This is a genomic window from Salmonella sp. SAL04214 (assembly GCF_046550615.1).
In the GTDB taxonomy this organism is placed as follows: Bacteria; Pseudomonadota; Gammaproteobacteria; order Enterobacterales; family Enterobacteriaceae; genus Salmonella; species Salmonella enterica.
The window spans coordinates 190,503-244,775 of the sequence record NZ_JBGDXT010000007.1; the positions used below are offsets into that span (position 1 = coordinate 190,503).

Genomic DNA, 54,273 nt, shown 5'->3' on the forward strand with positions numbered 1-54,273 from the left:
ATTGCGTCAGTGGGTAAACATGCAGGATGACTATCATTGCATCTACTGCATCGTAGACCAACATGCTATTACCGTGCGTCAGGACGCGCAGCAGCTACGTAAAGCGACGCTGGATACGCTGGCGCTGTACCTGGCATGTGGTATTGATCCTGAAAAGAGCACTATTTTCGTTCAGTCCCATGTGCCGGAACATGCGCAGCTTGGCTGGGCGCTGAACTGCTATACCTATTTCGGCGAGCTGAGCCGTATGACGCAGTTTAAAGATAAATCTGCGCGCTATGCGGAAAACATTAACGCCGGCCTGTTTGATTACCCGGTGCTGATGGCGGCAGACATCCTGTTGTACCAAACCAATCTGGTGCCGGTAGGCGAAGATCAGAAGCAGCATCTGGAACTGAGCCGCGATATCGCCCAGCGTTTCAACGGGCTGTATGGCGATATTTTCAAAGTACCGGAACCGTTTATTCCAAAATCCGGCGCGCGCGTGATGTCGCTGCTGGAGCCGACGAAGAAAATGTCCAAATCGGACGATAACCGTAATAACGTGATCGGCCTGCTGGAAGATCCGAAATCGGTAGTGAAGAAAATCAAACGTGCGGTCACTGACTCCGACGAGCCGCCGGTAGTGCGTTATGATGTGAAAGAGAAAGCGGGTGTCTCTAACCTGCTGGATATTCTTTCCGCCGTGACCGGTCAGAGCATTCCTGAACTGGAAAAACAGTTTGAAGGTAAAATGTATGGCCATTTGAAAGGCGAAGTGGCGGAGGCGGTTTCCGGAATGCTGTCTGAGTTGCAGGAGCGCTATCATCGTTTCCGCAACGACGAAGCGTTCTTGCAGAAGGTGATGAAAGACGGGGCGGAAAAAGCCAGCGCACGTGCGGCCGAAACGCTGAAAGCCGTTTACGAAGCCATTGGCTTTGTGGCGAAACCGTAAGGGTTATTGCTTGCCCGATGGCGCTGGCTTATCGGGCCTACAAACGAGCGTAGGTTGGACAAGGCATCTGCGCCGTACCGTTTATCAGACCTGTAAAAAAACCGGGAAAATCCCGGTTTTTTTGTATCTGCGCAGTCGTTTCTATTATTGATCGGCAGCCGGGCCGCAACCGCCAATAATTTTAGAAATAGAAATTGCAGGGTGCAGCAAATAATCGTAGCTGCAGTTATTTTTTTTGTTTTCGATATGACCAGTACAAGCAGTGAGCGTCGCCAGAACCCCTGCCACAACGGCAATTTTTACAAATTTAAACATTTCAAAATCCTTGTTGATAAAACGAGCACTACTGGTGGAATAAATATAAGATCTATTTAGCGTATAGTACGATAGCAATTAATGAATCATCCAGGTAGTCCAAATAAGGACTTTATCTTTACCAGGGGATATGATTTAAAAAGGCCGCTTAATAATAAGCGGCCTTTATTAGTGTTATATAATGTCGTTTATTTAACGAAATGTTTTCTTAACGTTAAGCATAAAGCCTTTATCGCTGATACCGTCTTCCTTCCACTGGTAGGCATCCAGATGTAGCGCGGTATCATTGCTGCTATATTTCACGCCGATGGTTGCCAGACCATTAACGCCGCCGCCTTTTTGACCGTCATCCACGCCGAACGATTGACCCGCCGCACCCTGTAATGACGCTGTACGCTGGCTCTTGCTGTAGCTCAGGTTCGGGCCGCCTTCCAGGGTAGCGGTAGCGCTCCAGCCGTCTTTCCCGGCGTAATCCAGCTTCAGGCCGACAATAGAGTCTACCGCCGTTTCGTTGCCAGAGTTCATGGACAGGTTAAAATCTCCGGCGCTGCGCTCTTTGTAGCCATCTTCCATGGTGTGACGGAATTTCACTCCGGCATACGGCGTGACTTTCAGCGTATCACTCATCATGGTGAAAGTTTTCGCCCCTTCACTGCGAAACTCAAGGTACTGCTGACGCATGTCGGAATCAGCAATTTTGTTGACATCGCCATAGGCGACAGAACGGCTGCTGTCGAGGTTATGCACGTCATAGCGCAGGCTGTTGTTCCACGCCAGACCTTCATCAAATGCCATGCTGTGCTTCAGGCCAAAGAACTGGCTGTAGCCGCCGGTCAGGCCGTTATCGCCTACGGTTTTCGAACCGTCGCCATCCAGACGCGCAATACCGTACTCCAGCGTCAGATTCTGGCTGGCGGTGAGATCCAACGTCTGGCGTAATGCCAGCATATCGTACTGGGTGTCGTTGCCCAGCTCCGCACGTGGGTCGCCTTTCGCTACGACGTTGAACGCCAGGCCATCTTTGATCTGCGGCGCGGCGTCGGCCAGCATGGTAAAGCGGTTGCTGAGTACACGCGCTTCACGGAATACCGTGGTGGCTTGAGCACCGCTCACCTGCTTGAGTGCGCTGTTCAGCTCGGCGGTAGTACCCACATTAAGGCTGGTGTACAGCTCGTTGTTGGTGTAACCGGCGTCCAGCGCCTGCGCCACGTCGCTTACCGAGCTGTCGGTCGCCACATCGGCATAGGCGTTTTTGGTCATGGTGACGTCAACGTTGCCGTCGGCATCCTGGCTACCCTGGGCGTTCCAGACTACGGAAGTGGACTGAATCGCGCCTGCGTCGGACAGGTTGCTGCCCTCAACCACGTTGTCAAAGCTGACGGTGGTGTCGGCGGTGCCTGCGGTGAACCCGGTGTTAATTTCCACACCGTTCATGCTGGCGTTGCTGACCTTAAGCTTACCGGCGCTGCCGTCGGCGTTAGTGCCAACCACGTAGCCGTTCAGGTTATTGGACGCGCCGCTGGTGGTGGAGCCGGAAGTCATGTTACCGTCAGGTTCAACCGGCGTTCCCGGCAACGTATAGTCGGCATAATGCGCCTCGTCGCTGTTGCCGTTATTACCGTTTGTCCCTTCGACGTTAACGCTGTCACCCTGTTTAATGAGGCCGGAACCCGTCACGTTATCGTCAATGACGACCGTACCGTTATTGACCACATGACCTGCGCCCGCCACGCTGAACGCGTAAGAGTTATTGGCGTGAATATTAATCGTGCCGTTGTTCTCAATAACCGCGTCGGCGGTGGCATTTTTATCCAGCGCCATCGCCACCATACCCGTGTCGGTGGTGCCTTCTGTACCCAGTTCAATGGTGCCGTTGTTGACCAGTTGCGCATTTTTGCCGCCATACATACCGTAAGCGTTATTACCGCTGATATTCATGGTGCCGTCGTTGACCGCCACGTAATTGCTGTTGGCAGAAAAATCTACCGCGCGGCCATTATCCGCATCGTAGTTGATAACGCCGTTTGACTGGTTCCAGAAGAACGCGTGTTGATCCGGCGCGCTGCTTGCGCCACCGGCCGCATAAGCCAGTGTCGCCGTGGTAGCATTGACCGTACCGTCATTGATGAATGTAGCGCCTGCGCCCCAATAGTTAATCGCCCCCTTATTGGAGGTTGCCGTAAGATCCATCGTCCCTGTGTTATACAGCGTTCCGTTATTCGGATTCAGGTGAATGGCATTTTTGTTGTTATCAAGGATCAGCGTGCCGGTATTAAAGAATTGTGCGTAATCGTTAATTTCCAGCATTGAGGCGTTGGTCGCGTCTGTTGCGGAGCCAAGCTGGAAGGTACCATCGTTGATGATGGCGCTATTCGCACCGGTGACTTTGGCGCCGGAGGTCATGGTGCCATCCGTGCCGTTAGTTAATACGCCGCCGGTCGTCAGGCTACGGCTGTCAATGGTGCCATTATTAACGATATCGCCGCCATTTTGCGTCAGTTTACCGCTTATGGTGCCATCATTGACAAGGTTACCGGATACCTTGGTATCGCTATTGATAACACCGCTGTCGTTGTTGGTCAGCGTGCCGCTATCCAGGACTGTGATTGGCTTGCCGCTGACCTCTCCGGCATTATTGACGTTCCCTGTCACCACGGCGTTATTTTCAAGCGTGGTGCTTGTTCCGGCATCGGCAATAGTTGCGCCATCCGTGTAAGGGATTGAAACGTCACCGTTTGTTGGATTGTACTCTTCACTGTTTTGGCAATCGTCGCCAAAGCAGACCTGGCCATAGTTAATAATCAGGCCACTGCCGTCGGTCAGGAAGGGCTGGCCGTAATCGGCATCAATATTGATGATGCCGCTGGTGTCATTGATGACGGTGCCGCCGCTGAGCGCCGCCATCCCGACCAACTCGTTTGCCTGGCCGGTAACGCCGTCATCGGCGGTCAGGGTGATTACGCCCTGGTTAATGGCGGTACCGCCGTTGAGCGCCATCATGCCGAACCCGGCGTTGTTAACGGTAATGGTGCCGGTGTTGATAGCGGTGGCGTCGCCATAACCGCCATCGGTGGAGCCCGCTACCATTGCGGAACTGGTGACATAAAGTTGCGGCGGCGCCCAGTAAGTTTTGTCGGTGATATGGTTTTCATCATCCAGCGTCGGGACTAAACCGTCCAGGTAAATATCCCCGGCATTGGACGCCGTGCCTTTACTGGCGGATACGCCATATACTCCTGCGCCCTGCAAATATATGTGGGCGCCGGCATCGTTACTCACCTCGCCGTAACCCTCCGCCAGCATGGCGTAAAGCGTGTTGTTGCGCCACGCAAGCGGGAATCCGAATGCGCCACCATCCACAACCGGAGTTAATGACGACACTACCGTGATGGTTCCTCCCGTTTCATTGTTGAACGTGGAGCCCTGGCCATTGGCGGCGGTGATTGCATTACGGTTATCCTCACCGGTTGTGGCATAGGCGGTAATATCGCCGCTGTTTCCTCCCTGTGCGCCGCTGTTCGCCAGCAACAAAGAGACCGCGCCATTATCCACGATCGTTCCCTGATTATTGATCGTGGAGCCCTGACCCGTGGCGGTTAAGAGCGCATTTTCCATGTAATAACCAGCAGGCAGAAGTGTGCTGTTGACATTAATCGTTGAGCTTTGGTCTAACGTTAAGTTGCCGCCGTTTTGCACATAGGCCAGCGTCACCGCGCCGCCGGTGACGCTGGTAATATCGAGCGTGGACTGACCGCTTAGTGTTACGCTGCTGTCGCCGTTGATATTTATGCCGACAACGGGCGATTCGATGCCATCAGCATCCTGGGTGTAGTTGATATTAATACCGCCAGTTAAGTCCACGGAATTACCATCACCCGTTACACTAAGGCCAACGGCATTCAGATATTGCCCGTCTACATTACTCATATCGCTGACGTTAATGTTGAGCGTGCCGGTGAGATCCACCTGATTATTGTCGCCGCTGACGGACATCCCCTGCAGGGTATCAGTGCTGCCAGCCATCACGCTGTCGTTGTCATAATCGCCGTTGACTGTGACGTTACCGACAATATCCAGCGTGTTGTTATCCCCCGTAATGTCGATACCCGTTGCGCCACGATAGACGCTATCGCTGTCTTCGACGGCGGTTACATTGATATCGCCATCCAGCGTAACCTGTGACATATCTCCGCTCACCTGCGTACCGGTGCCGTTAAGGCTGACGTCGATATCCCCTTTATTTTTGAAGGTATTTTTTTCGCCTGCGACCACAAAACCCACCGAGTCCGCATCACGCACGGTGGCGTTGCCGGTATTTTTTGCTTCATTTCCGGTGCCGTAGGTGATGATGCCCATCGCGCCGTCGGTGACCAGCAGATCGCCCGCCTGGGTCAGGCTGCCATTGTCGCCATTGATAACTACAGCGGCAGAGTCCGCGCCATCCACCGCGATATCGCCGGTATTGGTGATATGGGCGTCGTCGCCGTCAATACGCGTACCGACGGCGCCGCCAGAGATAGTTTGATTACCTTCGTTGATAACGAGCGCGTTGTCGCCATCGATATACAGCGCCGTGGCGTCTGCGCCGCTGACGGTGGTGCTCCCGGCGTTATCGATAACCACGTTGTCGCCGGTAATGTGGCCGCCGGTGCCGCCGTCGGTGATGGTCATATCACCGTCGTTGTTGACGCGGGCGTTATTGCCGTTAATGACGGTGCCGGTGGAGCCTGCGCCGCTGATGTCAGAGGTACCGGTATTCTTAATCGTGGCGTTGTCGCCGTCGATGATGATGGCGGTGCCGCCGCCGCTCACGGCAATGTCACCGGCGAAATTGGTGGTGGTGCCGTTGCCGGAAATCAGCGCGCCGGTGGCGTTGTCCACCGTTGAGTGGCCCGAAATGGTGTTGGTGGTGCCGTCACCGGAGATAACCATGCCGGTGGCGCTGTCGGTCACACTGGAGTCCCCGGTGAGCGTGTTGACGGTTCTATCGCCGGAAATAATCACGCCGGTGCGATCCTGGCCGCTGATATCCATGCCGCGATCGGATTTATGCGCCTGGTCATCGCCGCTGATAACGGTGGTTTTATCGTCGGCAATAATCAGATAGCCACGGCTGTCGTACTTCCAGTAGAGACCGTTTTCCTGGGTGCCTTCAATCACGGCGGCATTAGCGTCGGTCACGTCCCAGCCAGTGACGTTCAGCGTTTTGCCGTCCGCGGTGGTGAGCTGCCACTGGTTGTCCTGTTCTGAATAATTCCACACGGCACCCTCGAGAACGCTGCCGTTATCCAGTTTGAAGCTATCGAAGGTCAGGGTGTCTTTGCCTTTATCGATGGTGACGCCGTTGCTGAAGGTAATAACAGAGTCGTCTGGGGGCGTGTCGTCGTCATCGCCGCTATCGTCGGGCGGGGTTACATCGTCATCGCCGCTATCGTCAGGCGGAGTTACATCGTCATCGCCGCTATCGTCGGGCGGGGTTACATCGTCATCGCCGCTATCGTCAGGCGGGGTTACATCGTCATCGCCGCTATCGTCAGGCGGGGTCACATCGTCATCGCCGCTATCATCGGGTGGGGTTACATCGTCATCGCCGCTATCGTCGGGCGGGGTTACATCGTCATCGCCGCTATCATCGGGCGGGGTCACATCGTCATCGCCGCTATCGTCAGGCGGGGTTACATCGTCATCGCCGCTATCGTCGGGCGGGGTTACATCGTCATCGCCGCTATCATCAGGCGGGGTTACATCGTCATCGCCGCTATCGTCGGGCGGGGTTACATCGTCATCGCCGCTATCGTCGGGTGGGGTCACATCGTCATCGCCGCTATCATCGGGCGGGGTCACATCGTCATCGCCGCTATCATCGGGCGGGATCACATTGTCATCGCCGCCATCGTCGGGCGGGGTGACGTTGCCGCCATCGTCGGGCGGGGTGACGTTGCCGCCATCGTCGGGCGGGGTAACGTCGCCGCCATTATCGGGCGTAGGGGGGGTATAAGAATGATTAGAATCTCCGCCACCGTTATTTTCAACGCCAATAGCCACACCTGCGACCAGTGCAGCAACGCCGCCAGCAACCCAGCCCCAGTGATTATCATTTTCAGGTGTAGCAAGGCAGGTCGGTGAGAGTTTTGCGCGTTTTTCTTTAGGCAGGGAGGAGATATTACTGGGACATTCTTTTTCATCATCGTTATTTTCTGCGGCGATGGCCGGAATGTAATAACTTTGTAGCGTTAAAGCGATAGCGATAGAAATAAGTTTTTTCTTTTGCATAGGGTTCATCCTTAATTAATATTTTCCTTGCGTACTAAACATATGCAGAGAGCGATACAGGCAATGATGAAATGGCCAGAAGAAAAATTATGCTTTAGTGTTTATTTTATCACCCGATAACCAAGTCAGGTCAAATTGAGTGCTTAACGGTGTTATTTATTAGGTGAATGAATGATGGGTGAATTTGACGAATGAAAGGGTTTTTAGGCAAGATTATTACTATTTAAATTTGCCTGGTGTATTTAAAGTAAGTTTCTTAATTCACTTTTAAGTAAAAATAATTTGAGATTACGAGTAGTTGTAAAATAAAGCCCTGTTATTCAGGGCTTTATTTTAATTAATAATTAGAGAACCAATTTAATTTATCGCGTAAGCCAACGACCCGGCCAACGATAATCAGCGCCGGGCTTTCAACCTGTTGCGCTAATTCACCAAGCTGCGTCAGCACACCGTGGACGACGCGTTGCTTCACGGAGGTACCGTTTTCTACCAGCGCAACCGGCATATCGGCCTGCATACCGAATGCGATCAGTTTTTCCTGGATAGTCGCTGCCTGATTCAACCCCATGTAGAACACCAGCGTCTGTTTTTCTGCCGCCAGGTTTTCCCAGTCCAGCTCGCCGCCGGTTTTCAGGTGACCCGTGACCAGACGTACGCTCTGGGCGTAATCGCGATGGGTTAGCGGAATACCGGAGTAGGCGGAGCAGCCGGAAGCCGCGGTAATCCCCGGCACTACCGAGAAAGGAATACCGGCATGACACAGCGTTTCCAGCTCTTCGCCGCCGCGACCAAAGATAAAGGGATCGCCGCCTTTCAGGCGTACCACGCGTTTACCTTTTTGCGCTTCACGCAGCAGGATCTGGTTGATTTCCTCCTGTGGGACGCAGTGGTAACCTGCGCGTTTCCCCACAAAGACCCGATCGGCATCGCGGCGTACCAGGTTCATAATGTCGTCGGAGACGAGGCGATCGTAAACCACGATATCCGCCTGTTGGATTTGTTGTAACCCTTTCAGCGTCAGCAGTCCGGCATCACCCGGCCCGGCGCCGACCAGCACGACTTCGCCACGGTGATCCAGCGGTTCGCTAAACAGGCGTTCGGTTGTCGCGTTAACCGCTTTCTCATCGGCATTCGCCAGCGACTGCGCCAGCCGGTCATTGACGAAAAATTTTTCCCAGAAGCGACGACGTTCGCCCATCGTGGCAAACTGCTTTTTCACTCGGGCGCGGAGTTGTCCGGCATAGCGCGCGACCTGCCCCAGATGCTGCGGCAGCAGCGATTCCAGCTTCTCGCGCAGCAGACGCGCCAGCACCGGGGAAGTGCCGCCCGAGGAGACGGCGACCATCAGCGGCGAGCGGTCAATAATGGAGGGCATGATAAAGCTGGCGGCTTTCGGCGCATCCACCACGTTGCAAAAGATACGGCGTGACTCCGCCGCGTCGCTGACGCGCTGGTTGACGGTATCGTCGTCAGTGGCCGCGATCGCCAGCCAACACGAGTCGAGAAGCGTTTCGTCGAACGGTCCCTCAACCAGAGTCAACATGCCTTCATTTGCCCATACGGTGAACTGTGGAATGAAGGTTAGCGCATTGACCGTTAAACGTGCGCCTGCTTCCAGCAGTAACCGTGCTTTGCGTTCTGCGACATCGCCACCGCCGACGATCAGACAGTCGCGGTCGCGTAATTGACAAAATATAGGCAAATGGTCCACGACATTACCCCTTAATGGTTGGCTGTAACCTTAATTTGGTTGGTTTTTTGCGGAACAGGACGCTCCGATTTCGGCGTAGCATACCAATAACCCAATCCCATGAACACGACGCCGGACAAAGTATTACCCAGAGTGACCCATAACAGGTTGTGTCCGATTCCGGACAGGGTATAGGCGTCGCTGTGATGACCAAACCAGGAGAGGGCAAACAGCGTCATATTCGCGACGGAGTGCTCGTAGCCGGAAGCGATAAACGCCAGCAGACACCACCAGATAGCAAGAAATTTTGCCGTGCCTTCGGTGCGGATCGCCATCCAGATTGCCAGACAAACCAGCCAGTTACACAGCGCGCCTTTGAAGAACAGTACCGTGGCGGGCGCGGTGGTTTTTGCCAGCGCGACTGAGTGAACGATGCTGGTATCGACCGGCAACAAACTGCCGCCGCCCCAGCTGTAAAGCAGGGCGACAAAGACGGAACCGACCAGGTTGCCGAGCCAGGTTTGCGGCAGGATAGCCCACATTTGACCGTGGCTGATGGTGCCTGCTTTGACGCCTAGCGTCAGGAACATGGTGTGGCCGGTAAACAGTTCGGAACCGGCAATGATGACCAGCGTTAAGGCGATACCAAAGGTGGCTCCCATTACCAAAGGACGCACGGACGGGTCGAGCAGATTGCCGAGGGTGAAAATAAGAATGATGCCGAGACCGACATAAGTCCCGGCCATTGCCGAACTGACCCAGAAGCCGAGCGGATTATTCGCCGACAGGCGTGCGATGCGCGCAGCGTTAGCCGCACACTTATTGATAGTGTCTGTAAACATTTGATTATCCTTTTCTCACTTCATCCTTTGCACTGCCTCTTTGTTGGCTGCCCTCGCTCACCCCAGTCACATAGTGAACTATGCTCCTGGGGATTAATGAGGGACATCCTTGTCCCTCACCGAAGGCAGCCAGCGGCTGTTCAAATTCGTTCCTGACGAATTTGTTGCTCAGTTGCCGCCGCGATGCAGTACAAATGATTTTGTGATAACAATTAAAATGAAAAAAAATACAAAAAAGGGGAGGCGTTGCGCCTCCCAAAAATAATTAACCGCGCAACTGCACCACGCCGTCTTTTACCCGCGCATCGTAATGTTTCACAGAGAACTGCTCATCTTCCATGCACAGCCCGTCGCTTAAACGAAAGCGCTGCTTTTTCAACGGGCTGGCGACCCACAGTTCGCCCTGGTGTTCCGCAATCAGCCCACGAGACAGCACGCTGGCCTCAAAGAACGGGTCGATGTTGCTGATCGCAAACACCTGATCGCTATGGTAAGGACGGAAAATCGCCACCTGTTCGCCGCCTGACAGCGCGCAGACGCCGGTTCCCGGCAGGATGTCATCGATTTTGCAGATGTTTTGCCACTGACTCATGCGTTTTCCTCCACCAGAGTGACCGGGATACGTTCATACGGCGTGGCCGGTCGATGCTGTTCACGTTCTGGGACGACCTGGACATTTGGGTCGCGCTTGTCACTGTTGATAAAGTGCTTAAAGCGAACCTGTGCGGATGGGGTGTTAACGGTTTCTGTCCACTCGCAGACCACCGCTGCGCGCAGGCGCGCCATCTCTTCCTCCAGATGTTCGTTCAGGCCCAGCTTATCGTCGATGATGACCGATTTCAGATACTCGATGCCGCCTTCCAGGTTGTCTAACCACGGCGCGGTACGGGTCAGTTTGTCGGCAGTACGGATGTAGAACATCATAAAGCGGTCGAGATACTTGAGCAGCGTGTCGCGATCGAGATCGGCTGCCAGCAGATCCGCATGACGCGGTTTCATGCCGCCGTTACCGCAGACGTACAAGTTCCAGCCTTTCTCCGTGGCGATGATACCGACATCTTTACCCTGCGCTTCCGCACATTCACGGGTACAGCCGGAGACGCCGAATTTCATTTTGTGCGGGGTACGAATGCCTTTGTAGCGGTTTTCCAGCTCCACGCCGAAACCGACGCTGTCGCCCACGCCGTAGCGGCACCAGGTGCTGCCGACGCAGGTTTTCGCCATCCGCAGCGCTTTGGCGTACGCGTGACCGGTTTCGAAACCCGCTTCAATCAACTGACGCCAGATTTCCGGCAGATCGTCTTTTTGCGCGCCAAACAGACCGATACGCTGAGAACCGGTAATTTTGGTATAGAGGTTAAACTCGCGGGCGATACGACCCACGGCCACCAGACCTTCCGGGGTGATTTCGCCGCCCGCCGAGCGCGGGATCACCGAGTAAGTACCGTCTTTCTGGATATTCGCCAGGAAGTTATCGTTGGTATCCTGCAGCGGCGTGTGCTGCGGCTTGAGGATGTATTCGTTCCAGCACGACGCCAGCAGCGAACCGACGGTCGGCTTACACACTTCGCAGCCGTAGCCTTTACCGTGTTTCGCCAACAGTTCTTCAAAGGTTTTGATACCTTCCACGCGAATTAAGTGGAACAGTTCCTGACGAGAATAAGCAAAGTGCTCGCACAGGTTGTTGTTGACTTCAATACCCTGTTTCGCCAGTTCGGCGTTCAGTACCTGCGTCACCAGCGGGATGCAGCCGCCGCAGCCGGTTCCGGCTTTGGTTTCCGCTTTCAGCGCCGCCACGGTATGGCATCCTTTATTGATAGCGGCGATCAGATCGCCTTTAGTCACATCGAAGCAGGAGCAGATCTGCGCGCTGTCCGGCAGTTTATCCACGCCGATAGCGGGTTTACCACTGCCCGCGTGCGACGGCAGGATCAGCGAATCCGGGTTTTCCGGCAGTTCGATGGCGTTCAGTACCAGTTGCAGCAAATTGCCGTAATCGCTGGTGTCGCCGACCAGTACTGCGCCGAGCAGCGTTTTGTTATCTTCGCTGACAATTAGACGTTTGTAGACTTCTTTGCTTTCATCGAGGTAAACGTAACTACGCGCGCCCGGCGTGCGGCCATGCGCGTCGCCGATGCCGCCGACGTCCACGCCCAGCAGCTTCAGCTTGGCGCTGAGATCCGCCCCTTCAAAGGCGTTTTCACTGCCGAGGATGTGGTCAACGGCGACCTGGGCCATTTTATAGCCTGGTGCGACCAGACCGTAAACGCGGTTGTTCCAACTGGCGCACTCGCCGATAGCGTAGATATCCGGGTCGGACGTCTGGCAGGTGTCGTTAATCACGATCCCGCCGCGCTGCGCGACGGCCAGACCGCACTGGGTAGCCAGCTTGTCGCGTGGGCGAATACCGGTAGAGAAGACGATGAAATCGACTTCCAGCTCGCTGCCGTCGGCAAAACGCATAGTCTTACGCGCTTCGTTACCCTGCTGAACAATCTCTTGCGTGTTTTTACTGGTGTGTACACGCACGCCCATGCTTTCGATCTTGCGACGTAGCTGCTCGCCGCCCATCTGATCGAGCTGTTCCGCCATCAGCATTGGCGCAAATTCAATGACGTGCGTTTCCACGCCGAGGTTTTTCAGCGCGCCAGCGGCTTCCAGCCCCAGCAGACCGCCGCCGACCACCGCCCCGCGCTTGCTGCGACGGGCGCAGGCTTCGATAGCGTTGAGGTCTTCAATGGTACGGTAAACGAAGCAATCCTGGGTTTCGGAGCCTTTAATCGGCGGAATCCACGGATATGAACCGGTCGCCATGATCAGCTTGTCATAATAAACGGTACGACCCGCGCTGGAGTGAATCACTTTCTCCTGACGGTTAATGGTAATTGCGCGTTCGCCAACCAGTACCTTCACGCCGTGCTTCTCGTAAAATCCTTCACGCACCAGAGAGAGCTCTTCCGCGGTGTGGTGAGAGAAGTAGGATGACAGGTGGACACGGTCATAGGCTTTACGGGGTTCTTCACAGAACACGGTAATGTCGAACAGGCTAGCGTCGGATTTATCAAGGAGATCCTCAATAAAGCGGTGGCCGACCATACCATTACCGATAATAGCGAGTCTGACTTTGCTCATTTTTGCCTCGATTTCTTTTCTATTACCGCCTACCTTAACGATTCAGCAACCCCGCTTATTGATGTAAATCAAATTCACCTTTATATACCTCTTAATGGGTATATGGCTGATTTGTCTGGATTTTTATAAGTGGCGGAATTGTCAGGCTTTTCAGGTTTGTACAAATAACATACAAAATGAGGGGTTTTTAGACCAACAGGCCTACCTCGTCAGGAGGGGGATAGAGTGCCGGAGAGCGACGTCGCCTTATCCGGCCTACCAACAGCTTACGCTGTAGGCCGGATAAGACGCATCGCGTCGCCATCCGGCAAGGATTATCAATGCGTAGCCGGCGCGCTATGCTGACGATGACGGGATACAAAGCCGAGCGCAAAGCACATCACAAAGACCACCGCATACAGACCATTCGCGGTGAGTAACGCCGCCTGTGGACCGCTGTGCGCCACAATCGGGCCGGTGACGACGAAGGTCAGCATCGTTCCGATAGTGCCGCAGGTCAGAATAAAGTTAACCAGCTTAGGCGAGGCCACTTTCGTTTGCTGCGATCCCAGCGTAATGATAGAGGTATAAATGGCGCTGGAGAAGAAGCCCAGCGTCAGAATAAACCACGGCATATGCGCCTGCGTGCCGGTAATAAACAGATACATCAGTACCGCCGCCATACCCGCCAGTACGGTCAGAATGCGTTGCAGATCGAAAAAGCGCAGGATAAAGCTGAACGCCCACATGCCAAACATATAGGACATCCAGAAATCACTCACCAGCGCCCCGGCGTCATTCAGGCTCATGCCGAGGCCTTTGGCGTATTCCGGCACCCAGGAGATAAAGCCCAATTGACCGAGGATATAGCACAGCGCGGCGACGGCGAGAAACAGTACGCCAATGCCCCATTTTTCTTTGACGACAGGCGCCTGAGAGTGCTGCGCATGTTTACCCAGCGCCGGAAATTCACAGCCGAAGGTCAGGATGAAAATCGCCAGGTAGACCAGGCCGATGCAGGCGTAGACCCAGTACCACTCAATACTACGCGCCAGCAGGAAGGCGGCGACCATAGGGAAAATCATCCCCGCCATGCTGAAGAAGGAGTCGGTAAACAGCAGTCGGGAACCGCGCTGACGCCCTTCATACAGTTGCGTAATCAGGAAGGTGCCAATCGACATGGTGATCCCGCTGACCAGCCCCAGCACAAACATCGCCGCTGAGAACAACGCCAGGCTGTGGCTGAACATCAGCCCGGCCACCGCCAGCACCATCAGGATAAAACCAAAGCGTAGCTGTGTTTTCAGCGGGATGATTTCCATCAACCACGCATTGAGGAAGATCGAGATCAAAATCCCGGCGTTCAGGAAAGTAAAGGTGTTACTCATGCTGGAAACGGGCAGCTGAAAATAGTCTGCGATATTTCCCATCACCATCCCGGTGACAATCACCAGCGCCCCGGTCAGGGCGTAGGAAAGAAAGCTGATCCATGTGAGCTTGATGCGGTTGCTGTTAGTCATGTCTGGCCTTGAAGAGAAGTGAAGCGCGTGGAGGGCGCGTTAAGCGGGCAGATTTTAGGCGCTTTTGTGATGCATTTAAATAATTATTAGTGATAGTAATGTTCATTGCATTTTTTAATGTGATGTTTGTCACATCATATTGCAAGAATACGGCGTTGCGTCGTAACGTTACATTTGTTTCATATACGTAAAATTAGGTAAAGGGCTGGCCTGGCCCAGGAAGGCTCTTTAAAATCATTCCACTTGCTTTATTTCTGCTCTCTTTAAGGAAATCTCATGCTCAAATCGACTCTGGCGGCTGTCGCAGCTGTTTTCGCTCTTTCTGCTCTTTCTCCCGCAGCGTTGGCAGCAAAAGGCGATCCTCATGTGCTGTTAACCACCTCCGCCGGGAATATTGAGCTGGAGCTGAACAGCCAGAAAGCGCCGGTTTCTGTGAAAAACTTTGTCGATTACGTCAACAGTGGTTTCTATAACAACACTACGTTTCACCGCGTTATTCCTGGCTTTATGATTCAGGGCGGTGGTTTTAACGAGCAGATGCAGCAGAAGAAACCGAATCCGCCGATTAAGAATGAAGCCGACAACGGTCTGCGTAATACTCGCGGCACGATCGCGATGGCGCGCACCGCAGATAAAGACAGCGCCACCAGCCAGTTCTTTATTAACGTCGCGGATAACGCTTTTCTCGACCACGGCCAGCGCGACTTTGGCTATGCGGTATTTGGTAAAGTGGTAAAAGGTATGGATGTCGCCGATAAAATCTCACAGGTACCGACGCACGATGTCGGGCCTTATCAGAATGTGCCGACAAAACCAGTCGTTATCCTTTCCGCGAAAGTCCTGCCATAAAACATGCCTGCGCGGGCGCGAGCCGCCCGCGTTTTCTCCCTGTCTCAGCGTAACCTGAAATTGCTGCTTATACTTGTGGTCAAGCACAGACATATTCAGGGAGGCCCGGTGAAGAAACTTACCGATAAACAAAAGTCACGCTTTTGGGAACAGCGGCGCAACGTTAACTTCCAGCAAAGCCGCCGTCTCGAAGGTATTGAGATCCCCTTAGTAACTCTGACCGCCGATGAAGCGCTGGCACGTCTTGACGAGCTTCGGAGGCACTATGAGCGATAAATTTGGCGAAGGGCGCGATCCGTACCTCTATCCGGGGCTGAATGTGATGCGTAATCGGCTGGGGATTCATCAGGCCCAGCGACTGGCGCAAGCGGCATATGAAATGACCGCGCTCCGCGCCGCCACGATTGAACTGGGGCCGCTGATACGCGGCTTGCCTCATCTGTGCGCGATTCATCGCCAGCTCTATCAGGATATTTTCGACTGGGCAGGACAACTGCGGGAGGTCGATATTTACCAGGGCGATACCCGTTTCTGCCACTTTGCCTATATCGAAAAAGAGGGCAACGCTCTGATGCAGGATCTGGAAGAAGAGGGCTATCTGGTCGGTCTGGCGCACGAGAAGTTTGTCGAGCGGCTGGCACATTACTACTGTGAAATTAACGTGCTTCATCCGTTTCGTTTGGGGAGCGGGCTGGCGCAGCGCATCTTCTTTGAACAGCTGGCGCTACATGCAGGCTACGCGCTGAGTTGGCAAGGTATTGCGGTTGAAACATGGAAGCAGGCGAACCAGAGCGGCGCGATGGGCGATCTCTCCGCTTTGCAGGCGATTTTTCAGAAAGCGATAAGCGAAGCTCGCGAAACTGAGTAAAATAGTGCGGTTCTACTCACCCGGAGCCGCCATGATCCTGCTTATCGATAACTATGATTCCTTTACCTGGAACCTCTACCAGTATTTTTGTGAACTGGGCGCGGAAGTGCAGGTCCGGCGCAATGATGCGCTGACGCTGGCGCACATTGACGCTTTGAACCCGCAAAAAATCGTTATCTCTCCTGGCCCCTGTACGCCGAATGACGCTGGCATTTCACTGGCGGTCATCCGCCATTATGCCGGACGTATTCCGATGCTGGGCGTTTGCCTGGGTCATCAGGCGATGGCGCAGGCCTTTGGCGCGTCGGTGGTGCGGGCAGCGAAAGTGATGCACGGTAAAACGTCACCTGTTACGCATAATGGACAGGGCGTGTTTCGGGGATTGCCCAGCCCGTTAACCGTGACACGTTACCACTCGCTGATTGTCGACCCTGCCACGTTGCCAGAGTGTTTTGAGATCACCGCCTGGAGCGAAACGCAGGAGATTATGGGCATTCGCCACCGCGAGTGGGATCTGGAAGGCGTGCAGTTCCACCCGGAAAGTATTCTCAGCGAACAAGGACACGCTCTGCTGAAAAATTTCCTCCGGCGTTGATTTGTGGTTGCTATTGAGTGATTTTTTATTCATATTTTGTGATTATAATTTCACTGGCATTTCTACTTAACCGGGTGGTAATGATATGGCAACTGAACAAACGGCTATTACGCGCGCAACTTTTGATGAGGTAATTCTGCCTGTTTATGCACCGGCGGACTTTATTCCGGTCAAAGGTAAAGGCAGCCGCGTATGGGATCAGCAGGGCAAAGAGTATATCGATTTCGCCGGCGGGATTGCAGTGACTGCGCTGGGCCATTGCCATCCGGCACTGGTCGAGGCGCTGAAATCCCAGGGGGAAACCTTGTGGCATACCAGTAACGTTTTTACCAATGAACCGGCGTTGCGTCTGGGACGTAAACTGATCGACGCCACGTTTGCCGAGCGCGTGCTGTTTATGAATTCCGGCACCGAAGCGAACGAAACCGCTTTTAAACTGGCGCGTCATTATGCCTGCGTGCGCCATAGCCCGTTCAAAACGAAAATCATTGCCTTCCATAACGCCTTTCATGGCCGTTCCTTGTTTACCGTCTCTGTAGGCGGGCAGCCGAAATATTCCGACGGCTTTGGACCGAAACCCGCCGATATTATTCACGTTCCCTTCAACGATCTTCATGCGGTGAAAGCGGTAATGGATGACCACACCTGCGCGGTGGTGGTCGAGCCGATTCAGGGTGAAGGCGGCGTGCAGGCGGCTACACCGGAATTCCTCAAAGGGTTACGCGACCTGTGTGACGAGCATCAGGCGTTGCTGGTGTTTGATGAAGTACAGTGCGGGATGGGGCGCACCGGAGACCTGTTTGCCTATATGCACTACGGCGTCACGCCGGATATCCTCACCAGCGCCAAAGCGTTAGGCGGCGGTTTTCCGGTGAGCGCCATGCTGACCACGCAGGAAATAGCCTCGGCCTTCCATGTCGGTTCGCATGGTTCAACCTATGGCGGTAATCCGCTGGCCTGTGCGGTGGCTGGCGCGGCATTCGATATTATTAATACGCCAGAAGTACTACAAGGCATTCACACTAAGCGGCAACAGTTTGTGCAACATTTGCAGGCGATTGACGAGCAATTTGACATTTTCAGCGATATTCGCGGCATGGGGCTGCTGATTGGCGCGGAACTGAAGCCGAAGTATAAAGGTCGGGCGCGCGATTTTCTGTACGCAGGCGCGGAGGCCGGCGTGATGGTGCTCAATGCCGGAGCCGACGTGATGCGTTTTGCCCCGTCGCTGGTGGTGGAAGAGGCGGATATCAATGAAGGAATGCAGCGCTTTGCGCAGGCGGTAGGGAAGGTGGTGGCCTGATGGCGGATTGCCGGATAAGCGTAGCGCATCCGGCAGTCGGTCTTAACTTTTTGTATCCCGTAGCCGCTTACTCAGCCAGATACCGTGATGCGGACGCTGACGCCAGGCCATCGACGAAATGGTGTGCATGGTGTTCAGATGGCCAATGATGCGCTGTAAATGTTGTTCCAGAGTGCTCAATAAGCCATGTGACGGCATGTCCGGCGACTCCAGAATATTGACATCGCCGGAGCCGCCTGGCCTGTCGTACTCCAGGCGCTGCTGGCAGCGCTGAATCGCAATCTCGCAAGATTCCAGATAGCGCTGCGCCAGATCCGGCGTCAGCATGGTGTGTTCCCGCGCCAGCGTCGTCATAGCGTTGATATGCTCGACAATAAACTGGCTGTGCGTGACCCATAGTTTCATATCCGACAGATAGTGGGTATTGAATCCGGGTTCCTGCATTGCCTGATTTAACGAGTTGAATAACGTGTTATGCGCCTGGTTGACCCGCATTCTTTGATAAGCGAGCGGGGTGGCCTGCGGATCGTTACTGAGGATCAGTCGGATAGCTTCTTGATCGGCTTCCAGCGCATCATGGGCGTTTTTACGTAATAGCCCGCTTTGCCATTGCGGCCACAGCCAGACCATGCCGCCAAAGGCAATTAAACAGCCAATCAGCGTATCGATCAGCCTCGGCACAATAAACTGTTCTCCGTTTAACGTCAGTAACTGGATGGTGTATACCGCCGTCACCGTAAAGCCGACCGTCGCCCAGCCGTAGTTTTTACGAATAATCAGATAACTTGCCAGCGTTAGTACCAGCATGACCGCCAGCGTAATGCTTTCGGGAATATGTAAGTGCAGCGTGACGCCGGCAATCACCAGGCCGACCAGCGTTCCGACCGAACGGTGCAGAATACGTACGCGCGTCGCGCCATAGCCGTTTTGGGTGACAAACAGCACCGTCATGAGTATCCAGTACGGTTTAGGCAGGTGCAACGCACTGCCCATCAGACTGGCGATGCTCATCATCACGCTGATGCGTCCGGCGTTGCGTAGCGCCGGTGATTTAAGAGACATATAATTTTTCAGCGCCGGAAGTAGCGGCAAACGACGCTGTTTATCGGCCATCAGGTCGCGGGCGTACAGCGGCCGCTGAGTACGCAGCACACGGGCGATTCGACTGAAGTGCCAATAGCAGAACTGGCCTACCGGATTTTCAGGATGTTGATTGGCGATCTTCTCCAGAGCGCCAATCTGTTTTTCCATGGAGAAGCGCGTCGGCAGACGATGATAAAGAATGTCATCCGCCAGCACGCGCAGACGGGCGGCGACCGTTTGCGCATTCCAGCGAATCACCTCTTCCGCATGGCTGCGTTCTACCAGTTTCTGTACCTCTTCCGGCTGATGCAAGCTGACGGAGATGTGCTCCTGCAAATCCATCGCTTCCTGAAAAGCCCGTAGTAGACGCTTGTAATCATTATTGTTGTGCGCCGAAAGCATATGCATCTGTTGGTAACACTGGGTAATGAGATCGACCGCTTTTTGCTGGCGTATCAGCAGGGGAGGCAGCGCTTTTTCCGGATCGATATGTTGGGTGAGCAGGCTGTATTTCGCTTCACAATAATCGGCCAGTTCACGGTATAACAAACTCAATGACTCGCGCAGCGGCTGTTCGCGCCATAGCCAGAACCAAAACCAGTTAAACACGCCGTACCATAGCGTGCCCAGCGCATAAATGAGCAGCGGCTCCCAGACGGGCATGTATCCCGCAAGGCTCAGGGTAAAGATGGCGGCAATCAGCGACGCTGGCAGTAACCGCGCGTGAAGCGGGCTAATTTCCGCCGTCACGCCAAGCACCAGCGTCAGCCCGGTCAGGATCAACGGCAGGGGGATGGATTCCGCCAGCAGAAGTTGCGTTACCAGACTGCATCCGGCGAACAGCGACGCGCCGATGATCAGGCGTTTAAAAAAACGTTTGTGCGGGGTATCCAGACCTGCAATGTTGCAGCAGGCGGGAACGAGAGAGAAAAGCAAGCCCAGGTGTAGCTGGCCTATCAATAAACCGACAGCCACAGGCAGGCACAGCACCAGCGTTTGCCGTAGTGCGTAATTAATCTCTGGGTGATAAATCAGTCTTCGCCACATCGATGCAAACAAAAATGGCGCATGATAAAACGCGCCATTCTGACGGAATTAACGGGTGCCGTAGACGACGATGGTCTTGCCATGCGCGGAGATCAGGTTTTGATCTTCCAGCATTTTCAAAATACGACCAACGGTTTCGCGGGAGCAGCCGACGATCTGGCCGATTTCCTGACGGGTGATTTTGATCTGCATCCCATCCGGGTGCGTCATGGCATCGGGCTGTTTCGCCAGATTCAGCAGCGTCTGAGCGATACGCCCGGTGACGTCAAGGAAGGCGAGGTTACCTACTTTTTCAGAGGTGACTTGTAAGCGACGAGCCATCTGGGAAGAGAGGCGCATCAGAATATCCGGGTTGACCTGGATTAATTGGCGAAATTTTTTGTAGGAAATTTCAGCGACCTCACATGCGGTTTTCGCACGTACCCAGGCGCTGCGTTCCTGGCCTTCTTCAAACAGGCCCAGTTCACCAATAAAATCACCCTGATTCAGATAAGAAAGGATCATTTCTTTCCCTTCTTCATCTTTGATCAGCACTGCCACGGAGCCTTTAACGATGTAGTACAGCGTTTCTGCTTTTTCACCCTGGTGAATCAGCGTGCTCTTTGACGGGTACTTATGAATGTGGCAATGAGACAAGAACCATTCAAGAGTCGGGTCTGTTTGCGGTTTGCCAAGCACCATGCGCGGTTATCCTCTGTTATAAGCTGTCTCCAGAGCCAGAAAACGGCACTGTCTCTGGGGTTGCAAAAATATACTTCCCGCTACCTGGGAAGGGGGCTACGAAAATAGATTGTAGCCTGTAATGTGATGTCCTCTGCATACATGCAGTACGTCAATGTATTACTGTAGCATCTTGTCTGTTTTAGCATAGCTTTCGCCGTGTGTCTCCTGGTGTCTCGCTTCAGCATGACCCAGGTCGCCTTCCATTGCGACTTTTGTTGTATGCGCGTAATCTTTCAGGAAAATTGAAACATTGGAGTTACGAAATATGCAAGCGCGTGTAAAGTGGGTTGAAGGGCTCACGTTCCTCGGAGAGTCCTCCTCCGGCCACCAGATTTTAATGGATGGCAACTCCGGTGACAAAGCGCCGAGTCCGATGGAGATGGTATTAATGGCGGCTGGCGGATGTAGCGCTATTGATGTGGTATCAATCCTGCAAAAGGGCCGTCAGAATGTCACCAACTGCGAAGTGAAGCTGACATCCGAGCGCCGGGAAGACGCGCCGCGCCTGTTTACGCACATTAATCTGCATTTTATCGTTACCGGCAGCGATCTGAAAGAGGCTGCCGTCGCGCGCGCTGTCGATCTCTCCGCGGAAAAATATTGTTCGGTGGCGCTAATGCTGGAAAAAGCGGTCAATATTACCCATTCGTATGAAGTGATTGCGGCGTAACATGTGATGCCGGATGGCGGCGTGGTTTTATCCGGCCTACCCGTTTTTATCTCGTAGGCCCGATAAGCGTAGCGCCATCGGGCATTTCACCGCGGTTATTCGATTTTTTTGCCTTCCATTAATCGCTGCACCAGCGGCAACATAATCAGCTCCATCGCCAGCCCCATTTTGCCGCCCGGCACCACTAATGTATTAATGTGAGAAATGAACGAGCCCTGGAGCATCGCCAGAAGCCAGGGAAAATCGATCCCTTCCAGATTGCGGAAATGGATCACCACAAAACTCTCATCCAGCGAGGGAATACCCTTTGCGGCGAACGGATTGGATGTATCGACGGTCGGTACGCGCTGGAAGTTGATATGGGTACGCGAGAACTGCGGCGTAATGTAATTGATGTAGTCGTCCATGGAACGCACCACGGAATCCATCACCGCTTCACGGGAGTGTCCGCGCTCGCTGGTGTCGCGAATCAGTTTCTGAATCCACTCGAGGTTGACGATAGGCACCACGCCAACCAACAGATCAACATGACGCGCGACATCATGTTGCGGGGTGACGACGCCGCCGTGCAGCCCTTCATAAAACAGCACATCGGTCGGTTCGGGAAGCGGCTGCCAGGGGGTAAACGTGCCGGGAACCTGATTCCACGGTACGGCTTCATCATAGGTATGCAGATATTTACGCGACTGGCCTTTACCCGTCTGCCCGTACTCAATAAAAGTATGTTCCAGTAGGCTGAAGTCATTGGCTTCAGGCCCGAAATAGCTGATATGCCGCCCGGCGTCACGCGCTTTGCGGATCGCCATATCCATTTCCGGGCGGGTGTAACGATGAAAACTGTCGCCTTCCACCTCGGCGGCGTGCAGATTTAACTGCGCGAAAATTTTACGAAACGCGAGGCTGGTGGTGGTGGTCCCCGCGCCGCTTGACCCTGTTACTGCTATCACCGGATGTTTGGCTGACATGGCAACTCCATGATTGAGCTTTAGTAATAATGTATTGTCGGCAAAGGCGTTTTATTCGCGAAACTGCTTTTTCGGCATAATATTGACCGTTTCATGTAATTCAGACCATACCAGCACGGCCTCGCCGGATTGCAGTTGGCGTTTTACGTCAGCGACTTTTTGTTCAAGCGAACGTTCATGTTCACCATAATCGGTGCCTTCGCGCAACACAAAGCTTTCGATCAGGTTGTCCAGCGTGTCGGGGGCGAGCCCCTGCCAGGGAATGATCATGATGACGCCTCCAGGTACGTTGTCAGCCAGTCAGGAATTCGGCGTTCCAGCCACATTTCAGGGCGCAGCGGCGTACCGCCGATAAATCCTACGTGTCCGCCATGCTCAGTTAGCTGATACTCCACCTGCGGGGGCAGATCTTCCGCTTTAGGGATCACGTGATGATCCATAAACGGATCGTCTTTAGCGTGAATAATCAGCGTCGGTTTAGCAATCTGGTTAAGCAACGGCATGGCGCTACACTGACGATAGTAGTCGATGGCGTCGGCAAAGCCGTGAATTTTCGCGGTGATCAGGTCGTCAAACTCGCGAATACGGCGCATTGATTTCAGTTGCGCCAGATTCACCGGCAGCGACCCGGGATACGCCGCCAGCTTGCGTGACGCATTCGCTTTTAACAGATTAAGCAAATAACGCTGATAGATGCGGGAAAACCCTTTGTCCATGTGGTAGCTACAGGCTTCGAGAACAAAGGGCGCAGAAACAATCACCGCCGCCTCGATGGGAATATCGCGGCCTTCTTTCGCCAGCAGGCACGCCAGCATATTACCGCCGAGCGAATAGCCCACGGCGGCTGTCGGAACGGCGCCGAACTCCCGCTGTAGCCAGCGTAAAAACCAGGCTCCGTCCTCCGTTTCACCGGAGTGGTAAATACGATTCAGACGGTTGGGTTCGCCGCTACAGCCGCGAAAGTGCATCACCACGCCCAGCCAGCCGCGCTTTTGCGCCGCCTCAATCAGTCCGTGGGCATAGGGGCTGTTCAGGCTGCCTTCCAGACCGTGAAAGACCACCAGCCGCGGTTTATGCTTTGCCTGTTGCGGTTCTTCGCTCCATGCCAGATCGACAAAATCGCCGTCCGGTAGCTCCAGCCGCTGCCAGTGGGCGTTGAACTTCACTTTGCGGCGGATTAAGCGCGGCAGCATAGTTTGTAAATGGCGATTACGAATGCCACGCATGGGAATAAATTCATGCGAGTCATTGACAGGCGGGGTCATTTCTGTGGACGTGATCTCAACCATAGCACCAGAACAATTGATAATTGGAAACAATACTATACCGCGCATAAGGTTCACAGATTAGTCAATATGTGATTTTACGTTCAATTGGTCGTCTGGCGAAATAAAATTGCGCCTCATTTCACCAGAGGGGGCGGTATGCAAGGCGCGCGCAATACCCCACAGAAATCGCGTGAACCTCTGCATCAGCCGAATTAATCGTGGTAGTGTGGCAACACGATAGTTATGCGACTCAAGGAGAAGGCATGTCGAAGACACTTTTACAGATCCATTTTAACTTTAGCGGCCCTTTTGGCGAGGAGATGACTCAGCAACTGGTCGGGCTGGCGGAGTCTATCAATGAGGAGCCGGGCTTCATCTGGAAAATCTGGACAGAAAGCGAGAAAAACCAGCAAGCTGGCGGCATTTACTTGTTTGAATCCGAAGAAACGGCGCAGGCTTATATTAAAAAACACACTGCGCGTCTGAAAAATCTTGGCGTTGATGAGGTGACGTTTACATTATTTGGCGTGAACGACGCGCTGACGAAAATAAATCACGGCAACCTTTGCCGCTAAATCACATAACGCAGGCTTCTGTTCCGGTGCTGCCGACCGCAACGGTAACCTTTATATCGGGGCGAGTACCGAAGAGGCCTTTATGGACGAACAGCGGACAACGAACGTTCTCTTCCAGCGTGTGCAGCGCCTCGGCGGTGCGGGCGATGTTGCCCTTCTCCACAAGCATCATTAAGATGGTGAGCTTGCGGAAGGTAATGTCATCGGTAATTGACAGGTTCATCGTCCGCCCCGTGCGTTAGAGCCTATCCCAGTAGGCGTAATTGTTGAAGCCAGTTTGGGGCAGGACAGCGCGCAGAAACCGGAGCGTACACATAGTACGTGAGGATTTCGAGCACTGCCCGGCCCTAAAATGGCGAATAAAATAGCCTAATGGGATAGGCTCTTAGTCGTTCTGCATCATCTGCTCAAGCTGCTCCTGCGCCTCAAGCCATGCCATTTCACACGCTTCCAACCCGGATTTGGCGCTGGCCTGCAGTTGCAGACACTCGGTCATCTCCGCTTTACGGCTGGGGTCATACAGGCTGCTGTCGCCGAGCTTCTCTTCCGCCTGCGCTAACTGGGCGTTGAGCTTTTCCATCTCTTTTTCCAGACGGGTAATCTCTTTACGCAGCGGCTGCGTCAGAGTGCGTAGCTCGGCTTCGCGACGCTTCTGATCTTTGCGTGACTGGGCGCTGTTGGCGTTGTTTTCCTTCGGCGCGTCGTCGGCCTGGTTTTCCTGCTTCTGCACGTCACTCAGCCACTGCTGATAATCCTCCAGGTCGCCGTCGAACGGCTCGACCTTTTTGTCGTGCACCAGATAGAGGTCGTCAGTGGTGGAGCGAATCAGGTGGCGGTCGTGCGACACGACGACCAATGCGCCTTCAAAATCAATCAGCGCTTCGGTGAGCGCCTGGCGCATGTCGAGATCCAGGTGGTTGGTCGGTTCATCGAGCAGCAGCAGATTTGGACGCTGCCAGACGATCAGCGCCAGTACCAGGCGCGCTTTCTCGCCGCCGGAGAAACGTTGCGTCTCTTCCGTTACTTTGTCGCCCTGGAAACCGAAGCCGCCGAGATAGTCGCGCAGCTTCTGCTCCAGTTCCTGCGGCGCCAGACGCGCCATATGCTGCAACGGGGATTCATCGGCGCGCAGGAACTCCAGTTGGTGCTGGGCGAAGTAGCCGAGCTTAATGCCTTTGGCGAGGCCGATTTCACCGTGCAACGGTTCCAGTTCGCCCGCCAGCAGCTTGATCAGCGTCGATTTCCCCGCGCCGTTGCGGCCCAGCAGGCCGATACGCGAGCCGGGCACCAGGTTCAGCTTGATGGATTCCAGAATGATGCGATCGCCATAACCTGCGCTGACTTTTTCCATCTTCAGCAGCGGGTTCGGCAGGCTTTCCGGCGCGCGGAAGCTGAAATGGAACGGGTTGTCGACATGAGCCGGCGCAATCAGCTCCATACGCTCCAGCATCTTGATACGGCTTTGCGCCTGCTTGGCCTTGGTCGCTTTGGCGCGGAAACGGTCGATGTAGCTTTGCAGATGCGCCACACGCTCCTGCTGACTCTCATACATCGCCTGCTGTTGCGCCAGGCGCGTGGCGCGCTGAACTTCAAATGCGCTGTAGTTGCCGGTGTACTCGAACAGAGTCTGCTGTTCGATATGGATAATTTTATCCACTATCGGGTCAAGAAAGTCGCGATCGTGGGAGATCAGAATCAGGGTGCCCGGATAGCTCTTCAGCCATTTTTCCAGCCAGATAACGGCATCCAGATCGAGGTGGTTGGTCGGTTCGTCGAGCAGCAGTAAATCGGAACGGCAAATCAGCGCCTGGGCCAGGTTAAGGCGCATCCGCCAGCCGCCGGAAAAGTCGCTGACCGGACGTTCCAGCTGATCGTTAGAGAAGCCGAGACCGTGTAACAGGCTGGCGGCGCGCGAACGAACGGTCCATGCGTCGATGGCGTCCAGCTTGCCATGTATGGAGGCGATAGCATGTCCGTCGTTACGTTCGTTGGCGTCGTTAAGCTGCGCCTCCAGCTGCCGGTATTCACGGTCGCCGTCAATGACATACTCAATCGCTGGCTGAGGCAACGCAGGTGTTTCCTGATTCACCCACGCTAATTGCCAGGTTCCGGGCAGGGTAAAACTCCCGGCATCGGCGCTGATTTCATTTTTTAGCAATGCCAGCAGGGTAGATTTACCGCAGCCGTTTTTACCCACCAGGCCGACTTTCTGGCCTGGATTAATGGTAGCCGAGGCATTGTCCAGTAGGACGCGCACGCCGCGACGAATTTGTAACGAGGAGAAAACAATCATAAGGCGCCGTATGTTCAGACTATGTTAATTTATCATTATGATAATGTAATATTCGGGCGTACCGCCGCGCTGGAGCGCAATGGTAGCTCAAAACAACAACGATACACAAAATCATTCAGGCCGCCTTTGGTGAGGAACAAGAATATCTCTCATTAATCCCCAGCGGCGGACATAGAGTACGTTTCTGAGTTGAACAAACGCTATCAACGTAGAAGCGGCCTGAAGAATGGCATGTATCGACCCAAAACAACCGGGAGGGGGATTGATGTCTCAGCCAGCGAAAGTCTTGCTGTTGTATGCCCATCCGGAATCTCAGGACTCGGTTGCTAACCGGGTACTGCTTAAACCGGCCATACAGCACAATAACGTAACCGTGCACGATCTTTATGCGCGCTATCCTGATTTTTTTATCGACACGCCCTATGAACAAGCCCTGTTACGTGAGCACGACGTCATTGTTTTTCAGCATCCCCTTTACACCTATAGCTGTCCGGCTTTACTGAAAGAATGGCTTGATCGCGTTTTGAGTCGGGGGTTCGCCAGCGGACCAGGGGGAAACCAACTGGTGGGAAAGTACTGGCGTAGCGTGATTACGACCGGCGAGCCGGAGAGCGCTTACCGGTATGACGCGCTAAACCGCTATCCAATGAGCGATGTACTCCGCCCTTTTGAACTGACCGCGGCCATGTGCCGGATGCACTGGATGCCGCCCATTATTGTGTACTGGGCGCGCCGCCAGTCGCCGCAGACGCTGGCCAGCCATGCGAAAGCCTATGGCGAGTGGCTGGCGAATCCTGTGAGCGCGGGAGGCTATTGATGGAAGGTGCTGATTTATTGACCGCGGGAGTGTTGTTCCTCTTCGCGGCGGTAGCGGCGGTGCCGCTGGCCGCCAGGCTGGGCATCGGCGCGGTGCTAGGGTATTTGCTGGCGGGAATCGCGATTGGTCCGTGGGGGCTGGGATTTATCAGCGACGTTGACGAGATCCTGCACTTTTCCGAACTGGGCGTCGTGTTTCTGATGTTTATCATTGGTCTCGAACTCAATCCGTCCCGGCTTTGGCAACTGCGGCGCTCTATCTTCGGCGTCGGCGCTGCTCAGGTGCTGTTAAGCGCGGCGGTGCTTGCGGGATTATTGATGCTTGCTGATTTCTTATGGCAGGCGGCGGTCGTCGGCGGGATTGGCCTGGCGATGTCTTCGACGGCGATGGCGCTACAACTGATGCGCGAGAAAGGCATGAACCGTAGCGAGTCCGGGCAGTTAGGGTTTTCCGTCTTACTGTTTCAGGATTTAGCGGTGATCCCCGCGCTGGCGTTGGTGCCTTTATTGGCGGGATCGGCCGACGAGCATTTCGACTGGTTTAAAGTGGCAATGAAGGTACTGGCCTTCGCGGTAATGCTGATTGGCGGTCGTTACCTGCTGCGCCCGGTATTTCGTTTTATTGCTGCGTCCGGCGTACGCGAGGTTTTCACTGCCGCGACGTTGTTGCTGGTGTTGAGCGCCGCCTTATTTATGGATGCGCTGGGACTGTCGATGGCCCTGGGAACCTTCATTGCCGGCGTTTTACTGGCAGAGAGCGAATACCGGCATGAGCTGGAAAACGCTATCGATCCCTTTAAAGGTTTACTGCTTGGGCTGTTCTTTATCTCCGTCGGTATGTCGCTAAATCTCGGCGTACTTTATACCCATTTACTGTGGGTGGCGGCGAGCGTTGTTATTCTGGTCGTCATAAAAATGCTGACGCTGTATCTGCTGGCGCGGTTATATGGAATAAGAAGTTCTGAACGGATGCAGTTTGCCAGCGTGCTGAGTCAGGGGGGCGAGTTCGCTTTTGTGCTCTTTTCTACCGCCTCTTCTCAGCGCCTGTTTCAGGGCGATCAGATGGCGTTATTATTGGTGACTGTCACATTATCAATGATGACCACGCCGCTACTGATGAAAGGGATTGATAAGTGGTTATCGCGCCGTCTTAATGGCCCGGAAGAGAATGATGAAAAGCCGTGGGTTGAGGATGATAAGCCCCAAGTGATTGTCGTCGGCTTTGGCCGTTTTGGTCAGGTGATCGCTCGCTTATTGATGGCGAATAAGATGCGTATCACCGTGCTGGAACGCGATATCGGCGCCGTTAATTTGATGCGCAAATATGGTTATAAAGTGTATTACGGCGACGCTACACAAGTCGAGCTGCTGCGTTCTGCGGGCGCGGAAGCGGCGGAGTCGATAGTCATCACGTGTAATGAACCGGAAGACACGATGAAGCTGGTGGCGCTGTGTCAGCAGCATTTTCCTCATCTGCATATTCTTGCGCGAGCGCGTGGACGTGTGGAGGCCCATGAGTTATTACAGGCTGGCGTCACGCAGTTTTCCCGTGAAACGTTTTCCAGCGCGCTGGAACTGGGACGTAAAACTCTGGTGTCGTTAGGTATGCATCCGCATCAGGCGCAACGCGCGCAGTTGCATTTTCGTCGGCTGGATATGCGAATGTTGCGGGAACTGATCCCGGAGCATAGCGACATGGTACAGATTTCGCGCGCCAGAGAGGCCCGACGCGAACTGGAGGAGATTTTTCAGCGCGAAATGCAACAGGAACGGCGCCAGTTGGATGGCTGGGATGAATTTGAGTAGGGGTAAAACAATGGCAATCCGTAAACGTTTTATTGCAGGCGCGAAATGTCCGGCCTGTCAGGCGCAGGATACAATGGCGATGTGGCGTGAAAATAATGTCGATATTGTTGAATGCGTTAAGTGCGGGCATCAAATGCGGGAAGCGGATAAAGACGTTCGCGAGCATGTTCGCAAAGAAGAGCAAGTGATCGGGATTTTTCATCCGGACTAGCGATATGCCGCAGGTTTTTTTAAGCTAAGGGGTACACGGCTGCAGAATTCCGCTACAATCTGCGCCACTATTCTTCCCATGCTCAGGAGATATCATGAAAGTAGCAAAAGACCTGGTGGTCAGCCTGGCCTATCAGGTACGTACAGAAGACGGTGTGTTGGTTGATGAGTCTCCGGTGAGTGCGCCGCTGGATTACCTGCACGGTCACGGCTCCCTGATCTCTGGTCTGGAAACCGCGCTGGAAGGCCATGAAGTTGGCGACAAATTTGATGTCGCTGTTGGCGCGAACGACGCTTACGGCCAGTATGACGAAAATCTGGTGCAGCGTGTGCCTAAAGACGTCTTTATGGGCGTTGATGAACTGCAGGTAGGGATGCGTTTCCTGGCGGAAACCGACCAGGGCCCGGTACCGGTAGAGATTACCGAAGTGGAAGACGATCACGTTGTGGTTGATGGTAACCACATGCTGGCGGGCCAGAATCTGAAATTTAACGTAGAAGTTGTTGCGATTCGTGAAGCGACTGAAGAAGAACTGGCTCACGGTCATGTTCATGGCGCGCACGATCACCACCACGATCACGGTGAAGATGGCTGCTGTGGTGGTCATGGTCATGACCATGGTCACGAGCACGGCGGCGAAGGCTGCTGCGGTGGTGGTGGTAAAGGCGGCTGCGGTTGTCATTAATCCCCGTCGTCTTTCAAGCCACCGCGGTGTTGGCTACGCTTTCAAACCCCGGTCACATAGTTATCTATGCTCCCGGGGAATTTTCAAGCTTGCCGCCTTGCTGTGACTCGAAATCCTTAGGGTATTATCATTGGTTCGATAAATCATCGGGCACAAAAAAAGCGGGTTAACCCCGCTTTTTTTTCGTCTCAATAATGCGGCGGCGGCGTTTCTTCTGCCTGAGAGGCGATATTTGACGGCTGACTGGCTTTTAACTTTTCCGTGAGCAAACGCAGATGATCGCGCAGCTTCGCCATCTCCATTTCATGTGCGGTTACCGTCAGGTTTAGTTCTTCTATGGTAATCTCCTGGAACGCCAGACGGCTTTCCAGTTCAGCCAGACGAGCTTCCATCGTGATATCCTGCATGATGTACCTCTTTATGTTGTCTCCGTCGGCGGATTCTACTTAACTTTACCGGCTTTCACAGCAACCATTACGCGCACTACGAAACTAATTTAAACAAAAAGAGTCTGAAAAGAAGTGATAATAGGGCGTGTTCGTATGTTGATTTGTTCTGCAACGATTTATAGTACGCTTCTTACGTAAGTTAACATGGGGCGAGATGCCCCGGCCCTGGAGATATGGATGAAATCACTGTTTAAAGCCACGCTGCTGGCAACGACGATGGCCGTTGCTATGCACGCACCGATCACTTTTGCTGCTGATGCGGCGAAACCGGCAGCTACCGCTGATAGCAAAGCAGCATTTAAAAACGACGATCAAAAAGCGGCTTATGCGCTGGGCGCCTCGCTGGGTCGTTACATGGAAAATTCGCTTAAAGAGCAGGAAAAGTTAGGCATCAAGCTGGATAAAGAACAGTTGATTGCCGGCGTTCAGGATGCCTTTGCCGATAAGAGCAAACTGTCCGATCAGGAAATTGAGCAAACGCTGCAGACGTTTGAAGCACGTGTGAAGAGCGCTGCTCAGGCGAAGATGGAAAAAGACGCTGCCGATAACGAAGCAAAAGGTAAAACGTTCCGCGACGCTTTTGCTAAAGAGAAAGGCGTGAAAACCTCCTCTACCGGTCTGCTTTACAAAGTAGAGAAAGAAGGCACAGGCGAGGCGCCGAAAGATAGCGATACTGTTGTGGTGAACTACAAAGGTACGCTGATCGACGGTAAAGAGTTTGATAACTCTTACACGCGCGGCGAACCGCTCTCCTTCCGTCTGGACGGCGTTATCCCTGGCTGGACTGAAGGCCTGAAAAATATTAAGAAAGGCGGCAAGATCAAGCTGGTTATCCCACCGGCGCTGGCCTACGGTAAAACGGGCGTTCCGGGTATCCCGGCGAACTCCACCCTGGTATTCGACGTAGAGTTGCTGGATATCAAACCAGCGCCGAAAGCGGATGCTAAACCTGCCGATGCGGCTGACGCTAAAGCCGCAGATGCTGCTAAAAAATAAAAACTGAGAGCCGCCGCTTGTAATAGCGGCGGTTTTTTTTATTCAGGCCGGATATATTACTCACCATAATTTGATTTGCGGATAACGGCGCTTGCGCTGGTCGTTAAGGGCGAGACCGTAGGCTGAATGACCGCCAACGCACACGTAGTCTGAAATAGACGAGCAAATTAGTACTGGAAAGATGAACCCTCACTGTATTAATTTAATCATCCGCGTAAATAATGAGCCTGCCCTGAAAACATAACGACAGGCTCCTGAAAAGGAGTGTTTTTTTTCATGTCCAGGTCGCTTTTAACCAACGAAACCAGTGAACTTGATTTGCTGGATCAGCGTCCCTTCGAGCAAACCGACTTCGATATTCTGAAATCCTACGAAGCGGTAGTGGACGGGTTAGCGATGCTTATAGGTTCCCATTGTGAAATCGTATTGCACTCTTTGCAGGATCTAAAATGTTCAGCCATTCGTATTGCCAATGGCGAACATACGGGCCGTAAAATTGGCTCGCCGATTACCGACCTGGCGTTGCGTATGTTGCACGACATGACAGGGGCGGACAGTAGCGTGTCGAAATGCTATTTCACGCGCGCGAAAAGCGGTGTCTTGATGAAGTCGTTGACGATTGCCATTCGCAACCGCGAGCAGCGCGTCATTGGTCTACTGTGCATCAACATGAATCTTGATGTGCCATTTTCACAGATTATGAATACCTTTATTCCGCCGGAAACGCCGGAAGTTGGCTCAGCGGTTAATTTTGCCTCCTCAGTCGAAGATTTAGTCACCCAGACGCTGGAGTTCACGATCGAAGAAGTGAATGCCGATCGTAATGTCTCTAACAATGCGAAAAATCGTCAGATCGTCCTTAACTTGTACGAAAAAGGCATTTTCGATATTAAAGACGCCATTAACCAGGTAGCCGATCGTCTGAATATCTCAAAACACACGGTTTACCTCTATATTCGCCAGTTCAAAAGCGGCGATTTTCAGGGGCAGGATAAATAATGCGTTATGCCATTATGGTCACCGGGCCGGCATATGGCACCCAGCAGGCCAGCAGCGCATTGCAGTTCGCCCACGCGCTGCTCAATGAGGGGCATGAGTTAGCCAGCGTCTTTTTCTATCGGGAAGGGGTCTATAACGCCAATCTCCTGACCTCGCCGGCGAGCGATGAATATGATCTGGTACGCGCCTGGCAGACATTGAATACGCAGCATGGCGTAGCGCTGAACATCTGTGTCGCGGCGGCGCTTCGTCGCGGTATTATTGATGAAACTGAAGCTGGCAGACTGGCGTTGCCGTCCGCCAATCTTCAGCCGGGCTTTACGCTAAGCGGACTGGGCGCGCTGGCGGAGGCATCTCTCACCTGCGATCGGGTGGTGCAGTTTTAATGAAACGTATTGCATTTGTCTTTTCCACCGCGCCGCACGGCAGCGCCTCAGGCCGTGAAGGACTGGATGCGCTGCTGGCGACGTCAGCGCTAACGGAAGCGCTGGGCGTCTTTTTTATCAGCGATGGCGTCTTTCAATTATTACCGGGACAAAAACCAGACGCTGTGCTGGCGCGTGACTATATTGCTACTTTCAAGCTCTTTGATTTGTACGATATTGATCAATGCTGGATCTGCGCGGCATCGCTGCGCGAGCGTGGTCTGGAAAACGTTAATTTTGTGGTAGACGCCACGCCGCTGGAACCCGTGGCGTTACGCCGCGAGCTTGGCAACTATGATGTCATCCTGAGATTCTGAGTCGTTTATGCTGCATACCTTACCTCATTGCGCCTCGGGCGTTGATTTTCCCGCTTTGCTGCGCCTGCTAAAAGAGGGCGATGCGCTTTTGCTGCTCCAGGATGGCGTTACCGTCGCGATTGAAGGTAACCGCTTCCTTGAAAGTCTGCGCGATGCCCCCATAACGGTCTATGCCTTGAAAGAAGACATTGACGCCCGCGGCCTGGGTGGTCAAATTTCAGACAGTGTCGTCAGGGTTGACTATACTGAGTTTGTCAGACTCACGGTTAAGTATGCCAACCAGATGGCCTGGTGATGGCGGGATCGTTGTATATTTCTTGACACCTTTTCGACACCGCCCTAAAATTCGGCGTCCTCATATTGTGTGAGGGCGTTTTATTACGTGTTTACGAAGCAAAAGCTAAAACCAGGAGCTATTTAATGGCAACAGTTAACCAGCTGGTACGCAAACCACGTGCTCGCAAAGTTGCGAAAAGCAACGTGCCTGCGCTGGAAGCATGCCCGCAAAAACGTGGCGTATGTACTCGTGTATATACTACCACTCCTAAAAAACCGAACTCCGCACTGCGTAAAGTTTGCCGTGTTCGTCTGACTAACGGTTTTGAAGTGACTTCCTACATCGGTGGTGAAGGTCACAACCTGCAGGAGCACTCCGTGATCCTGATCCGTGGCGGTCGTGTTAAAGACCTCCCGGGTGTTCGTTACCACACCGTTCGTGGCGCGCTTGACTGCTCCGGCGTTAAAGACCGTAAGCAAGCTCGTTCTAAGTACGGCGTGAAGCGTCCTAAGGCTTAATGGTTCTCCGTTAAGTAAGGCCAAACGTTTTAAATTAATGTCAAACTAAACTCGTAGAGTTTTGGACAATCCTGAATTAACAACGGAGTATTTCCATGCCACGTCGTCGCGTCATTGGTCAGCGTAAAATTCTGCCGGATCCGAAGTTCGGATCAGAACTGCTGGCTAAATTTGTCAATATCCTGATGGTAGATGGTAAAAAATCTACTGCAGAATCAATCGTATACAGCGCGCTGGAGACCCTGGCTCAGCGTTCTGGTAAATCTGAACTGGAAGCTTTCGAAGTCGCTCTCGAAAACGTTCGCCCGACTGTAGAAGTTAAATCCCGCCGTGTAGGTGGTTCTACTTATCAGGTACCAGTTGAAGTCCGTCCGGTCCGTCGTAATGCTCTGGCAATGCGTTGGATCGTAGAAGCTGCTCGTAAACGCGGTGATAAATCCATGGCTCTGCGCCTGGCGAACGAACTTTCTGACGCTGCAGAAAACAAAGGTACTGCAGTTAAGAAACGTGAAGACGTTCACCGTATGGCAGAAGCCAACAAGGCGTTCGCACACTACCGTTGGTAATCCCTTCGGAGTCATAGTCACCAGGCGGGCGCTTCAGGTAAGTCGCCCGTTTTGGATAACTTAACTGAACGCCTAAAGATATCAACGAGGAATCAAATGGCTCGTACAACACCCATCGCACGCTACCGTAATATCGGTATCAGTGCGCACATCGACGCCGGTAAAACCACTACTACCGAACGTATTCTGTTCTACACCGGTGTAAACCACAAAATCGGTGAAGTTCATGACGGCGCAGCTACCATGGACTGGATGGAGCAGGAGCAGGAGCGTGGTATTACTATCACCTCCGCAGCGACTACTGCATTCTGGTCTGGTATGGCTAAGCAGTATGAACCGCATCGCATCAACATCATCGACACCCCGGGGCACGTTGACTTCACTATCGAAGTAGAACGTTCCATGCGTGTTCTCGATGGTGCGGTAATGGTTTACTGCGCAGTTGGTGGTGTTCAGCCGCAGTCTGAAACCGTATGGCGTCAGGCAAACAAATACAAAGTTCCGCGCATTGCGTTCGTTAACAAAATGGACCGCATGGGCGCGAACTTCCTGAAAGTTGTTGGTCAGATCAAAACCCGTCTGGGCGCGAACCCGGTTCCGCTGCAGCTGGCAATTGGTGCTGAAGAAGGTTTCACCGGCGTTGTTGACCTGGTGAAAATGAAAGCCATCAACTGGAACGATGCCGACCAGGGCGTTACCTTCGAATACGAAGATATCCCGGCTGACATGCAGGACCTGGCTAACGAATGGCACCAGAACCTGATCGAGTCCGCCGCAGAAGCTTCTGAAGAGCTGATGGAAAAATACCTGGGTGGTGAAGAACTGACTGAAGAAGAGATCAAACAAGCTCTGCGTCAGCGCGTTCTGAACAACGAAATCATCCTGGTAACCTGTGGTTCTGCATTCAAGAACAAAGGTGTTCAGGCGATGCTGGATGCGGTAATTGATTACCTGCCATCCCCGGTAGACGTACCTGCGATCAACGGTATTCTGGACGACGGTAAAGATACTCCGGCTGAGCGTCACGCAAGCGACGACGAGCCGTTCTCTGCGCTGGCGTTCAAAATCGCTACCGACCCGTTTGTGGGTAACCTGACCTTCTTCCGTGTGTACTCCGGTGTGGTTAACTCTGGTGATACCGTACTGAACTCCGTGAAAACCGCACGTGAGCGTTTCGGTCGTATCGTTCAGATGCACGCTAACAAACGTGAAGAGATCAAAGAAGTTCGCGCGGGCGACATCGCGGCTGCTATCGGCCTGAAAGACGTGACTACCGGTGACACCCTGTGTGATCCGGAAAACCCGATCATTCTGGAACGTATGGAATTCCCTGAGCCGGTAATCTCCATCGCGGTAGAACCGAAAACCAAAGCTGACCAGGAAAAAATGGGTCTGGCTCTGGGCCGTCTGGCGAAAGAAGACCCGTCATTCCGCGTATGGACTGATGAAGAATCTAACCAGACCATCATCGCTGGTATGGGTGAACTTCACCTGGATATCATCGTTGACCGTATGAAGCGTGAATTCAACGTTGAAGCTAACGTGGGTAAACCTCAGGTTGCTTACCGCGAAGCGATTCGCGCGAAAGTTACCGACATCGAAGGTAAACACGCGAAACAGTCTGGTGGTCGCGGTCAGTATGGTCATGTTGTTATCGACATGTACCCGCTGGAGCCGGGCTCTAACCCGAAAGGTTACGAGTTCATCAACGACATCAAAGGTGGTGTAATTCCTGGCGAATACATCCCGGCCGTTGATAAAGGCATCCAGGAGCAGCTGAAGTCTGGCCCGCTGGCGGGTTATCCGGTAGTTGATCTCGGTGTGCGTCTGCACTTCGGTTCTTACCATGACGTTGACTCCTCTGAGCTGGCGTTTAAACTGGCTGCGTCTATCGCCTTTAAAGAAGGCTTTAAGAAAGCAAAACCAGTTCTGCTTGAGCCGATCATGAAGGTTGAAGTAGAAACACCTGAAGAGAATACCGGTGACGTTATCGGCGACCTTAGCCGCCGTCGTGGTATGCTCAAAGGTCAGGAATCTGAAGTTACAGGCGTTAAGATCCACGCTGAAGTACCGCTGTCTGAAATGTTCGGATATGCAACTCAGCTGCGTTCTCTGACCAAAGGTCGCGCATCGTACACTATGGAATTCCTGAAGTATGATGATGCGCCGAACAACGTTGCTCAGGCCGTAATCGAAGCCCGTGGTAAATAAGCCGCAGGGTTAAAAACCAAAATCCCGTGCTCTCTCCTGAAGGGGAGAGCGCTATAGTAAGGAATATAGCCGTGTCTAAAGAAAAATTTGAACGTACAAAACCGCACGTTAACGTCGGCACCATCGGCCACGTTGACCACGGTAAAACTACCCTGACCGCTGCAATCACCACCGTACTGGCTAAAACCTACGGCGGTGCTGCTCGTGCATTCGACCAGATCGATAACGCTCCGGAAGAAAAAGCGCGTGGTATCACCATCAACACTTCTCACGTTGAATACGATACCCCGACCCGCCACTACGCACACGTAGACTGCCCGGGGCACGCCGACTATGTTAAAAACATGATCACCGGTGCTGCTCAGATGGACGGCGCGATCCTGGTTGTTGCTGCGACTGACGGCCCGATGCCGCAGACCCGTGAGCACATCCTGCTGGGTCGTCAGGTAGGCGTTCCGTACATCATCGTGTTCCTGAACAAATGCGACATGGTTGATGACGAAGAGCTGCTGGAACTGGTTGAAATGGAAGTTCGTGAACTTCTGTCTCAGTACGACTTCCCGGGCGACGACACTCCGATCGTTCGTGGTTCTGCTCTGAAAGCGCTGGAAGGCGACGCAGAGTGGGAAGCGAAAATCATCGAACTGGCTGGCTTCCTGGATTCTTACATTCCGGAACCAGAGCGTGCGATTGACAAGCCGTTCCTGCTGCCGATCGAAGACGTATTCTCCATCTCTGGTCGTGGTACCGTTGTTACCGGTCGTGTAGAACGCGGTATCATCAAAGTGGGCGAAGAAGTTGAAATCGTTGGTATCAAAGAGACTCAGAAGTCTACCTGTACTGGCGTTGAAATGTTCCGCAAACTGCTGGACGAAGGCCGTGCCGGTGAGAACGTAGGTGTTCTGCTGCGTGGTATCAAACGTGAAGAAATCGAACGTGGTCAGGTACTGGCTAAGCCGGGCACCATCAAGCCGCACACCAAGTTCGAATCTGAAGTGTACATTCTGTCCAAAGACGAAGGCGGCCGTCATACTCCGTTCTTCAAAGGCTACCGTCCGCAGTTCTACTTCCGTACTACTGACGTGACTGGTACCATCGAACTGCCGGAAGGCGTAGAGATGGTAATGCCGGGCGACAACATCAAAATGGTTGTTACCCTGATCCACCCGATCGCAATGGACGACGGTCTGCGTTTCGCAATCCGTGAAGGCGGCCGTACCGTTGGCGCGGGCGTTGTTGCTAAAGTTCTGGGCTAATTACTCGTTAATTAGTTTTGAATTGAAGAGGGCGCTTCGGCGCCCTTTTTGTTGCCTGCTATTTAGCCGCTGTTATATTTATTCACCCTTTTTAACGCTTCTCCCGTGGCGTAAATCGCTTTGTGCTATTGTAATCATAACCATTCTCATTTACACTTTGTGCGGAAATTGAACGGGAGCGATCATGTACGTTTGTTTGTGTAATGGTATAAGCGATAAAAAAATCCGCCAGGCTGTACGACAATTTCATCCACAGTCATTTCAACAGTTGCGTAAATTTATTCCTGTGGGAAATCAATGTGGTAAGTGTATTCGCGCCGCGCGAGAAGTGATGCAGGATGAGTTAACGCAAATGCCGGAATTTAAAGAGATCGCCTGAGTCACACTCTTTTTTTTGACATCCCTGTAGCCCCATCTACGCTCTAGAGAGTGGAAGCGGAGGGACTATAAAATGAAAGGTGATGTTAAAATCATAAATTATCTCAATAAACTATTGGGAAATGAGCTTGTCGCAATTAACCAGTATTTTCTTCATGCCCGTATGTTCAAAAACTGGGGCCTGACCCGGCTTAATGATGTTGAGTACCATGAATCCATTGATGAGATGAAACACGCCGATAAGTATATTGAGCGTATTTTATTTCTGGAAGGCATACCGAACCTACAGGATCTGGGCAAGCTGGGCATCGGTGAAGATGTCGAAGAGATGCTACGATCGGATCTCCGACTCGAACTGGAAGGCGCAAAAGATCTACGTGAGGCAATAGCCTATGCCGATAGCGTTCATGATTATGTCAGCCGGGATATGATGATTGAAATTCTTGCCGACGAGGAAGGCCACATCGACTGGCTGGAAACTGAGCTGGATTTGATTGCCAAACTTGGTATGCAAAATTATCTGCAATCACAAATTAAGGTGACCGATTAACCGTCTGGAAAGAAAACTTTCCAACCTGTTATGAAACCCGCCACCGCCAGCCATGGCCCAAAAGGTAGCGGGTTTATTAATGCCGATTTACCTCTCACCAGTAGCGCGACGCCAAACCCGCCACAGGCCAACATAGCGGCAAGGAAAACCAGTAACGGCAGTGTTTCCCAACAATGCCACGCCCCTAAGGCAGCGAGGTACTTGACGTCGCCATATCCAAGCCCCTCTTTCTGATAACGCAGGCGATAGCCCCAGTAAATTAACGCGAATCCGCCATAGCCGGCGATAGCGCCCCAAAGCGCATCCGGTAAACGCTCCGGCAGGCAAATCTGGTGATAAAGCAGACCACCCCACAGCAATGGACAAGTAAACCGGTCAGGCAGCAGACCGGTACGCGCGTCGTATATGCCAAGTAATAAAGAGAACGACGCATAAAAAATGAGAAAGGGGAGGGCAACAAACATAAGCAAATCCTCGTCAAGGTTTGTGCTCACCTTTATAGATTTATGCGACAGCGACAACGACGTATTGCCAGGTTTGCCTGATGCCTTCCAAAGAAAAGATGCGCGTCGCCATCCCATGCGTACCATCTGGAATCATGCTCGCATAAGAATAAAGCGCTTAATTTCTATCCGACACTTGCGTCAGGCTGAGATTTACGTATAATGCGCGGGCTTGTCGTAATTGACGGCAGGTTCGATTTGAACCTCGAATAGCCGATTTGGCTATTTAACAATGCTCCCAATCGGGGAGCTACGTAAGAACGGTTACACTCTCCCATCAATCGTAATGGGTCTGAGGAGTAATCATTTTCGTTTATAAAATAATTGGAGCTCTGGTCTCATGCAGAACCAAAGAATCCGTATCCGCCTGAAAGCGTTTGATCATCGTCTGATCGATCAATCAACCGCGGAAATCGTCGAGACTGCCAAGCGCACTGGTGCGCAGGTTCGCGGTCCGATCCCGCTGCCGACCCGCAAAGAGCGCTTTACCGTTCTGATCTCTCCGCACGTTAACAAAGATGCGCGCGATCAGTACGAAATTCGCACTCACAAGCGTCTGGTTGACATCGTTGAGCCAACCGAGAAAACCGTTGATGCTCTGATGCGTCTGGACCTGGCTGCCGGTGTAGACGTGCAGATCAGCCTGGGTTAATCAGGTCATCGAGCGATTGAGAGGTTGATACAATGATTGGTTTAGTCGGTAAAAAAGTGGGTATGACCCGCATCTTCACTGAAGATGGCGTCTCTATCCCAGTAACCGTAATCGAAGTTGAAGCAAACCGTGTTACTCAGGTTAAAGACCTGGCTAACGATGGCTACCGCGCTGTTCAGGTTACTACGGGTGCTAAAAAAGCTAACCGTGTCACCAAGCCGGAAGCGGGTCACTTTGCTAAAGCTGGCGTAGAAGCTGGCCGAGGTCTGTGGGAATTCCGTCTGGCTGAAGGCGAAGAATACACCGTAGGTCAGAGCATCAGCGTTGAACTGTTTGCTGACGTTAAAAAAGTTGACGTAACCGGTACCTCTAAAGGTAAAGGTTTCGCTGGTACCGTTAAGCGCTGGAACTTCCGTACCCAGGACGCTACTCACGGTAACTCCTTGTCTCACCGCGTTCCGGGTTCTATCGGTCAGAACCAGACTCCGGGCAAAGTGTTCAAAGGCAAGAAAATGGCAGGTCAGATGGGTAATGAGCGCGTAACCGTTCAGAGCCTTGACGTAGTACGCGTTGACGCTGAGCGCAACCTGCTGCTGGTTAAGGGTGGTGTTCCGGGTGCAACCGGTTGCGACCTGATCGTTAAACCAGCTGTGAAGGCGTAAGGGGATAGCAATGGAATTAGTATTGAAAGACGCGCAGAGCGCGCTGACTGTTTCCGAAACTACCTTCGGTCGTGATTTCAACGAAGCGCTGGTTCACCAGGTTGTTGTTGCTTATGCAGCTGGTGCTCGTCAGGGTACTCGTGCTCAGAAGACTCGTGCTGAAGTAACTGGTTCCGGTAAAAAACCGTGGCGCCAGAAAGGCACTGGCCGTGCGCGTTCAGGTTCTATCAAGAGCCCGATCTGGCGTTCCGGTGGCGTGACCTTCGCTGCTCGTCCGCAGGACCACAGTCAAAAAGTTAACAAGAAGATGTACCGCGGCGCGCTGAAAAGCATCCTGTCCGAACTGGTACGTCAGGATCGTCTGATCGTTGTCGAGAAGTTCTCTGTAGAAGCGCCGAAAACTAAGCTGCTGGCACAGAAACTGAAAGACATGGCTCTGGAAGATGTGCTGATCATCACCGGTGAGCTGGACGAGAACCTGTTCCTGGCCGCACGTAACCTGCACAAGGTTGACGTACGCGATGCGACTGGTATCGACCCGGTTAGCCTGATCGCCTTCGACAAAGTCGTAATGACTGCTGATGCTGTTAAGCAAGTTGAGGAGATGCTGGCATGATTCGTGAAGAACGTCTGCTGAAGGTGCTGCGCGCACCGCACGTTTCTGAAAAAGCGTCTACTGCGATGGAAAAAACTAACACCATCGTTCTCAAAGTTGCTAAAGACGCGACCAAAGCAGAAATCAAAGCTGCTGTGCAGAAACTGTTTGAAGTCGAAGTCGAAGTCGTTAACACCCTGGTCGTTAAAGGGAAAGTTAAACGTCACGGACAGCGTATCGGTCGTCGTAGCGACTGGAAAAAAGCTTACGTCACCCTGAAAGAAGGCCAGAATCTGGACTTCGTCGGCGGCGCTGAGTAAGTCGGAGGAGTAATACAATGGCAGTTGTTAAATGTAAACCGACATCTCCGGGTCGTCGCCACGTCGTTAAAGTGGTCAACCCAGAGCTGCACAAGGGCAAACCTTTTGCTCCGCTGGTTGAAAAAAACAGCAAATCCGGTGGTCGTAACAACAATGGCCGTATCACCACTCGTCATATCGGTGGTGGTCACAAACAGGCTTATCGTATTGTTGACTTCAAACGCAACAAAGACGGTATCCCGGCAGTTGTTGAACGTCTTGAGTACGATCCGAACCGTTCCGCGAACATCGCGCTGGTTCTGTACAAAGACGGCGAACGCCGTTACATCCTGGCCCCGAAAGGCCTGAAAGCTGGCGACCAGATTCAGTCTGGCGTTGATGCTGCAATCAAAGCAGGCAACACCCTGCCGATGCGCAATATCCCGGTTGGTTCTACCGTTCATAACGTAGAAATGAAACCTGGTAAAGGCGGTCAGCTGGCACGTTCCGCTGGTACTTACGTTCAGATCGTTGCTCGCGATGGCGCTTATGTCACCCTGCGTCTGCGTTCTGGTGAAATGCGTAAAGTCGAAGCAGACTGCCGTGCAACCCTGGGCGAAGTTGGCAATGCTGAGCATATGCTGCGCGTTCTGGGTAAAGCAGGTGCTGCACGCTGGCGTGGCGTTCGTCCTACCGTTCGCGGTACTGCGATGAACCCAGTAGACCACCCACATGGTGGTGGTGAAGGTCGTAACTTTGGTAAGCACCCGGTAACTCCGTGGGGCGTTCAGACCAAAGGTAAGAAGACCCGCAGCAACAAGCGTACTGATAAATTCATCGTACGTCGCCGTAGCAAATAATTTTAGAGGATAAGCCATGCCACGTTCTCTCAAGAAAGGTCCTTTTATTGACCTGCACTTGCTGAAGAAGGTAGAGAAAGCGGTGGAAAGCGGAGACAAGAAGCCCCTGCGCACCTGGTCCCGTCGTTCAACGATCTTTCCTAACATGATCGGTTTGACCATCGCTGTCCATAATGGTCGTCAGCACGTTCCGGTATTTGTTTCCGACGAAATGGTCGGTCACAAACTGGGTGAATTCGCACCGACTCGTACTTATCGCGGCCACGCTGCTGATAAAAAAGCGAAGAAGAAATAAGGTAGGAGGAAGAGATGGAAACTATCGCTAAACATCGCCATGCTCGTTCTTCTGCTCAGAAGGTTCGCCTTGTTGCTGACCTGATTCGCGGTAAGAAAGTGTCGCAGGCTCTGGATATTCTGACCTACACCAACAAGAAAGCGGCTGTACTGGTCAAGAAAGTTCTGGAATCTGCCATTGCTAACGCTGAACACAACGATGGCGCTGACATTGACGATCTGAAAGTTACGAAAATTTTCGTAGACGAAGGCCCGAGCATGAAGCGCATTATGCCGCGTGCAAAAGGTCGTGCAGATCGCATCCTGAAGCGCACCAGCCACATCACTGTGGTTGTGTCCGATCGCTGAGACTCTGGAGACTAGCAATGGGTCAGAAAGTACATCCTAATGGTATTCGCCTGGGTATTGTAAAACCATGGAACTCTACCTGGTTTGCGAACACCAAAGAATTCGCTGACAACCTGGACAGCGATTTTAAAGTACGTCAGTACCTGACGAAGGAACTGGCTAAAGCGTCTGTATCTCGTATCGTTATCGAGCGTCCGGCTAAGAGCATCCGTGTGACTATTCACACCGCTCGCCCGGGTATCGTTATCGGTAAAAAAGGTGAAGACGTAGAAAAACTGCGTAAGGTCGTAGCGGATATCGCTGGCGTTCCTGCACAGATCAACATCGCCGAAGTTCGTAAACCTGAACTGGACGCTAAACTGGTTGCTGACAGCATCACTTCTCAGCTGGAACGTCGCGTGATGTTCCGTCGTGCGATGAAGCGTGCTGTACAGAACGCCATGCGTCTGGGCGCTAAAGGTATCAAAGTTGAAGTTAGCGGCCGTCTGGGCGGCGCGGAAATCGCACGTACCGAATGGTACCGCGAAGGTCGCGTACCTCTGCACACTCTGCGTGCTGACATCGACTACAACACCTCTGAAGCGCACACCACTTATGGTGTAATCGGCGTTAAAGTGTGGATCTTCAAAGGCGAGATCCTGGGTGGTATGGCTGCTGTTGAACAACCGGAAAAACCGGCTGCTCAACCGAAAAAGCAGCAGCGTAAAGGCCGTAAATAAGGAGCGTCGCTGATGTTACAACCAAAGCGTACAAAATTCCGTAAAATGCACAAAGGCCGCAACCGTGGTCTGGCTGCAGGCGCGGATGTTAGCTTCGGCAGCTTCGGCCTGAAAGCTGTTGGCCGTGGTCGTCTGACTGCCCGTCAGATCGAAGCAGCACGTCGTGCTATGACCCGTGCAGTTAAGCGTCAAGGTAAGATCTGGATCCGTGTATTCCCGGACAAACCGATCACTGAAAAGCCGCTGGCAGTGCGTATGGGTAAAGGTAAAGGTAACGTGGAGTATTGGGTTGCCTTGATTCAGCCGGGTAAAGTCCTGTATGAAATGGACGGCGTACCGGAAGAGCTGGCCCGTGAAGCATTCAAGCTGGCAGCAGCGAAACTGCCGATTAAAACCACCTTTGTAACTAAGACGGTGATGTAATGAAAGCAAAAGAGCTGCGTGAGAAGAGCGTTGAAGAGCTGAACACCGAGCTACTGAACCTGCTGCGTGAGCAGTTCAACCTGCGTATGCAGGCTGCAAGTGGCCAGCTGCAACAGTCTCACCTGTTGAAGCAAGTGCGTCGTGATGTCGCACGCGTTAAGACTTTACTGACTGAGAAGGCGGGTGCGTAATGACCGATAAAATCCGTACTCTGCAAGGTCGCGTGGTTAGCGACAAAATGGAGAAATCCATTGTTGTTGCTATCGAACGTTTTGTGAAACACCCGATCTACGGTAAATTCATCAAGCGTACGACCAAAATGCACGTACATGACGAGAACAACGAATGCGGTATCGGCGACGTGGTTGAAATCCGCGAATGCCGTCCGCTGTCCAAGACCAAATCCTGGACTCTGGTTCGCGTTGTAGAGAAAGCGGTTCTGTAATACAGTACGCATTCTCAACGAATAAACGGCTCAGCGATGGGCCGTTTATTTTTTCTACCCATATCTGATTTGCGGTGTTATAATGCCGCGCCCTCGATATGGGGTTTTTTTAACGACCTGATTTTCGGGTCTCAGTAGTAGTTGACATTAGCGGAGCACTAAAATGATCCAAGAACAGACTATGCTGAACGTCGCCGACAACTCCGGTGCACGTCGCGTAATGTGTATCAAGGTTCTGGGTGGCTCGCACCGTCGCTACGCAGGCGTAGGCGACATCATTAAGATCACCATCAAAGAAGCGATTCCGCGTGGTAAGGTCAAAAAAGGTGATGTGCTGAAGGCGGTAGTGGTGCGCACCAAGAAGGGTGTTCGTCGCCCGGACGGTTCTGTCATTCGCTTCGATGGTAATGCATGCGTTATTTTAAACAATAACAGCGAGCAGCCTATCGGTACGCGTATTTTTGGGCCGGTAACTCGTGAACTTCGTAACGAGAAGTTCATGAAAATTATCTCTCTGGCACCAGAAGTACTCTAAGGAGCGAATCATGGCAGCGAAAATCCGTCGTGATGACGAAGTTATCGTGTTAACCGGTAAAGATAAAGGTAAACGCGGTAAAGTTAAGAATGTCCTGTCTTCCGGCAAGGTCATTGTTGAAGGTATCAACCTGGTTAAGAAACACCAGAAGCCGGTTCCGGCTCTGAACCAACCGGGCGGCATCGTTGAAAAAGAAGCTGCAATTCAGGTTTCTAACGTTGCAATCTTCAATGCGGCAACCGGCAAGGCTGACCGTGTAGGCTTTAGATTCGAAGACGGCAAAAAAGTCCGTTTCTTCAAGTCTAACAGCGAAACTATCAAGTAATTTGGAGTAGTACGATGGCGAAACTGCATGATTACTACAAAGACGAAGTAGTTAACAAACTCATGACTGAGTTTAACTACAATTCTGTCATGCAAGTCCCTCGGGTCGAGAAGATCACCCTGAACATGGGTGTTGGTGAAGCGATCGCTGACAAGAAACTGCTGGATAACGCAGCAGCAGACCTGACAGCAATCTCCGGTCAAAAACCGTTGATCACCAAAGCACGCAAATCTGTTGCAGGCTTCAAAATCCGTCAGGGCTATCCGATCGGCTGTAAAGTAACTCTGCGTGGCGAACGCATGTGGGAGTTCTTTGAGCGCCTGATCACTATTGCTGTTCCTCGTATCCGTGACTTCCGTGGCTTGTCCGCTAAGTCATTCGACGGTCGTGGTAACTACAGCATGGGTGTCCGTGAGCAGATCATCTTCCCAGAAATCGACTACGATAAAGTCGACCGCGTTCGTGGTTTGGATATTACCATTACCACTACTGCGAAATCTGACGAAGAAGGCCGTGCTCTGCTGGCTGCCTTTGACTTCCCGTTCCGCAAGTAAGGTAGGGTTACTAAATGGCTAAGCAATCAATGAAAGCACGCGAAGTAAAACGCGTAGCTTTAGCTGATAAATACTTCGCGAAACGCGCTGAACTGAAAGCGATCATCTCTGATGTGAACGCAACCGACGAAGATCGTTGGAATGCGGTTCTTAAGCTGCAGACTCTGCCGCGTGATTCCAGCCCGTCACGTCAGCGTAACCGCTGCCGTCAAACTGGTCGTCCGCACGCTTTCCTGCGGAAGTTCGGGTTGAGCCGTATTAAGGTCCGTGAAGCCGCTATGCGCGGTGAAATTCCGGGTCTGAAAAAGGCTAGCTGGTAATTGTCACCAATTGAATCACGGGAGTAAAGACAGATGAGCATGCAAGATCCGATCGCGGATATGCTGACCCGTATCCGTAACGGTCAGGCCGCGAACAAAGCTGCGGTCACCATGCCTTCCTCCAAGCTGAAAGTGGCAATTGCCAACGTGCTGAAGGAAGAAGGTTTTATTGAAGATTTTAAAGTTGAAGGCGACACCAAGCCGGAACTGGAACTGACTCTTAAGTATTTCCAGGGCAAAGCTGTTGTAGAAAGCATTCAGCGTGTCAGCCGCCCAGGTCTGCGCATCTACAAACGTAAAGATGAGCTGCCGAAAGTTATGGCCGGTCTGGGTATCGCAGTTGTTTCTACCTCTAAAGGTGTTATGACTGATCGTGCAGCGCGCCAGGCTGGTCTTGGTGGCGAAATTATCTGCTACGTAGCCTAATCGGAGGAAAAAATGTCTCGTGTTGCTAAAGCACCGGTCGTTGTTCCTGCCGGCGTTGATGTCAAAATCAACGGTCAGGTTATTACGATCAAAGGTAAAAACGGCGAGCTGACTCGTACTCTCAACGATGCTGTTGAAGTTAAACATGCAGATAATGCACTGACCTTCGGTCCGCGTGATGGTTACGCAGACGGTTGGGCACAGGCTGGTACCGCGCGTGCCCTGCTGAACTCAATGGTTATCGGTGTTACCGAAGGCTTCACTAAGAAGCTGCAGCTGGTTGGTGTAGGTTATCGTGCAGCGGTTAAAGGGAATGTAGTAAACCTGTCTTTAGGTTTCTCTCACCCGGTTGACCATCAGCTGCCGGCAGGTATTACTGCTGAATGTCCGACTCAAACTGAAATCGTGCTGAAAGGCGCTGATAAGCAGGTGATCGGCCAGGTTGCAGCAGATCTGCGCGCCTACCGTCGTCCTGAGCCTTACAAAGGCAAGGGTGTTCGTTACGCCGACGAAGTCGTGCGTACCAAAGAGGCTAAGAAGAAGTAAGGTAACACTATGGATAAGAAATCTGCTCGTATCCGTCGTGCGACCCGCGCACGCCGCAAGCTCAAAGAGCTGGGCGCAACTCGCCTGGTGGTACATCGTACCCCGCGTCATATTTACGCACAGGTAATTGCACCGAACGGTTCTGAAGTTCTGGTAGCTGCTTCTACTGTAGAAAAAGCTATCGCTGAACAACTGAAGTACACCGGTAACAAAGACGCGGCTGCAGCTGTGGGTAAAGCTGTCGCTGAACGCGCTCTGGAAAAAGGCATCAAAGATGTGTCCTTTGACCGTTCCGGGTTCCAATATCATGGTCGTGTCCAGGCACTGGCAGATGCTGCCCGTGAAGCTGGCCTTCAGTTCTAAGGTAGAGGTGTAAGATGGCTCACATCGAAAAACAAGCTGGCGAACTGCAGGAAAAGCTGATCGCGGTAAACCGCGTATCTAAAACCGTTAAAGGTGGTCGTATTTTCTCCTTCACAGCTCTGACTGTAGTAGGCGATGGTAACGGTCGCGTAGGTTTTGGTTACGGTAAAGCGCGTGAAGTTCCAGCAGCGATCCAGAAAGCGATGGAAAAAGCCCGTCGCAATATGATTAACGTCGCGCTGAACAACGGCACCCTGCAGCACCCGGTTAAAGGTGTTCACACGGGGTCTCGTGTATTCATGCAGCCAGCTTCCGAAGGTACCGGTATCATCGCCGGTGGTGCAATGCGCGCCGTTCTGGAAGTTGCTGGGGTTCATAACGTTCTGGCTAAAGCATACGGTTCCACCAACCCGATCAACGTGGTTCGTGCAACCATTGATGGCCTGGAAAATATGAATTCTCCAGAAATGGTCGCTGCCAAGCGTGGTAAATCCGTTGAAGAAATTCTGGGGAAATAAACCATGGCAAAGACTATTAAAATTACTCAAACCCGCAGTGCAATCGGTCGTCTGCCGAAACACAAGGCAACGCTGCTTGGCCTGGGTCTGCGTCGTATTGGCCACACCGTAGAGCGCGAGGATACTCCTGCTGTTCGTGGTATGGTCAACGCGGTTTCCTTCATGGTTAAAGTTGAGGAGTAAGAGATGCGTTTAAATACTCTGTCTCCGGCCGAAGGCTCCAAAAAGGCGGGTAAACGCCTGGGTCGTGGTATCGGTTCTGGCCTCGGTAAAACCGGTGGTCGTGGTCACAAAGGTCAGAAGTCTCGTTCTGGCGGTGGCGTACGTCGCGGTTTCGAGGGTGGTCAGATGCCTCTGTACCGTCGTCTGCCGAAATTCGGCTTCACTTCTCGCAAAGCAGCGATTACAGCCGAAGTTCGTCTGTCTGACCTGGCGAAAGTAGAAGGCGGCGTTGTAGACCTGAACACGCTGAAAGCGGCAAACATTATCGGTATCCAGATCGAGTTCGCGAAAGTGATCCTGGCTGGCGAAGTCACTACTCCGGTAACTGTTCGTGGCCTGCGTGTTACTAAAGGCGCTCGTGCTGCTATCGAAGCTGCTGGCGGTAAAATCGAGGAATAAGTAGCAGATGGCTAAACAACCGGGATTAGATTTTCAAAGTGCCAAAGGTGGCTTAGGTGAGCTGAAACGCAGACTGCTGTTTGTTATCGGCGCGCTGATTGTGTTCCGTATTGGCTCTTTTATTCCGATCCCTGGTATTGATGCCGCTGTACTTGCCAAACTGCTTGAGCAACAGCGAGGCACCATCATTGAAATGTTTAACATGTTCTCTGGTGGTGCTCTCAGCCGTGCTTCTATCTTTGCCCTGGGGATCATGCCGTATATTTCGGCGTCGATCATTATCCAGCTGTTGACGGTGGTTCATCCAACGCTGGCAGAAATTAAGAAAGAAGGGGAGTCTGGTCGTCGTAAGATCAGCCAGTACACCCGTTACGGTACTCTGGTGCTGGCGATATTCCAGTCGATCGGTATTGCTACCGGTTTGCCGAATATGCCTGGTATGCAGGGCCTGGTGATGAATCCAGGCTTTGCATTCTATTTCACCGCTGTTGTAAGTCTGGTTACAGGGACGATGTTCCTGATGTGGCTCGGCGAACAGATTACTGAGCGCGGTATCGGTAACGGTATCTCAATCATCATCTTCGCTGGTATCGTTGCGGGACTCCCGCCAGCCATTGCCCATACTATCGAGCAAGCGCGTCAAGGCGACCTGCACTTCCTCGTGTTGCTGTTGGTTGCAGTATTAGTATTTGCAGTGACGTTCTTTGTAGTATTCGTTGAACGTGGTCAACGCCGTATTGTGGTAAACTACGCCAAACGTCAGCAAGGTCGTCGTGTCTATGCTGCACAGAGCACACATTTACCGCTGAAAGTGAATATGGCGGGGGTAATCCCGGCAATCTTCGCTTCCAGTATTATTCTGTTCCCGGCGACCATCGCGTCATGGTTCGGGGGCGGTACTGGTTGGAACTGGCTGACAACAATTTCGCTGTATTTGCAGCCTGGGCAACCGCTTTATGTGTTACTCTATGCGTCTGCAATCATCTTCTTCTGTTTCTTCTACACGGCGTTGGTTTTCAACCCGCGTGAAACAGCAGATAACCTGAAGAAGTCCGGTGCATTTGTACCAGGAATTCGTCCGGGAGAGCAAACGGCGAAGTATATCGATAAAGTAATGACCCGCCTGACCCTGGTTGGTGCGCTGTATATTACCTTTATCTGCCTGATCCCGGAGTTCATGCGTGATGCAATGAAAGTGCCGTTCTACTTCGGTGGGACCTCACTGCTTATCGTTGTTGTCGTGATTATGGACTTTATGGCTCAAGTGCAAACTCTGATGATGTCCAGTCAGTATGAGTCTGCATTGAAGAAGGCGAACCTGAAAGGCTACGGCCGTTAATTGGTCGCCTGAGAAGTTACGGAGAGTAAAAATGAAAGTTCGTGCTTCCGTCAAGAAATTATGCCGTAACTGCAAAATCGTTAAGCGTGATGGTGTCATCCGTGTGATTTGCAGTGCCGAGCCGAAGCATAAACAGCGCCAAGGCTGATTTTTTCGCATATTTTTCTTGCAAAGTTGGGTTGAGCTGGCTAGATTAGCCAGCCAATCTTTTGTATGTCTGTACGTTTCCATTTGAGTATCCTGAAAACGGGCTTTTCAGCATGGTACGTACATATTAAATAGTAGGAGTGCATAGTGGCCCGTATAGCAGGCATTAACATTCCTGATCAGAAACACGCCGTGATCGCGTTAACTTCGATCTACGGTGTCGGCAAGACCCGTTCTAAAGCCATCCTGGCTGCAGCGGGTATCGCTGAAAATGTTAAGATCAGTGAGCTGTCTGAAGAACAAATCGACACGCTGCGTGACGAAGTTGCCAAATTTGTCGTTGAAGGTGATCTGCGCCGTGAAATCAGCATGAGCATCAAGCGCCTGATGGATCTTGGTTGCTATCGCGGTTTGCGTCATCGTCGTGGTCTCCCGGTTCGCGGTCAGCGTACCAAGACCAACGCTCGTACCCGTAAGGGTCCGCGCAAACCGATCAAGAAATAATCGGGGTGATTGAATAATGGCAAAGGCACCAGTTCGCGCACGTAAACGTGTAAGAAAACAAGTCTCTGACGGCGTGGCTCATATCCATGCTTCTTTCAACAACACCATCGTGACTATTACCGATCGTCAGGGTAATGCGCTGGGTTGGGCAACAGCCGGTGGTTCCGGTTTCCGTGGTTCTCGCAAATCCACTCCGTTTGCAGCTCAGGTTGCAGCAGAGCGTTGCGCTGACGCCGTGAAAGAATACGGTATCAAGAATCTGGAAGTTATGGTTAAAGGTCCGGGTCCAGGCCGCGAATCTACTATTCGTGCTCTGAACGCCGCTGGTTTCCGCATCACTAATATTACTGATGTGACTCCGATCCCTCATAACGGTTGTCGTCCGCCGAAAAAACGTCGCGTATAACGCTTCGTTTTCCAGGTTAGTTGGAGAAAGAAAATGGCAAGATATTTGGGTCCTAAGCTCAAGCTGAGCCGTCGTGAGGGCACCGACTTATTCCTTAAGTCTGGCGTTCGCGCGATCGATACCAAGTGTAAAATTGAACAAGCTCCTGGCCAGCACGGTGCGCGTAAGCCGCGTCTGTCTGACTATGGTGTGCAGTTGCGTGAAAAGCAAAAAGTTCGCCGCATTTACGGTGTGCTGGAGCGTCAGTTCCGTAACTACTACAAAGAAGCAGCACGTCTGAAAGGCAACACCGGTGAAAACCTGTTGGCTCTGCTGGAAGGTCGTCTGGACAACGTTGTATACCGTATGGGCTTCGGCGCCACTCGTGCAGAAGCACGTCAGCTGGTTAGCCATAAAGCAATTATGGTAAACGGTCGTGTTGTTAACATCGCTTCTTATCAGGTTAGTCCGAATGACGTTGTTAGCATTCGTGAGAAAGCGAAGAAGCAGTCTCGCGTGAAAGCCGCTCTGGAGCTGGCTGAGCAGCGTGAAAAGCCAACCTGGCTGGAAGTTGATGCTGGCAAGATGGAAGGTACGTACAAGCGTAAGCCTGAGCGTTCTGATCTGTCTGCGGACATTAACGAACACCTGATCGTCGAGCTTTACTCCAAGTAAAGCTTAGTACCAAAGAGAGGACACAATGCAGGGTTCTGTGACAGAGTTTCTAAAACCGCGCCTGGTAGATATCGAGCAAGTGAGTTCGACGCACGCCAAGGTGACCCTTGAGCCTTTAGAGCGTGGCTTCGGCCATACTCTGGGTAACGCACTGCGCCGTATTCTGCTCTCATCGATGCCGGGTTGCGCGGTGACCGAGGTTGAGATTGATGGTGTACTACATGAGTACAGCACCAAAGAAGGCGTTCAGGAAGACATCCTGGAAATCCTGCTCAACCTGAAAGGGCTGGCGGTGAGAGTTCAGGGTAAAGATGAAGTTATTCTTACCCTGAATAAATCTGGCATTGGCCCTGTGACTGCAGCCGATATCACCCATGATGGGGATGTCGAAATCGTCAAGCCGCAGCACGTGATCTGCCACCTGACCGATGAAAACGCGTCTATTAGTATGCGTATCAAAGTTCAGCGCGGTCGTGGTTATGTGCCGGCTTCTACCCGAATTCATTCGGAAGAAGATGAGCGCCCAATCGGCCGTCTGCTGGTTGACGCCTGCTACAGCCCTGTAGAGCGTATTGCCTACAATGTTGAAGCAGCGCGTGTAGAACAGCGTACCGACCTGGACAAGCTGGTCATCGAAATGGAAACCAACGGCACAATCGATCCTGAAGAGGCGATTCGTCGTGCGGCAACCATCCTGGCTGAACAACTGGAAGCTTTCGTTGATTTACGTGATGTACGTCAACCGGAAGTGAAAGAAGAGAAACCAGAATTCGATCCGATCCTGCTGCGCCCTGTTGACGATCTGGAATTGACTGTCCGCTCTGCTAACTGCCTTAAGGCAGAAGCTATCCACTATATCGGTGATCTGGTACAGCGTACCGAGGTTGAGCTTCTTAAGACGCCTAACCTGGGTAAAAAATCTCTTACCGAGATTAAAGACGTGCTGGCTTCCCGTGGACTGTCTCTGGGTATGCGCCTGGAAAACTGGCCACCGGCAAGCATCGCTGACGAGTAACCGGATCACAGGTTAAGGTTTTACTGAGAAGGATAAGGTCATGCGCCATCGTAAGAGTGGTCGTCAACTGAACCGCAACAGCAGCCATCGCCAGGCTATGTTCCGCAACATGGCAGGTTCACTGGTTCGTCATGAAATCATCAAGACGACCCTGCCTAAAGCGAAAGAGCTGCGTCGCGTAGTTGAGCCGCTGATTACTCTTGCCAAGACTGATAGCGTTGCTAATCGTCGTCTGGCATTCGCCCGTACTCGTGATAACGAGATCGTGGCAAAACTGTTTAACGAGCTGGGCCCGCGTTTCGCGAGCCGCGCCGGTGGTTACACTCGCATTCTGAAGTGTGGCTTCCGTGCAGGCGACAACGCGCCGATGGCATACATCGAGCTGGTTGATCGTTCAGAGAAAACAGAAGCTGCTGCAGAGTAATCTGTAGTAACGTAAAAAAACCCGCTTCGGCGGGTTTTTTTATATCCTCCTGAACCCCACATATCTACAATAATTGTATTCTTTTCGTTCAATCCCTGGAGCGACGTATGTGGTTACTTGACCAGTGGGCAGAGCGTCATATTATCGAGGCACAGCGTAAAGGCGAGTTTGATAATTTGCCTGGCCGTGGCGAGCCGCTTATTCTGGATGATGATTCTCATGTGCCGGCGGAACTTCGTGCGGGTTATCGCTTACTCAAGAATGCGGGCTGTCTTCCCCCTGAACTGGAGCAGCGCAGAGACGCTATTCAGTTACTTGATATCCTCAACAGTATCCGGGAAGATGACCCTCGATACCATCAGGTTAGTCGCCAGCTCTCCCTGCTTGAACTA

68 protein-coding genes (2 of these 68 running past the window's edge) are annotated in these 54,273 nt (G+C 52.6%); 52 read left to right on the forward strand and 16 right to left on the reverse strand.

Going from position 1 to position 54,273, the window contains the following annotated elements; genetic code table 11:
- Positions 1-934: the 3' portion of a tryptophan--tRNA ligase gene (gene trpS / locus ACLJQD_RS13990; protein ID WP_000165562.1), read on the forward strand. The gene continues 71 nt to the left of window position 1, outside the view; only the last 934 of its 1,005 coding nucleotides appear in the window; the start codon falls outside the window, past its left edge; the stop codon is at positions 932-934.
- Between the two features lie 144 nt (positions 935-1,078).
- Here trpS and ACLJQD_RS13995 read toward each other — a convergent pair whose 3' ends face one another.
- The 7 genes from ACLJQD_RS13995 to tsgA form a co-directional block, all read right to left on the reverse strand.
- Positions 1,079-1,249, reverse strand: a complete 171-nt coding sequence (locus ACLJQD_RS13995) for a YhfL family protein (RefSeq protein WP_000472323.1) — start codon at positions 1,247-1,249, stop codon at positions 1,079-1,081.
- 192 nt (positions 1,250-1,441) lie between these two features.
- Positions 1,442-7,531, reverse strand: coding sequence for an autotransporter adhesin BigA (locus tag ACLJQD_RS14000; protein ID WP_410967617.1), 6,090 nt, complete (start codon positions 7,529-7,531; stop codon positions 1,442-1,444).
- A 328-nt stretch (positions 7,532-7,859) separates the two neighbouring features.
- Positions 7,860-9,233 carry a siroheme synthase CysG gene (gene cysG, locus ACLJQD_RS14005; RefSeq protein WP_000349897.1) on the reverse strand — a complete coding sequence of 458 codons (1,374 nt, stop codon included), beginning with the start codon at positions 9,231-9,233 and terminating at the stop codon, positions 7,860-7,862.
- An 11-nt stretch (positions 9,234-9,244) separates the two neighbouring features.
- Entirely contained in the window at positions 9,245-10,054 is an 810-nt protein-coding gene (gene nirC, locus ACLJQD_RS14010; RefSeq protein WP_017442185.1) for a nitrite transporter NirC, read from the reverse strand.
- Between the two features lie 265 nt (positions 10,055-10,319).
- Positions 10,320-10,646, reverse strand: a complete 327-nt coding sequence (gene nirD, locus ACLJQD_RS14015) for a nitrite reductase small subunit NirD (RefSeq protein ID WP_000084814.1) — start codon at positions 10,644-10,646, stop codon at positions 10,320-10,322.
- Entirely contained in the window at positions 10,643-13,186 is a 2,544-nt protein-coding gene (gene nirB, locus ACLJQD_RS14020) for an NADPH-nitrite reductase large subunit (RefSeq protein WP_017442186.1), read from the reverse strand. The genes nirD and nirB overlap by 4 nt, the downstream gene beginning before the upstream one ends.
- A gap of 317 nt (positions 13,187-13,503) precedes the next feature.
- The gene (gene tsgA / locus ACLJQD_RS14025; RefSeq protein WP_000185267.1) at positions 13,504-14,685 is read right to left on the reverse strand and encodes an MFS transporter TsgA; all 1,182 of its coding nucleotides are present in this window, start codon (positions 14,683-14,685) and stop codon (positions 13,504-13,506) included.
- Between the two features lie 276 nt (positions 14,686-14,961).
- On the opposite strand from tsgA, the gene ppiA reads away from it, so the two are divergent.
- From ppiA to ACLJQD_RS14050, 5 genes are all read left to right on the forward strand, one after another.
- Complete coding sequence (gene ppiA / locus ACLJQD_RS14030) at positions 14,962-15,534, forward strand: peptidylprolyl isomerase A (protein ID WP_000920478.1); 573 nt, start codon at positions 14,962-14,964, stop codon at positions 15,532-15,534.
- Positions 15,535-15,642: 108 nt separating this feature from the next.
- Complete coding sequence (locus ACLJQD_RS14035; protein ID WP_001519136.1) at positions 15,643-15,810, forward strand: YhfG family protein; 168 nt, start codon at positions 15,643-15,645, stop codon at positions 15,808-15,810.
- Positions 15,800-16,402 (forward strand): putative adenosine monophosphate-protein transferase Fic, encoded by a 603-nt coding sequence (locus ACLJQD_RS14040; RefSeq protein WP_001280665.1) that lies wholly within the window; start codon positions 15,800-15,802, stop codon positions 16,400-16,402. The genes ACLJQD_RS14035 and ACLJQD_RS14040 overlap by 11 nt, the downstream gene beginning before the upstream one ends.
- Before the next feature lie 31 nt (positions 16,403-16,433).
- Positions 16,434-16,997: an aminodeoxychorismate synthase component 2 gene (gene pabA, locus ACLJQD_RS14045; RefSeq protein WP_000601880.1), complete on the forward strand. Its 564-nt coding sequence runs from the start codon at positions 16,434-16,436 to the stop codon at positions 16,995-16,997.
- Between the two features lie 85 nt (positions 16,998-17,082).
- Positions 17,083-18,300, forward strand: a complete 1,218-nt coding sequence (locus ACLJQD_RS14050) for an aspartate aminotransferase family protein (protein ID WP_000190024.1) — start codon at positions 17,083-17,085, stop codon at positions 18,298-18,300.
- Between the two features lie 42 nt (positions 18,301-18,342).
- Here the strand turns inward: ACLJQD_RS14050 and ACLJQD_RS14055 are convergent, their stop codons facing one another.
- On the reverse strand, positions 18,343-20,430 hold the full coding sequence (locus ACLJQD_RS14055) for a YccS/YhfK family putative transporter (RefSeq protein WP_000269312.1): 2,088 nt from the start codon (positions 20,428-20,430) through the stop codon (positions 18,343-18,345).
- Positions 20,431-20,478: 48 nt separating this feature from the next.
- Positions 20,479-21,111 (reverse strand): cAMP-activated global transcriptional regulator CRP, encoded by a 633-nt coding sequence (crp, locus tag ACLJQD_RS14060; RefSeq protein ID WP_000242758.1) that lies wholly within the window; start codon positions 21,109-21,111, stop codon positions 20,479-20,481.
- A gap of 307 nt (positions 21,112-21,418) precedes the next feature.
- Between crp and ACLJQD_RS14065 the strand changes: the two genes are divergently transcribed.
- Entirely contained in the window at positions 21,419-21,823 is a 405-nt protein-coding gene (locus tag ACLJQD_RS14065) for an OsmC family protein (RefSeq protein WP_001148919.1), read from the forward strand.
- Between the two features lie 95 nt (positions 21,824-21,918).
- Here the strand turns inward: ACLJQD_RS14065 and ACLJQD_RS14070 are convergent, their stop codons facing one another.
- Genes ACLJQD_RS14070 through ACLJQD_RS14080 form a run of 3 tightly spaced genes read right to left on the reverse strand, consistent with a single transcriptional unit; the run spans position 21,919 to position 24,122 of the window.
- The gene (locus ACLJQD_RS14070) at positions 21,919-22,788 is read right to left on the reverse strand and encodes a phosphoribulokinase (protein WP_001274690.1); all 870 of its coding nucleotides are present in this window, start codon (positions 22,786-22,788) and stop codon (positions 21,919-21,921) included.
- Positions 22,789-22,839: 51 nt separating this feature from the next.
- Entirely contained in the window at positions 22,840-23,058 is a 219-nt protein-coding gene (locus ACLJQD_RS14075; protein ID WP_000586568.1) for a YheU family protein, read from the reverse strand.
- A complete protein-coding gene (locus ACLJQD_RS14080; protein ID WP_017442187.1) occupies positions 23,055-24,122 on the reverse strand; it encodes a hydrolase in 1,068 nt (355 codons plus the stop codon). Before ACLJQD_RS14080 ends, ACLJQD_RS14075 begins: the two co-directional genes overlap by 4 nt.
- 197 nt (positions 24,123-24,319) lie before the next feature.
- Here ACLJQD_RS14080 and ACLJQD_RS14085 point away from each other — a divergent pair, with 197 nt between their 5' ends.
- Positions 24,320-24,631: a monooxygenase gene (locus tag ACLJQD_RS14085; RefSeq protein WP_000047690.1), complete on the forward strand. Its 312-nt coding sequence runs from the start codon at positions 24,320-24,322 to the stop codon at positions 24,629-24,631.
- A 1-nt stretch (position 24,632) separates the two neighbouring features.
- On the opposite strand, the gene ACLJQD_RS14090 is transcribed toward ACLJQD_RS14085, so the two are convergent.
- Positions 24,633-24,854: a LysR family transcriptional regulator gene (locus ACLJQD_RS14090; RefSeq protein WP_017442188.1), complete on the reverse strand. Its 222-nt coding sequence runs from the start codon at positions 24,852-24,854 to the stop codon at positions 24,633-24,635.
- Positions 24,855-25,016: 162 nt separating this feature from the next.
- Entirely contained in the window at positions 25,017-26,924 is a 1,908-nt protein-coding gene (locus ACLJQD_RS14095; protein ID WP_000634764.1) for an ABC transporter ATP-binding protein, read from the reverse strand.
- A gap of 265 nt (positions 26,925-27,189) precedes the next feature.
- Here ACLJQD_RS14095 and kefG point away from each other — a divergent pair, with 265 nt between their 5' ends.
- From kefG to slyD, 4 genes are all read left to right on the forward strand, one after another.
- Positions 27,190-27,741 carry a glutathione-regulated potassium-efflux system ancillary protein KefG gene (kefG, locus tag ACLJQD_RS14100; RefSeq protein WP_000081820.1) on the forward strand — a complete coding sequence of 184 codons (552 nt, stop codon included), beginning with the start codon at positions 27,190-27,192 and terminating at the stop codon, positions 27,739-27,741.
- Positions 27,741-29,546, forward strand: a complete 1,806-nt coding sequence (gene kefB / locus ACLJQD_RS14105; RefSeq protein ID WP_000398133.1) for a glutathione-regulated potassium-efflux system protein KefB — start codon at positions 27,741-27,743, stop codon at positions 29,544-29,546. Before kefG ends, kefB begins: the two co-directional genes overlap by 1 nt.
- 10 nt (positions 29,547-29,556) lie before the next feature.
- Positions 29,557-29,757: a YheV family putative zinc ribbon protein gene (locus tag ACLJQD_RS14110; protein WP_001007735.1), complete on the forward strand. Its 201-nt coding sequence runs from the start codon at positions 29,557-29,559 to the stop codon at positions 29,755-29,757.
- A gap of 94 nt (positions 29,758-29,851) precedes the next feature.
- Entirely contained in the window at positions 29,852-30,442 is a 591-nt protein-coding gene (slyD, locus tag ACLJQD_RS14115; RefSeq protein WP_000861341.1) for a peptidylprolyl isomerase, read from the forward strand.
- A gap of 188 nt (positions 30,443-30,630) precedes the next feature.
- Here slyD and ACLJQD_RS14120 read toward each other — a convergent pair whose 3' ends face one another.
- Positions 30,631-30,849 carry a protein SlyX gene (locus ACLJQD_RS14120; RefSeq protein WP_001152701.1) on the reverse strand — a complete coding sequence of 73 codons (219 nt, stop codon included), beginning with the start codon at positions 30,847-30,849 and terminating at the stop codon, positions 30,631-30,633.
- Between the two features lie 219 nt (positions 30,850-31,068).
- Here ACLJQD_RS14120 and fkpA point away from each other — a divergent pair, with 219 nt between their 5' ends.
- The 11 genes from fkpA (at position 31,069) to bfr (ending at position 39,384) form a co-directional block, all read left to right on the forward strand.
- A complete protein-coding gene (fkpA, locus tag ACLJQD_RS14125; protein WP_000838229.1) occupies positions 31,069-31,887 on the forward strand; it encodes an FKBP-type peptidyl-prolyl cis-trans isomerase in 819 nt (272 codons plus the stop codon).
- A gap of 276 nt (positions 31,888-32,163) precedes the next feature.
- Positions 32,164-32,886, forward strand: a complete 723-nt coding sequence (locus ACLJQD_RS14130) for a transcriptional regulator (protein ID WP_000091471.1) — start codon at positions 32,164-32,166, stop codon at positions 32,884-32,886.
- Entirely contained in the window at positions 32,886-33,272 is a 387-nt protein-coding gene (tusD, locus tag ACLJQD_RS14135) for a sulfurtransferase complex subunit TusD (protein ID WP_017442189.1), read from the forward strand. Before ACLJQD_RS14130 ends, tusD begins: the two co-directional genes overlap by 1 nt.
- Entirely contained in the window at positions 33,272-33,628 is a 357-nt protein-coding gene (gene tusC / locus ACLJQD_RS14140) for a sulfurtransferase complex subunit TusC (protein WP_000820705.1), read from the forward strand. The genes tusD and tusC overlap by 1 nt, the downstream gene beginning before the upstream one ends.
- A 7-nt stretch (positions 33,629-33,635) precedes the next feature.
- Entirely contained in the window at positions 33,636-33,923 is a 288-nt protein-coding gene (gene tusB, locus ACLJQD_RS14145; RefSeq protein WP_000903398.1) for a sulfurtransferase complex subunit TusB, read from the forward strand.
- Positions 33,924-34,048: 125 nt separating this feature from the next.
- Positions 34,049-34,423, forward strand: coding sequence for a 30S ribosomal protein S12 (gene rpsL / locus ACLJQD_RS14150; protein ID WP_000246815.1), 375 nt, complete (start codon positions 34,049-34,051; stop codon positions 34,421-34,423).
- 95 nt (positions 34,424-34,518) lie between these two features.
- Entirely contained in the window at positions 34,519-34,989 is a 471-nt protein-coding gene (gene rpsG, locus ACLJQD_RS14155; protein ID WP_001138043.1) for a 30S ribosomal protein S7, read from the forward strand.
- Between the two features lie 96 nt (positions 34,990-35,085).
- The gene (gene fusA, locus ACLJQD_RS14160; RefSeq protein WP_000124693.1) at positions 35,086-37,200 is read left to right on the forward strand and encodes an elongation factor G; all 2,115 of its coding nucleotides are present in this window, start codon (positions 35,086-35,088) and stop codon (positions 37,198-37,200) included.
- Between the two features lie 71 nt (positions 37,201-37,271).
- Positions 37,272-38,456 (forward strand): elongation factor Tu, encoded by a 1,185-nt coding sequence (gene tuf, locus ACLJQD_RS14165; protein WP_000031748.1) that lies wholly within the window; start codon positions 37,272-37,274, stop codon positions 38,454-38,456.
- A gap of 184 nt (positions 38,457-38,640) precedes the next feature.
- The gene (gene bfd, locus ACLJQD_RS14170) at positions 38,641-38,835 is read left to right on the forward strand and encodes a bacterioferritin-associated ferredoxin (RefSeq protein WP_000289082.1); all 195 of its coding nucleotides are present in this window, start codon (positions 38,641-38,643) and stop codon (positions 38,833-38,835) included.
- A gap of 72 nt (positions 38,836-38,907) precedes the next feature.
- Positions 38,908-39,384 (forward strand): bacterioferritin, encoded by a 477-nt coding sequence (bfr, locus tag ACLJQD_RS14175; protein ID WP_000675530.1) that lies wholly within the window; start codon positions 38,908-38,910, stop codon positions 39,382-39,384.
- Here bfr and hopD read toward each other — a convergent pair.
- Entirely contained in the window at positions 39,381-39,848 is a 468-nt protein-coding gene (hopD, locus tag ACLJQD_RS14180) for a prepilin peptidase (protein WP_000495848.1), read from the reverse strand. The genes bfr and hopD overlap by 4 nt on opposite strands.
- Before the next feature lie 379 nt (positions 39,849-40,227).
- Between hopD and rpsJ the strand changes: the two genes are divergently transcribed.
- The 29 genes from rpsJ to ACLJQD_RS14325 form a co-directional block, all read left to right on the forward strand.
- On the forward strand, positions 40,228-40,539 hold the full coding sequence (rpsJ, locus tag ACLJQD_RS14185; RefSeq protein ID WP_001181005.1) for a 30S ribosomal protein S10: 312 nt from the start codon (positions 40,228-40,230) through the stop codon (positions 40,537-40,539).
- Positions 40,540-40,571: 32 nt separating this feature from the next.
- Positions 40,572-41,201: a 50S ribosomal protein L3 gene (rplC, locus tag ACLJQD_RS14190; protein WP_000579838.1), complete on the forward strand. Its 630-nt coding sequence runs from the start codon at positions 40,572-40,574 to the stop codon at positions 41,199-41,201.
- Positions 41,202-41,211: 10 nt separating this feature from the next.
- A complete protein-coding gene (gene rplD, locus ACLJQD_RS14195; protein ID WP_000424395.1) occupies positions 41,212-41,817 on the forward strand; it encodes a 50S ribosomal protein L4 in 606 nt (201 codons plus the stop codon).
- A complete protein-coding gene (rplW, locus tag ACLJQD_RS14200) occupies positions 41,814-42,116 on the forward strand; it encodes a 50S ribosomal protein L23 (RefSeq protein ID WP_000617546.1) in 303 nt (100 codons plus the stop codon). The genes rplD and rplW overlap by 4 nt, the downstream gene beginning before the upstream one ends.
- Positions 42,117-42,133: 17 nt before the next feature.
- Positions 42,134-42,955 carry a 50S ribosomal protein L2 gene (gene rplB, locus ACLJQD_RS14205; RefSeq protein WP_000301869.1) on the forward strand — a complete coding sequence of 274 codons (822 nt, stop codon included), beginning with the start codon at positions 42,134-42,136 and terminating at the stop codon, positions 42,953-42,955.
- A 16-nt stretch (positions 42,956-42,971) separates the two neighbouring features.
- Entirely contained in the window at positions 42,972-43,250 is a 279-nt protein-coding gene (gene rpsS / locus ACLJQD_RS14210) for a 30S ribosomal protein S19 (protein ID WP_001138115.1), read from the forward strand.
- Between the two features lie 14 nt (positions 43,251-43,264).
- Entirely contained in the window at positions 43,265-43,597 is a 333-nt protein-coding gene (rplV, locus tag ACLJQD_RS14215; protein WP_000447529.1) for a 50S ribosomal protein L22, read from the forward strand.
- Positions 43,598-43,614: 17 nt separating this feature from the next.
- Positions 43,615-44,316, forward strand: a complete 702-nt coding sequence (gene rpsC, locus ACLJQD_RS14220; RefSeq protein WP_000529945.1) for a 30S ribosomal protein S3 — start codon at positions 43,615-43,617, stop codon at positions 44,314-44,316.
- A gap of 12 nt (positions 44,317-44,328) precedes the next feature.
- A complete protein-coding gene (rplP, locus tag ACLJQD_RS14225; RefSeq protein ID WP_000941208.1) occupies positions 44,329-44,739 on the forward strand; it encodes a 50S ribosomal protein L16 in 411 nt (136 codons plus the stop codon).
- Positions 44,739-44,930: a 50S ribosomal protein L29 gene (gene rpmC / locus ACLJQD_RS14230; RefSeq protein ID WP_000644742.1), complete on the forward strand. Its 192-nt coding sequence runs from the start codon at positions 44,739-44,741 to the stop codon at positions 44,928-44,930. The genes rplP and rpmC overlap by 1 nt, the downstream gene beginning before the upstream one ends.
- The gene (gene rpsQ, locus ACLJQD_RS14235) at positions 44,930-45,184 is read left to right on the forward strand and encodes a 30S ribosomal protein S17 (RefSeq protein ID WP_000130101.1); all 255 of its coding nucleotides are present in this window, start codon (positions 44,930-44,932) and stop codon (positions 45,182-45,184) included. The genes rpmC and rpsQ overlap by 1 nt, the downstream gene beginning before the upstream one ends.
- A 163-nt stretch (positions 45,185-45,347) precedes the next feature.
- Complete coding sequence (gene rplN / locus ACLJQD_RS14240) at positions 45,348-45,719, forward strand: 50S ribosomal protein L14 (RefSeq protein WP_000613954.1); 372 nt, start codon at positions 45,348-45,350, stop codon at positions 45,717-45,719.
- A 10-nt stretch (positions 45,720-45,729) separates the two neighbouring features.
- Positions 45,730-46,044 (forward strand): 50S ribosomal protein L24, encoded by a 315-nt coding sequence (gene rplX, locus ACLJQD_RS14245; protein WP_000729185.1) that lies wholly within the window; start codon positions 45,730-45,732, stop codon positions 46,042-46,044.
- A 14-nt stretch (positions 46,045-46,058) separates the two neighbouring features.
- Entirely contained in the window at positions 46,059-46,598 is a 540-nt protein-coding gene (gene rplE, locus ACLJQD_RS14250; RefSeq protein WP_001096206.1) for a 50S ribosomal protein L5, read from the forward strand.
- 14 nt (positions 46,599-46,612) lie between these two features.
- Positions 46,613-46,918 carry a 30S ribosomal protein S14 gene (gene rpsN / locus ACLJQD_RS14255; RefSeq protein ID WP_001118932.1) on the forward strand — a complete coding sequence of 102 codons (306 nt, stop codon included), beginning with the start codon at positions 46,613-46,615 and terminating at the stop codon, positions 46,916-46,918.
- A 33-nt stretch (positions 46,919-46,951) separates the two neighbouring features.
- Positions 46,952-47,344: a 30S ribosomal protein S8 gene (rpsH, locus tag ACLJQD_RS14260; RefSeq protein WP_000062611.1), complete on the forward strand. Its 393-nt coding sequence runs from the start codon at positions 46,952-46,954 to the stop codon at positions 47,342-47,344.
- 12 nt (positions 47,345-47,356) lie between these two features.
- Positions 47,357-47,890 (forward strand): 50S ribosomal protein L6, encoded by a 534-nt coding sequence (gene rplF, locus ACLJQD_RS14265; protein ID WP_000091939.1) that lies wholly within the window; start codon positions 47,357-47,359, stop codon positions 47,888-47,890.
- Positions 47,891-47,899: 9 nt separating this feature from the next.
- Positions 47,900-48,253: a 50S ribosomal protein L18 gene (gene rplR / locus ACLJQD_RS14270; RefSeq protein ID WP_000358956.1), complete on the forward strand. Its 354-nt coding sequence runs from the start codon at positions 47,900-47,902 to the stop codon at positions 48,251-48,253.
- 14 nt (positions 48,254-48,267) lie between these two features.
- Positions 48,268-48,771: a 30S ribosomal protein S5 gene (gene rpsE / locus ACLJQD_RS14275; RefSeq protein WP_000940121.1), complete on the forward strand. Its 504-nt coding sequence runs from the start codon at positions 48,268-48,270 to the stop codon at positions 48,769-48,771.
- A gap of 3 nt (positions 48,772-48,774) precedes the next feature.
- Positions 48,775-48,954 (forward strand): 50S ribosomal protein L30, encoded by a 180-nt coding sequence (gene rpmD / locus ACLJQD_RS14280; protein WP_001140434.1) that lies wholly within the window; start codon positions 48,775-48,777, stop codon positions 48,952-48,954.
- Between the two features lie 3 nt (positions 48,955-48,957).
- Positions 48,958-49,392 carry a 50S ribosomal protein L15 gene (gene rplO, locus ACLJQD_RS14285; protein ID WP_001238917.1) on the forward strand — a complete coding sequence of 145 codons (435 nt, stop codon included), beginning with the start codon at positions 48,958-48,960 and terminating at the stop codon, positions 49,390-49,392.
- 7 nt (positions 49,393-49,399) lie between these two features.
- Positions 49,400-50,731 (forward strand): preprotein translocase subunit SecY, encoded by a 1,332-nt coding sequence (gene secY, locus ACLJQD_RS14290; protein WP_001118864.1) that lies wholly within the window; start codon positions 49,400-49,402, stop codon positions 50,729-50,731.
- Positions 50,732-50,762: 31 nt separating this feature from the next.
- Positions 50,763-50,879, forward strand: coding sequence for a 50S ribosomal protein L36 (gene rpmJ, locus ACLJQD_RS14295; protein WP_000868187.1), 117 nt, complete (start codon positions 50,763-50,765; stop codon positions 50,877-50,879).
- A gap of 146 nt (positions 50,880-51,025) precedes the next feature.
- Positions 51,026-51,382, forward strand: a complete 357-nt coding sequence (gene rpsM, locus ACLJQD_RS14300) for a 30S ribosomal protein S13 (protein ID WP_000090780.1) — start codon at positions 51,026-51,028, stop codon at positions 51,380-51,382.
- Between the two features lie 16 nt (positions 51,383-51,398).
- Positions 51,399-51,788: a 30S ribosomal protein S11 gene (gene rpsK / locus ACLJQD_RS14305; protein WP_001029758.1), complete on the forward strand. Its 390-nt coding sequence runs from the start codon at positions 51,399-51,401 to the stop codon at positions 51,786-51,788.
- A 33-nt stretch (positions 51,789-51,821) separates the two neighbouring features.
- Positions 51,822-52,442: a 30S ribosomal protein S4 gene (gene rpsD, locus ACLJQD_RS14310; RefSeq protein WP_000135226.1), complete on the forward strand. Its 621-nt coding sequence runs from the start codon at positions 51,822-51,824 to the stop codon at positions 52,440-52,442.
- Positions 52,443-52,467: 25 nt separating this feature from the next.
- Positions 52,468-53,457: a DNA-directed RNA polymerase subunit alpha gene (locus ACLJQD_RS14315; RefSeq protein WP_001162094.1), complete on the forward strand. Its 990-nt coding sequence runs from the start codon at positions 52,468-52,470 to the stop codon at positions 53,455-53,457.
- Positions 53,458-53,497: 40 nt separating this feature from the next.
- Complete coding sequence (gene rplQ / locus ACLJQD_RS14320; protein ID WP_001216370.1) at positions 53,498-53,881, forward strand: 50S ribosomal protein L17; 384 nt, start codon at positions 53,498-53,500, stop codon at positions 53,879-53,881.
- A gap of 107 nt (positions 53,882-53,988) precedes the next feature.
- A protein-coding gene (locus ACLJQD_RS14325) for a DUF1992 domain-containing protein (protein ID WP_000266515.1) crosses the window boundary here: on the forward strand, positions 53,989-54,273 show its 5' portion. The gene runs 84 nt beyond the window's last position; 285 of the gene's 369 nt are visible here — the first part of the coding sequence; the start codon lies at positions 53,989-53,991; its stop codon lies off the right edge, out of view.

What these genes read in the sequence shown, in the direction of transcription:
- ACLJQD_RS13995 (WP_000472323.1), bottom strand. Translation starts at nt 1,249, where the DNA reads ATGTTTAAATTTGTAAAAATTGCCGTTGTGGCAGGGGTTCTGGCGACG.
- ACLJQD_RS14000 (WP_410967617.1), bottom strand. Translation starts at nt 7,531, where the DNA reads ATGAACCCTATGCAAAAGAAAAAACTTATTTCTATCGCTATCGCTTTA.
- nirC (WP_017442185.1), bottom strand. Translation starts at nt 10,054, where the DNA reads ATGTTTACAGACACTATCAATAAGTGTGCGGCTAACGCTGCGCGCATC.
- nirD (WP_000084814.1), bottom strand. Translation starts at nt 10,646, where the DNA reads ATGAGTCAGTGGCAAAACATCTGCAAAATCGATGACATCCTGCCGGGA.
- nirB (WP_017442186.1), bottom strand. Translation starts at nt 13,186, where the DNA reads ATGAGCAAAGTCAGACTCGCTATTATCGGTAATGGTATGGTCGGCCAC.
- tsgA (WP_000185267.1), bottom strand. Translation starts at nt 14,685, where the DNA reads ATGACTAACAGCAACCGCATCAAGCTCACATGGATCAGCTTTCTTTCC.
- ppiA (WP_000920478.1), top strand. Translation starts at nt 14,962, where the DNA reads ATGCTCAAATCGACTCTGGCGGCTGTCGCAGCTGTTTTCGCTCTTTCT.
- ACLJQD_RS14040 (WP_001280665.1), top strand. Translation starts at nt 15,800, where the DNA reads ATGAGCGATAAATTTGGCGAAGGGCGCGATCCGTACCTCTATCCGGGG.
- pabA (WP_000601880.1), top strand. Translation starts at nt 16,434, where the DNA reads ATGATCCTGCTTATCGATAACTATGATTCCTTTACCTGGAACCTCTAC.
- ACLJQD_RS14050 (WP_000190024.1), top strand. Translation starts at nt 17,083, where the DNA reads ATGGCAACTGAACAAACGGCTATTACGCGCGCAACTTTTGATGAGGTA.
- ACLJQD_RS14055 (WP_000269312.1), bottom strand. Translation starts at nt 20,430, where the DNA reads ATGTGGCGAAGACTGATTTATCACCCAGAGATTAATTACGCACTACGG.
- crp (WP_000242758.1), bottom strand. Translation starts at nt 21,111, where the DNA reads ATGGTGCTTGGCAAACCGCAAACAGACCCGACTCTTGAATGGTTCTTG.
- ACLJQD_RS14065 (WP_001148919.1), top strand. Translation starts at nt 21,419, where the DNA reads ATGCAAGCGCGTGTAAAGTGGGTTGAAGGGCTCACGTTCCTCGGAGAG.
- ACLJQD_RS14070 (WP_001274690.1), bottom strand. Translation starts at nt 22,788, where the DNA reads ATGTCAGCCAAACATCCGGTGATAGCAGTAACAGGGTCAAGCGGCGCG.
- ACLJQD_RS14075 (WP_000586568.1), bottom strand. Translation starts at nt 23,058, where the DNA reads ATGATCATTCCCTGGCAGGGGCTCGCCCCCGACACGCTGGACAACCTG.
- ACLJQD_RS14080 (WP_017442187.1), bottom strand. Translation starts at nt 24,122, where the DNA reads ATGCGCGGTATAGTATTGTTTCCAATTATCAATTGTTCTGGTGCTATG.
- ACLJQD_RS14085 (WP_000047690.1), top strand. Translation starts at nt 24,320, where the DNA reads ATGTCGAAGACACTTTTACAGATCCATTTTAACTTTAGCGGCCCTTTT.
- ACLJQD_RS14090 (WP_017442188.1), bottom strand. Translation starts at nt 24,854, where the DNA reads ATGAACCTGTCAATTACCGATGACATTACCTTCCGCAAGCTCACCATC.
- ACLJQD_RS14095 (WP_000634764.1), bottom strand. Translation starts at nt 26,924, where the DNA reads ATGATTGTTTTCTCCTCGTTACAAATTCGTCGCGGCGTGCGCGTCCTA.
- kefG (WP_000081820.1), top strand. Translation starts at nt 27,190, where the DNA reads ATGTCTCAGCCAGCGAAAGTCTTGCTGTTGTATGCCCATCCGGAATCT.
- kefB (WP_000398133.1), top strand. Translation starts at nt 27,741, where the DNA reads ATGGAAGGTGCTGATTTATTGACCGCGGGAGTGTTGTTCCTCTTCGCG.
- ACLJQD_RS14110 (WP_001007735.1), top strand. Translation starts at nt 29,557, where the DNA reads ATGGCAATCCGTAAACGTTTTATTGCAGGCGCGAAATGTCCGGCCTGT.
- slyD (WP_000861341.1), top strand. Translation starts at nt 29,852, where the DNA reads ATGAAAGTAGCAAAAGACCTGGTGGTCAGCCTGGCCTATCAGGTACGT.
- ACLJQD_RS14120 (WP_001152701.1), bottom strand. Translation starts at nt 30,849, where the DNA reads ATGCAGGATATCACGATGGAAGCTCGTCTGGCTGAACTGGAAAGCCGT.
- fkpA (WP_000838229.1), top strand. Translation starts at nt 31,069, where the DNA reads ATGAAATCACTGTTTAAAGCCACGCTGCTGGCAACGACGATGGCCGTT.
- ACLJQD_RS14130 (WP_000091471.1), top strand. Translation starts at nt 32,164, where the DNA reads ATGTCCAGGTCGCTTTTAACCAACGAAACCAGTGAACTTGATTTGCTG.
- tusD (WP_017442189.1), top strand. Translation starts at nt 32,886, where the DNA reads ATGCGTTATGCCATTATGGTCACCGGGCCGGCATATGGCACCCAGCAG.
- tusC (WP_000820705.1), top strand. Translation starts at nt 33,272, where the DNA reads ATGAAACGTATTGCATTTGTCTTTTCCACCGCGCCGCACGGCAGCGCC.
- tusB (WP_000903398.1), top strand. Translation starts at nt 33,636, where the DNA reads ATGCTGCATACCTTACCTCATTGCGCCTCGGGCGTTGATTTTCCCGCT.
- rpsL (WP_000246815.1), top strand. Translation starts at nt 34,049, where the DNA reads ATGGCAACAGTTAACCAGCTGGTACGCAAACCACGTGCTCGCAAAGTT.
- rpsG (WP_001138043.1), top strand. Translation starts at nt 34,519, where the DNA reads ATGCCACGTCGTCGCGTCATTGGTCAGCGTAAAATTCTGCCGGATCCG.
- fusA (WP_000124693.1), top strand. Translation starts at nt 35,086, where the DNA reads ATGGCTCGTACAACACCCATCGCACGCTACCGTAATATCGGTATCAGT.
- bfd (WP_000289082.1), top strand. Translation starts at nt 38,641, where the DNA reads ATGTACGTTTGTTTGTGTAATGGTATAAGCGATAAAAAAATCCGCCAG.
- bfr (WP_000675530.1), top strand. Translation starts at nt 38,908, where the DNA reads ATGAAAGGTGATGTTAAAATCATAAATTATCTCAATAAACTATTGGGA.
- hopD (WP_000495848.1), bottom strand. Translation starts at nt 39,848, where the DNA reads ATGTTTGTTGCCCTCCCCTTTCTCATTTTTTATGCGTCGTTCTCTTTA.
- rpsJ (WP_001181005.1), top strand. Translation starts at nt 40,228, where the DNA reads ATGCAGAACCAAAGAATCCGTATCCGCCTGAAAGCGTTTGATCATCGT.
- rplC (WP_000579838.1), top strand. Translation starts at nt 40,572, where the DNA reads ATGATTGGTTTAGTCGGTAAAAAAGTGGGTATGACCCGCATCTTCACT.
- rplD (WP_000424395.1), top strand. Translation starts at nt 41,212, where the DNA reads ATGGAATTAGTATTGAAAGACGCGCAGAGCGCGCTGACTGTTTCCGAA.
- rplW (WP_000617546.1), top strand. Translation starts at nt 41,814, where the DNA reads ATGATTCGTGAAGAACGTCTGCTGAAGGTGCTGCGCGCACCGCACGTT.
- rplB (WP_000301869.1), top strand. Translation starts at nt 42,134, where the DNA reads ATGGCAGTTGTTAAATGTAAACCGACATCTCCGGGTCGTCGCCACGTC.
- rpsS (WP_001138115.1), top strand. Translation starts at nt 42,972, where the DNA reads ATGCCACGTTCTCTCAAGAAAGGTCCTTTTATTGACCTGCACTTGCTG.
- rplV (WP_000447529.1), top strand. Translation starts at nt 43,265, where the DNA reads ATGGAAACTATCGCTAAACATCGCCATGCTCGTTCTTCTGCTCAGAAG.
- rpsC (WP_000529945.1), top strand. Translation starts at nt 43,615, where the DNA reads ATGGGTCAGAAAGTACATCCTAATGGTATTCGCCTGGGTATTGTAAAA.
- rplP (WP_000941208.1), top strand. Translation starts at nt 44,329, where the DNA reads ATGTTACAACCAAAGCGTACAAAATTCCGTAAAATGCACAAAGGCCGC.
- rpmC (WP_000644742.1), top strand. Translation starts at nt 44,739, where the DNA reads ATGAAAGCAAAAGAGCTGCGTGAGAAGAGCGTTGAAGAGCTGAACACC.
- rpsQ (WP_000130101.1), top strand. Translation starts at nt 44,930, where the DNA reads ATGACCGATAAAATCCGTACTCTGCAAGGTCGCGTGGTTAGCGACAAA.
- rplN (WP_000613954.1), top strand. Translation starts at nt 45,348, where the DNA reads ATGATCCAAGAACAGACTATGCTGAACGTCGCCGACAACTCCGGTGCA.
- rplX (WP_000729185.1), top strand. Translation starts at nt 45,730, where the DNA reads ATGGCAGCGAAAATCCGTCGTGATGACGAAGTTATCGTGTTAACCGGT.
- rplE (WP_001096206.1), top strand. Translation starts at nt 46,059, where the DNA reads ATGGCGAAACTGCATGATTACTACAAAGACGAAGTAGTTAACAAACTC.
- rpsN (WP_001118932.1), top strand. Translation starts at nt 46,613, where the DNA reads ATGGCTAAGCAATCAATGAAAGCACGCGAAGTAAAACGCGTAGCTTTA.
- rpsH (WP_000062611.1), top strand. Translation starts at nt 46,952, where the DNA reads ATGAGCATGCAAGATCCGATCGCGGATATGCTGACCCGTATCCGTAAC.
- rplF (WP_000091939.1), top strand. Translation starts at nt 47,357, where the DNA reads ATGTCTCGTGTTGCTAAAGCACCGGTCGTTGTTCCTGCCGGCGTTGAT.
- rplR (WP_000358956.1), top strand. Translation starts at nt 47,900, where the DNA reads ATGGATAAGAAATCTGCTCGTATCCGTCGTGCGACCCGCGCACGCCGC.
- rpsE (WP_000940121.1), top strand. Translation starts at nt 48,268, where the DNA reads ATGGCTCACATCGAAAAACAAGCTGGCGAACTGCAGGAAAAGCTGATC.
- rpmD (WP_001140434.1), top strand. Translation starts at nt 48,775, where the DNA reads ATGGCAAAGACTATTAAAATTACTCAAACCCGCAGTGCAATCGGTCGT.
- rplO (WP_001238917.1), top strand. Translation starts at nt 48,958, where the DNA reads ATGCGTTTAAATACTCTGTCTCCGGCCGAAGGCTCCAAAAAGGCGGGT.
- secY (WP_001118864.1), top strand. Translation starts at nt 49,400, where the DNA reads ATGGCTAAACAACCGGGATTAGATTTTCAAAGTGCCAAAGGTGGCTTA.
- rpmJ (WP_000868187.1), top strand. Translation starts at nt 50,763, where the DNA reads ATGAAAGTTCGTGCTTCCGTCAAGAAATTATGCCGTAACTGCAAAATC.
- rpsK (WP_001029758.1), top strand. Translation starts at nt 51,399, where the DNA reads ATGGCAAAGGCACCAGTTCGCGCACGTAAACGTGTAAGAAAACAAGTC.
- rpsD (WP_000135226.1), top strand. Translation starts at nt 51,822, where the DNA reads ATGGCAAGATATTTGGGTCCTAAGCTCAAGCTGAGCCGTCGTGAGGGC.
- ACLJQD_RS14315 (WP_001162094.1), top strand. Translation starts at nt 52,468, where the DNA reads ATGCAGGGTTCTGTGACAGAGTTTCTAAAACCGCGCCTGGTAGATATC.
- rplQ (WP_001216370.1), top strand. Translation starts at nt 53,498, where the DNA reads ATGCGCCATCGTAAGAGTGGTCGTCAACTGAACCGCAACAGCAGCCAT.